The 57,671-nt window shown below is 68.9% G+C and carries 46 protein-coding genes and 3 pseudogenes (1 of these 49 only partly in view); 32 read left to right on the top strand and 17 right to left on the bottom strand.

Features of this window, described 5'->3' with window-relative positions:
• Positions 1-407 precede the first annotated feature (407 nt).
• Positions 408-815 (bottom strand): annotated as a pseudogene (locus tag ACIQJT_RS32630) (transcriptional regulator); the annotation flags it as partial.
• 209 nt (positions 816-1,024) lie between these two features.
• Between ACIQJT_RS32630 and ACIQJT_RS32625 the strand changes: the two are divergent.
• The 7 genes and pseudogenes from ACIQJT_RS32625 (at position 1,025) to ACIQJT_RS32595 (ending at position 9,871) form a co-directional block, all read left to right on the top strand.
• Complete coding sequence (locus ACIQJT_RS32625) at positions 1,025-1,957, top strand: SDR family oxidoreductase (RefSeq protein WP_402649423.1); 933 nt, start codon at positions 1,025-1,027, stop codon at positions 1,955-1,957.
• Between the two features lie 746 nt (positions 1,958-2,703).
• Positions 2,704-4,713 (top strand): hypothetical protein, encoded by a 2,010-nt coding sequence (locus ACIQJT_RS32620; protein WP_402649422.1) that lies wholly within the window; start codon positions 2,704-2,706, stop codon positions 4,711-4,713.
• 186 nt (positions 4,714-4,899) lie between these two features.
• Positions 4,900-5,811 carry an RICIN domain-containing protein gene (locus ACIQJT_RS32615; RefSeq protein ID WP_402649421.1) on the top strand — a complete coding sequence of 304 codons (912 nt, stop codon included), beginning with the start codon at positions 4,900-4,902 and terminating at the stop codon, positions 5,809-5,811.
• Positions 5,812-7,864: 2,053 nt separating this feature from the next.
• A complete protein-coding gene (locus ACIQJT_RS32610; RefSeq protein WP_402649420.1) occupies positions 7,865-8,326 on the top strand; it encodes a hypothetical protein in 462 nt (153 codons plus the stop codon).
• Between the two features lie 131 nt (positions 8,327-8,457).
• Positions 8,458-8,949, top strand: a complete 492-nt coding sequence (locus tag ACIQJT_RS32605; protein WP_402649419.1) for a hypothetical protein — start codon at positions 8,458-8,460, stop codon at positions 8,947-8,949.
• 28 nt (positions 8,950-8,977) lie between these two features.
• Positions 8,978-9,114 (top strand): annotated as a pseudogene (locus tag ACIQJT_RS32600) (IS701 family transposase); the annotation flags it as partial.
• 85 nt (positions 9,115-9,199) lie between these two features.
• The gene (locus ACIQJT_RS32595; RefSeq protein WP_402649418.1) at positions 9,200-9,871 is read left to right on the top strand and encodes an AAA family ATPase; all 672 of its coding nucleotides are present in this window, start codon (positions 9,200-9,202) and stop codon (positions 9,869-9,871) included.
• Between the two features lie 47 nt (positions 9,872-9,918).
• On the opposite strand, the gene ACIQJT_RS32590 is transcribed toward ACIQJT_RS32595, so the two are convergent.
• Entirely contained in the window at positions 9,919-10,953 is a 1,035-nt protein-coding gene (locus ACIQJT_RS32590) for an SDR family oxidoreductase (protein WP_402649417.1), read from the bottom strand.
• 101 nt (positions 10,954-11,054) lie between these two features.
• Between ACIQJT_RS32590 and ACIQJT_RS32585 the strand changes: the two genes are divergently transcribed.
• A complete protein-coding gene (locus ACIQJT_RS32585) occupies positions 11,055-11,921 on the top strand; it encodes a helix-turn-helix domain-containing protein (RefSeq protein WP_402649416.1) in 867 nt (288 codons plus the stop codon).
• Between the two features lie 491 nt (positions 11,922-12,412).
• Here ACIQJT_RS32585 and ACIQJT_RS32580 read toward each other — a convergent pair whose 3' ends face one another.
• A complete protein-coding gene (locus ACIQJT_RS32580; protein ID WP_402649415.1) occupies positions 12,413-12,892 on the bottom strand; it encodes a class I SAM-dependent methyltransferase in 480 nt (159 codons plus the stop codon).
• 385 nt (positions 12,893-13,277) lie between these two features.
• Here ACIQJT_RS32580 and ACIQJT_RS32575 point away from each other — a divergent pair.
• A pseudogene (locus ACIQJT_RS32575) lies at positions 13,278-13,976 on the top strand (transposase family protein).
• A gap of 988 nt (positions 13,977-14,964) precedes the next feature.
• Positions 14,965-15,441, top strand: a complete 477-nt coding sequence (locus ACIQJT_RS32570) for a DUF6924 domain-containing protein (protein ID WP_365461329.1) — start codon at positions 14,965-14,967, stop codon at positions 15,439-15,441.
• A gap of 263 nt (positions 15,442-15,704) precedes the next feature.
• Here ACIQJT_RS32570 and ACIQJT_RS32565 read toward each other — a convergent pair whose 3' ends face one another.
• Positions 15,705-16,463 carry an SDR family NAD(P)-dependent oxidoreductase gene (locus ACIQJT_RS32565; RefSeq protein WP_402649414.1) on the bottom strand — a complete coding sequence of 253 codons (759 nt, stop codon included), beginning with the start codon at positions 16,461-16,463 and terminating at the stop codon, positions 15,705-15,707.
• 145 nt (positions 16,464-16,608) lie between these two features.
• On the opposite strand from ACIQJT_RS32565, the gene ACIQJT_RS32560 reads away from it, so the two are divergent.
• Positions 16,609-17,244, top strand: coding sequence for a TetR/AcrR family transcriptional regulator (locus ACIQJT_RS32560; RefSeq protein ID WP_402649413.1), 636 nt, complete (start codon positions 16,609-16,611; stop codon positions 17,242-17,244).
• 238 nt (positions 17,245-17,482) lie between these two features.
• Here ACIQJT_RS32560 and ACIQJT_RS32555 read toward each other — a convergent pair whose 3' ends face one another.
• Positions 17,483-18,493, bottom strand: coding sequence for a hypothetical protein (locus ACIQJT_RS32555; protein WP_402649412.1), 1,011 nt, complete (start codon positions 18,491-18,493; stop codon positions 17,483-17,485).
• Positions 18,494-18,610: 117 nt separating this feature from the next.
• On the opposite strand from ACIQJT_RS32555, the gene ACIQJT_RS32550 reads away from it, so the two are divergent.
• From ACIQJT_RS32550 to ACIQJT_RS32530, 5 genes are all read left to right on the top strand, one after another.
• Positions 18,611-19,267, top strand: coding sequence for a TetR/AcrR family transcriptional regulator (locus ACIQJT_RS32550; RefSeq protein WP_402649411.1), 657 nt, complete (start codon positions 18,611-18,613; stop codon positions 19,265-19,267).
• Between the two features lie 407 nt (positions 19,268-19,674).
• Entirely contained in the window at positions 19,675-20,127 is a 453-nt protein-coding gene (locus ACIQJT_RS32545; RefSeq protein WP_402649410.1) for a hypothetical protein, read from the top strand.
• An 82-nt stretch (positions 20,128-20,209) separates the two neighbouring features.
• Positions 20,210-20,701 carry a DUF4265 domain-containing protein gene (locus tag ACIQJT_RS32540; RefSeq protein ID WP_402649409.1) on the top strand — a complete coding sequence of 164 codons (492 nt, stop codon included), beginning with the start codon at positions 20,210-20,212 and terminating at the stop codon, positions 20,699-20,701.
• A 517-nt stretch (positions 20,702-21,218) separates the two neighbouring features.
• Positions 21,219-21,350 carry a hypothetical protein gene (locus ACIQJT_RS32535; RefSeq protein ID WP_402649408.1) on the top strand — a complete coding sequence of 44 codons (132 nt, stop codon included), beginning with the start codon at positions 21,219-21,221 and terminating at the stop codon, positions 21,348-21,350.
• Positions 21,351-21,498: 148 nt separating this feature from the next.
• Positions 21,499-22,242 (top strand): SDR family oxidoreductase, encoded by a 744-nt coding sequence (locus tag ACIQJT_RS32530; protein WP_402649484.1) that lies wholly within the window; start codon positions 21,499-21,501, stop codon positions 22,240-22,242.
• Between the two features lie 256 nt (positions 22,243-22,498).
• Here the strand turns inward: ACIQJT_RS32530 and ACIQJT_RS32525 are convergent, their stop codons facing one another.
• Together ACIQJT_RS32525 and ACIQJT_RS32520 are read right to left on the bottom strand one after the other, a co-directional pair.
• The gene (locus ACIQJT_RS32525; RefSeq protein ID WP_402649407.1) at positions 22,499-23,638 is read right to left on the bottom strand and encodes an FAD-dependent oxidoreductase; all 1,140 of its coding nucleotides are present in this window, start codon (positions 23,636-23,638) and stop codon (positions 22,499-22,501) included.
• Positions 23,639-23,824: 186 nt separating this feature from the next.
• Entirely contained in the window at positions 23,825-24,109 is a 285-nt protein-coding gene (locus ACIQJT_RS32520; protein ID WP_402649406.1) for a hypothetical protein, read from the bottom strand.
• A 146-nt stretch (positions 24,110-24,255) separates the two neighbouring features.
• On the opposite strand from ACIQJT_RS32520, the gene ACIQJT_RS32515 reads away from it, so the two are divergent.
• The 3 genes from ACIQJT_RS32515 to ACIQJT_RS32505 all read left to right on the top strand — a co-directional run bounded on the left by ACIQJT_RS32515 (position 24,256) and on the right by ACIQJT_RS32505 (position 26,296).
• On the top strand, positions 24,256-24,864 hold the full coding sequence (locus ACIQJT_RS32515) for a TetR/AcrR family transcriptional regulator (protein ID WP_402649405.1): 609 nt from the start codon (positions 24,256-24,258) through the stop codon (positions 24,862-24,864).
• A 259-nt stretch (positions 24,865-25,123) separates the two neighbouring features.
• Positions 25,124-25,597 (top strand): hypothetical protein, encoded by a 474-nt coding sequence (locus tag ACIQJT_RS32510; protein WP_365461307.1) that lies wholly within the window; start codon positions 25,124-25,126, stop codon positions 25,595-25,597.
• 291 nt (positions 25,598-25,888) lie between these two features.
• Positions 25,889-26,296 (top strand): DUF6193 family natural product biosynthesis protein, encoded by a 408-nt coding sequence (locus tag ACIQJT_RS32505; RefSeq protein WP_402649404.1) that lies wholly within the window; start codon positions 25,889-25,891, stop codon positions 26,294-26,296.
• Between the two features lie 505 nt (positions 26,297-26,801).
• Here ACIQJT_RS32505 and ACIQJT_RS32500 read toward each other — a convergent pair.
• The 10 genes from ACIQJT_RS32500 to ACIQJT_RS32455 all read right to left on the bottom strand — a co-directional run bounded on the left by ACIQJT_RS32500 (position 26,802) and on the right by ACIQJT_RS32455 (position 35,795).
• Positions 26,802-27,059 (bottom strand): DUF2630 family protein, encoded by a 258-nt coding sequence (locus ACIQJT_RS32500; RefSeq protein ID WP_365461303.1) that lies wholly within the window; start codon positions 27,057-27,059, stop codon positions 26,802-26,804.
• 314 nt (positions 27,060-27,373) lie between these two features.
• On the bottom strand, positions 27,374-28,480 hold the full coding sequence (locus ACIQJT_RS32495) for an MSMEG_0565 family glycosyltransferase (RefSeq protein WP_402649403.1): 1,107 nt from the start codon (positions 28,478-28,480) through the stop codon (positions 27,374-27,376).
• Positions 28,477-29,313, bottom strand: coding sequence for a carbon-nitrogen hydrolase family protein (locus ACIQJT_RS32490; RefSeq protein WP_402649402.1), 837 nt, complete (start codon positions 29,311-29,313; stop codon positions 28,477-28,479). The genes ACIQJT_RS32495 and ACIQJT_RS32490 overlap by 4 nt, the downstream gene beginning before the upstream one ends.
• Positions 29,310-30,161, bottom strand: coding sequence for a carbon-nitrogen hydrolase family protein (locus ACIQJT_RS32485; protein WP_402649401.1), 852 nt, complete (start codon positions 30,159-30,161; stop codon positions 29,310-29,312). The genes ACIQJT_RS32490 and ACIQJT_RS32485 overlap by 4 nt, the downstream gene beginning before the upstream one ends.
• Positions 30,158-31,597 (bottom strand): MSMEG_0567/sll0787 family protein, encoded by a 1,440-nt coding sequence (locus tag ACIQJT_RS32480; RefSeq protein ID WP_402649400.1) that lies wholly within the window; start codon positions 31,595-31,597, stop codon positions 30,158-30,160. The genes ACIQJT_RS32485 and ACIQJT_RS32480 overlap by 4 nt, the downstream gene beginning before the upstream one ends.
• Positions 31,594-32,685, bottom strand: a complete 1,092-nt coding sequence (locus tag ACIQJT_RS32475) for an MSMEG_0568 family radical SAM protein (RefSeq protein WP_402649399.1) — start codon at positions 32,683-32,685, stop codon at positions 31,594-31,596. Before ACIQJT_RS32475 ends, ACIQJT_RS32480 begins: the two co-directional genes overlap by 4 nt.
• Positions 32,686-32,695: 10 nt before the next feature.
• Positions 32,696-33,226 (bottom strand): MSMEG_0572/Sll0783 family nitrogen starvation response protein, encoded by a 531-nt coding sequence (locus ACIQJT_RS32470; RefSeq protein WP_351960823.1) that lies wholly within the window; start codon positions 33,224-33,226, stop codon positions 32,696-32,698.
• 45 nt (positions 33,227-33,271) lie between these two features.
• Complete coding sequence (locus tag ACIQJT_RS32465) at positions 33,272-34,126, bottom strand: amidohydrolase family protein (protein WP_365461290.1); 855 nt, start codon at positions 34,124-34,126, stop codon at positions 33,272-33,274.
• Between the two features lie 11 nt (positions 34,127-34,137).
• A complete protein-coding gene (locus tag ACIQJT_RS32460; protein ID WP_402649398.1) occupies positions 34,138-35,415 on the bottom strand; it encodes an MSMEG_0569 family flavin-dependent oxidoreductase in 1,278 nt (425 codons plus the stop codon).
• Between the two features lie 74 nt (positions 35,416-35,489).
• Positions 35,490-35,795, bottom strand: a complete 306-nt coding sequence (locus ACIQJT_RS32455; RefSeq protein WP_402649397.1) for an MSMEG_0570 family nitrogen starvation response protein — start codon at positions 35,793-35,795, stop codon at positions 35,490-35,492.
• Positions 35,796-36,549: 754 nt separating this feature from the next.
• Between ACIQJT_RS32455 and ACIQJT_RS32450 the strand changes: the two genes are divergently transcribed.
• From ACIQJT_RS32450 to ACIQJT_RS32390, 13 genes are all read left to right on the top strand, one after another.
• Positions 36,550-36,963, top strand: a complete 414-nt coding sequence (locus ACIQJT_RS32450; protein WP_402649396.1) for a heme-binding protein — start codon at positions 36,550-36,552, stop codon at positions 36,961-36,963.
• An 82-nt stretch (positions 36,964-37,045) separates the two neighbouring features.
• Entirely contained in the window at positions 37,046-37,828 is a 783-nt protein-coding gene (locus ACIQJT_RS32445) for an aldo/keto reductase (protein ID WP_402649483.1), read from the top strand.
• Positions 37,829-37,942: 114 nt separating this feature from the next.
• The gene (locus tag ACIQJT_RS32440) at positions 37,943-38,737 is read left to right on the top strand and encodes an SDR family oxidoreductase (protein ID WP_365461278.1); all 795 of its coding nucleotides are present in this window, start codon (positions 37,943-37,945) and stop codon (positions 38,735-38,737) included.
• Between the two features lie 327 nt (positions 38,738-39,064).
• Entirely contained in the window at positions 39,065-39,943 is an 879-nt protein-coding gene (locus ACIQJT_RS32435) for a pentapeptide repeat-containing protein (protein WP_402649395.1), read from the top strand.
• Between the two features lie 834 nt (positions 39,944-40,777).
• Positions 40,778-42,724, top strand: coding sequence for a sigma-70 family RNA polymerase sigma factor (locus tag ACIQJT_RS32430; protein ID WP_402649394.1), 1,947 nt, complete (start codon positions 40,778-40,780; stop codon positions 42,722-42,724).
• 351 nt (positions 42,725-43,075) lie between these two features.
• Positions 43,076-45,274 carry a discoidin domain-containing protein gene (locus ACIQJT_RS32425; RefSeq protein WP_402649393.1) on the top strand — a complete coding sequence of 733 codons (2,199 nt, stop codon included), beginning with the start codon at positions 43,076-43,078 and terminating at the stop codon, positions 45,272-45,274.
• 1,111 nt (positions 45,275-46,385) lie between these two features.
• Positions 46,386-47,801 (top strand): ABC transporter substrate-binding protein, encoded by a 1,416-nt coding sequence (locus ACIQJT_RS32420; protein WP_402649392.1) that lies wholly within the window; start codon positions 46,386-46,388, stop codon positions 47,799-47,801.
• Between the two features lie 74 nt (positions 47,802-47,875).
• Positions 47,876-48,835 carry a carbohydrate ABC transporter permease gene (locus ACIQJT_RS32415; protein WP_280847070.1) on the top strand — a complete coding sequence of 320 codons (960 nt, stop codon included), beginning with the start codon at positions 47,876-47,878 and terminating at the stop codon, positions 48,833-48,835.
• Positions 48,836-48,850: 15 nt separating this feature from the next.
• Positions 48,851-49,726, top strand: coding sequence for a carbohydrate ABC transporter permease (locus tag ACIQJT_RS32410; RefSeq protein ID WP_365461266.1), 876 nt, complete (start codon positions 48,851-48,853; stop codon positions 49,724-49,726).
• Positions 49,727-49,848: 122 nt separating this feature from the next.
• Entirely contained in the window at positions 49,849-51,456 is a 1,608-nt protein-coding gene (locus ACIQJT_RS32405) for a glycoside hydrolase family 13 protein (protein ID WP_365461264.1), read from the top strand.
• Between the two features lie 150 nt (positions 51,457-51,606).
• On the top strand, positions 51,607-53,640 hold the full coding sequence (locus ACIQJT_RS32400; RefSeq protein WP_402649391.1) for a glycosyl hydrolase family 28-related protein: 2,034 nt from the start codon (positions 51,607-51,609) through the stop codon (positions 53,638-53,640).
• A 127-nt stretch (positions 53,641-53,767) separates the two neighbouring features.
• Positions 53,768-54,778, top strand: coding sequence for a LacI family DNA-binding transcriptional regulator (locus ACIQJT_RS32395; RefSeq protein ID WP_053849860.1), 1,011 nt, complete (start codon positions 53,768-53,770; stop codon positions 54,776-54,778).
• A gap of 353 nt (positions 54,779-55,131) precedes the next feature.
• Positions 55,132-57,671, top strand: partial view of a CARDB domain-containing protein gene (locus tag ACIQJT_RS32390; protein WP_402649390.1) — the 5' portion only. Its footprint extends 835 nt past the window's final position; 2,540 of the gene's 3,375 nt are visible here — the first part of the coding sequence; it begins with the start codon at positions 55,132-55,134; the stop codon falls past the right edge of the window.

Below are 57,671 nucleotides of genomic sequence, written 5' to 3'. Positions count from 1 at the left end.
TGCGCCGGAAGGCACCTCGACGGCCGGCGAACTTCGGTACGACCGAGCGCTTGAGGTGCTATTCCCAGGTTCACCAAGAAGGCCGACGGCTGCCAGGACTTGCCGATCCGAGGTTGGGCGATCCGGGCGTACCTTGACCCGGCCGGGGCCGGGCTTCAATACCTACGGCGCCGAGTACGCCGCGCTCACCGAACCTCTCGCCGCGCTCGAAGCCCAGAGGATCTCGCGGCGCCTGGCGCTTTGCCCCACTCATCCGCGCCACGAGCTGCCTTCGTGGGTGACAGTGGAGTGGCTGTGGACCAGTGACGGGCAGCAGTTGGCTCGTAGCTCTGTTTGCCCGGGACGGCTGTGTGGACGAGCGGGGGAATGCGCTTGGCCCGGATCGATGAACTGCTCACAGTCCAGTACGCAACGCCCAGCGGGGTCCGGCGCAACCTGTCGGCGAGTTCGGTGATGCTCTGCGCGGGCGCGTCCTGCTGGCCTTCGAGGATACGCAGCAGGCCGGGGGTTGATGTGCTCACCGACTCCGCCCACGCCGGGGGGCATTGTGCCCGGCCAACCGGAACACGTGGTCGCGCTCGACGAGCGAGAGGCGGAGTCCTTGCGCGATCGAGGCGCTCATAACGGCGGGAGCCCACGCTCTCGTTCCAGGCGGGCGTAGGAGTCGGTCGACATGTGGCAGACCGCCGCCGTCTCCCCTGCGCAGCCGCCGGTCCTGCGGCGCTGCCCACGCGAAGGGAGCGGCGTCCTCCCGTCGCATCGACTCCCGGCGGCCTCCGGAGGAACCTCGCGAGGCCGGTCCGATCGATCACCATGGGTTCCTTGCCTTTTCCCCCTCAGTAACGCCTCGTTCTTCCCGCGCACGCGCACGCGCCCGCGGAGCCGCGGCTGGCCGGTCCACCGCTCAGAGGATCGGATCGGCCATCAGTGGACTGGCGAGTCCTGGATCCGCGGCCGACGGCGGCTCAGCATGAACGCACAAGCCGACCGCGGCTGACTCGTCGCTGAACGAAAGAGACATCTGATGGCTCGGAACATCGACATCACCATCCCCGACCTGTCCGGGAAGCTCGCCCTCGTCACCGGGGCGAGCGACGGGCTCGGGTTCATCATGGCCTCCCGCCTCGCCCAAGCGGGCGCGGAGGTGCTCATGCCGGTCCGTAACTCCACCAAGGGCGAGCAGGCCGCCGAACGGATCCGTGGCCTCGTCCCGGGCGCGCGCGTCACCACCCGGGCTCTGGACCTGGCCTCGCTCAACTCCGTGACCGCCCTCACCAAGCAGCTCGTGGGCGAGGGCCGCCCGATCAACCTGCTCATCAACAACGCCGGCGTGATGCAACCCCCGAGCCGCCTGACCACCCAGGACGGGTTCGAGCTGCAGTTCGGTACCAACCACCTCGGCCACTTCGCCCTCACTCTGGGCCTGCTGCCCCTGCTCATCGAGGGCAGGGCCCGAGTCACCCATCAGACCAGCATCGCCGCCCGCAGCGGCGCGATCAACTGGGACGACCTCAACTGGGAGCGCGACTACGACGTCACGAAGGCCTACCGCCAGTCCAAGATCGCCGTCGGCCTGTTCTCCCGCGAACTCGACCTCCGCAGCGCCGCGGCCGGCTGGGGCATCACCAGCAACCTCTCCCACCCCGGCGTCTCCCCCACCAACCTCCTCTCCGCCCAGCCCGGCATAGGACGGCAGAAGGACACCGGCGCCGTCCGGATGATCCGCGTGCTCTCCCGCGTCGGCGTCGTCGGCACCCCTGCCACCGCCGCCCTCCCGGCACTACTGGCCGCCACCAGCGCCGACGCGCGGGGCGGCCAGTTCTACGGCCCCAGCCGAGCCGACGTCGGCGGCGCCCCCTCCGAGCAGATGCTGTGGCCCCCGCTGCGCGACATGAACGGGGCCCACCGGCTCTGGGAGGCGTCCGAGCGGCTGATCGGTGCGCGGTTTTCCGCCTGACGTCCCGGCACCACCGCCATCGACGGCACCGACACCATCGCCTGGCTCGTCCGGCACATGGCGCGAGTGAAGGACGACCAGATCGCCGACGTCACCGGCGCCGAGTAGGTGTGGACGGCCGCGGGCCCCCTCAATGCGTTCGGTCTGACGTTCCTGCCCGGTGCGTCACGGGGTACGGGCACGGGCCGAAGGAGGTGGCGGCGCTGCGCGGCCTCGGCCGCGAGGCGCTGAACAGCTACTACGGTGCCGCGCGAGGACAAGTAACGCTCAGCATCACGCGCGGAGCGTCGACCCATTCCTCGACGTCGGTTTCCAGGCCCCTCACCTCTGTCGTGACTGCCCTGTACTGGACCGCTTCTACCATCCCGACGTCCGGTGGGTCACATACCCCGTCCGGCATCATGCCGCGGCCTCGGGTCGACGCCCTCTCCAGCTCCTTCAGGTCGACCTCAGCCTGGGATCGACAGAGCCTGGATGATCCGGGTCCCGGTGGCCAGCCTTGGAGCAGCGCTCGACCCGGAAGCCACACGGACGGTCGCGGCGCCGGCCTTGCCCTGCCCGAACTTGCGACCAGCCAGGAGGCACTCGATACGCGCAACATGGCCGACGAGACAGAGCGCTTCGGCCGCGGAACGGTTCGGGCGGTCAAGACCGCCCTCCCTGCGAGGGCGACCGATCGCCGGCAGTGCACAAGATTGGAAGATTCGGAAGTACCCATGCCCATGTCTGCCGACTCCCATGGAAGCGTGCTGGCCGCAATGCGGAGAGAGTCCTTCACCGGGCGCGCCGCCGAACTGCGGCTGCTACGGGGGCTGATGCGCAAAGAGGCCCGGGGTTGCTTCGTGGTGTGGCTGCACGGCATGGGGGGTGTCGGCAAGAGCACCCTGATGCTCCGGTTCGCAGACGAGGCGCGGACTCAGGGCACGGCCGTACGCACGATCGACATGCGCTACACGGATGCGACACCGGATGCTTTCCGGGCAGCGCTGGAGGCGCAGGGACCGCCGGAAGAGGCGCAGTTGCTGCTGATCGATTCCGCGGAGTCGCTGGGTCCGCTGGAGTGGTGGCTGCGCGAGGAGTTCCTGCCCCGTATGCCCACGCACCTGCTTGTCCTGGTGGGCTCGCGCCGGCCCCCGGAGACCGAGTGGCGTACCGACCCGCAGTGGTGGCACGCACTGCGCAGCGTGCGGCTTTCGGGCATGGACGATGCCGAGGCGCTCCTGCTCCTGCGCAACCGGGAGGTGCCGGAGTCCTCGGCGGCCGACATCGTACGGGCCGCGCACGGACTGCCACTCGCGCTGGCGCTCTTCGCCGACGCCAGGGAAGCATCCACGGGTACAGCCGGGCCGGGCGGCGAGCGCGAGCTGTACGACTCGCCCGACCTGGCACGGGAGCTGCTGAGGCGGCTGCTGCGGGAGACTCCGTCCCCGGCCAGGACCGACGCGCTCCGGGTACTGGCCCTGGCTCGGGTCACCACCGAGGAACTGGTGCGGCGCACCCTGGAGGTGCCCGTGGCGGAGGCCCAGGTGCTGTTCGCCTGGTTGCACGGACTGTCGTTCGTGGACAGCACCGCCGCCGGTCTCTTACCGCACGAGCTGGTGCGAGAAGCCCTGCTGGTCGATCTGCGCTGGCGCGATCCGGAGAAGTACGAGGTTCTGTTCCGACGGCTGCACGCGCATCTGGCCGAACGGCTGACGCAGCGCACGCGTGGCCGTTGGGAGTTCGGTGCCGGCCTCGCCCACCTCGGAAGGACGAGTTCCGTCGTCCGCGAGGCGGCGGACTGGAGCGCTGCGGACCGTTTCCGGTTACGGTCCGCACTCTCGAAGGACCTGCACCCGGTGCTGGCTGCCATAGAGGAGGAGCACGGTGTCGCAGCCGGCCGTCTCGCCCGGCAGTGGTGGGACCGACAGCCCTCGGCGTTCGTCGTCGCTGAGGACGACCGCGGTGGCTTCGTCGGCACACTCGTGGCGCCATGTCTGGAACCGGGTGTCACGAACGTGCCCGACGATCCGGTCGCGCATGCCGCGCTCGACCACGTGAAGGGCCGGTCGTCATCGCTGCGCCGCACGGAACGACTGCTTCTGGGCCGTTGGAGCACCGGCAACGCGGTGGCGACGTGCTTCGCCCTCACCACCTTGTGGGCAACCACGCCGGGTATCGCGGTGAGCTGGACTTGCGCGGCACGGGAGCAGGAGGAACTGTCGCGGCTCCTCAGTCTGTACGACCAGCAGCCCGGGGAGACGGTCACCTGCACGGGCGGTGAGCCGATCCTCTCGTACGTGCGGGACTGGCGCACCATGCCATTCGCCCACTGGGCGGAGAAACTGAGCACCCGGCTGCTGGCCGACGAGCCCGCGGTGGCCTCCGCTCCGGCCGCCGAGCCGGTGACACCCGCTGTGATGACGTGGCCGGAGTTCGTGAGTGCCGTCAAGTACGCCTACCAGAAGGTCTCGGAGCCGGAGCAACTGGCCCACAGCGCGCTTCTGCGCACCCGGCTGGTGACGTCCGATGCCGGCCCCGCCGAGCTGCGCCAGGTACTCACGGAGACTGTGGCGCAGTTGCGGGCTCAGCCCGGCCGACGGCAGTTGGCCGACATCCTGGAGATCACCTATCTGAGCGGGCCACGCAGCCAACAGGCCGCGGCCAACCGGGCGGCGCTTTCCTTCAGCACCTACCGGCGCCGACTGTCCGCCTCGCTGGTGACGGCGGCGGAATTGCTGCGGGAGCGCGAGCTGTACGGTCCGGCGCCGGTATGAGCCGTATCCGGCCCGCCCCGCGCACGGGCGGCGGTGTTCGTGTCCCGGCTCCGGCCTTGCGCGCTCCCCCCGGTGCCCGGCTGCCCGGAACGGGATCCGAGGGCCGCGTCCCGGGCGGAAACGGAGCGGACCGCACGGACCGCTTCGGCACACCCACTGTTGATTCTCTGCGAGTTGGGAACAGCGTTGACTGAAATCGACCAGGACGAAACGAAACGGCGGCAACGGGCGCGGTTCGCCGACGCACTGACGACCAGTGCCCAGCAGCCGGGAGAGCGCTCCCGCATGGGGACCCGGGTCGCCGGCGCGGTGGCCGTGCTGGCACTCGCCGCGGGCGCCACCCTGGGGATGGGCGCGTGGCGCAGTTACCAGGCTGGCGAGGAGAAGCAGCAGGCGGAACTGTCGACCGAGCAGGCCGCGGCGGCCCACGGGAAGCTCACCGGTTCCCCGTCACCGTCCGCCGAACCGAAGGTGACGAAGAAGGAGACAATGACGGAGCCCGGCACGAGCGTCGAGCCGCGGGTGCCCGACCCCGTCGTCGTTCCCTCGGCCTCTCCGACGAAGAAGCGAACCGAGACGCGGGTGGAGGACACGGCCAAGGCCGAGCTGCGGAAGCTGACGGCCGCCTCTCGCACGGTACTGCTGAAGAACGTGGTCACGGGGTTGTGTGCCGATATCCCGTTCTACGGCGCGGGCAAGAAGGGCGAGGTCGTCAACCAGTACCACTGCGACGGCACCGACAAGGACAACCAGCGGTGGAGGATGACGTCCCCCCGTCCTGACGCAGGCCCTGGCGGCACCGATCTCGTGCAGTTCGCCAATCTGAAGGACGGCCTGTGCTTCGACCTGCCGACCCGTGGGGCACAGCCTTCGGGGACTGGGCTCTCAGAGGCCCACTGCACCGGAACCATGGGCGACAACCAGCTGTGGTGGTTCGATCCGGCCGGGGACGGCAGTGTCATGATCCGCAATTACGCCAGCAACCACCTGTGCCTCATGGTCGCCGGAGCGGGCGCCGAGAAGAAGCAGCCGGACCAGCGGCTGGTGATCGGCTCGTGCGGTTCACGGGACGACGGCCGCTGGCGACTGATCGAATGACTCCGGCCGACGGACACAGTTGGGGTGACCGCTCCAAGGCTTGGCGGGCACTAACTGTGGTCCGTTAGATCTGTTCTGCGGGAGCAGGCGGTCGACGCCGGCTGCTGCTTCGGGGCGTCCCGCCAAGCCGCTCGCGCTGTGCCCCCAGGCGCCGTGGCCCGACCAAGCTCAACGCGAACAAGGCTACGGCTTCGATCACATACAGAGCTGACTGCGCCACCGGCAGATCGTGCCGCGCATCGCACGCCGTGGGAAGGAAACCTCCGGGCGCCTCGGCCGGCATGACTGGATGAGTGCGGTATTGGACCGTACCGGCACGCATGCGGCGCAGGGCCCCGACCTGGGGCCGGAGGGCCGGGTGTTTATGACGAAGTCGGTGGACACATGCGCGATGGAGGCGACGGCCAGTGGTCCTGTGGTGGCGCGTGCGGCGGAGTCCTCGTTCGGCTGCCTCATCAGCGCGTTCGCGTCGGCGCCGCGTTGCGTCGGCGAGAACCTCAGCGCGGCGGTCAGGGCATCACGGTCTCCTCCTCACCGCTGCAGAGCGCCAGCTCTGCAAACCGGGACGACCGTGCCGCCGCTGTTACGGAGGTCGATCGCCAGCAGAACGACATCGAGGGCGGCCTCGTCCCCCTAGCGGGCGGTGTGGGCGTCGAAACCTCGGCTTGTTCTGCGAGGTGTCTCACTGGCCATCTCTCTCGACGGCACTCCGTCCACCGCTTCCCCGGAGGTCTCCTTGAACGACGCACGACGATCACAATCTCCCTCCTGTGACCGCCTGCGCGGTCACGTGGCCAGAGCGCCTCTGCGCCTCGTGCTTAGGACCTACTGGGGCGGCATGTATGTCGCGTCACTGTTCTGGCCCCGTCGTGCCGAGCGCGGTGAGTCACCCGACCGTCGGATCGGCGAGCGGCAAGGGCTGTCGCGTAAATGATCTAGGGGCGTCCCGATCGACCAGCGGCGCGGCCCCTCACCCTGTGAGGGTGAGGTTGTGGAGGCGCCGGTCCGTGTCTTCGCGCTACAGCTCTGATACACCTTCGAGGAACACGTCCCTCCTTGCAGCACCCGTAACTGCTGCCGCCACCTGAAGAGAAGGGCCGGACGGGTCGCGGCTTCGTCGCTGGCCGCGACGGCGACGAAGCCACGGCGAGGTCGACGTCACCGTCCACGAGAGCGAGCCGGCACCCGACGACGACAACTGGCAAGCGATCGTGGAGGTCTCGGCACACTCCGCATCCGGTGACCTCATGGTCCGCGGCATGATGACTGGGGCGCCTTCCATATTGCGATGCCGTCCGCCTCTGGCGGCCGGGGATTCTGCGCGCGGTCACTCATCCACATCATGGCCGCGGGTTTTGAACTTCGCCCACGCCGACCAGTGGGTCGCGTTCGGCGTCGGCGGCGAGCTCGTCCTGGGCCACGCGTCCGGGTCGTACACGCTGACGAACAGCTGCACGATGCGCGCCCGCTCAGCGACTTCGGCCGGGCCCGCTCATCGCCCGTGAGGTTCTCGTGGTCGCGGATCATGTGCTGCTGCAGCTCGGCTTCCTCAAGGGCGGCCGCCGCCTCCGGGTGGGTCATGCCGAGGGCCCGTCGGCGGACCGCGCGGCGCCCGACCTTCGCCCAGCCGACCGGCTCACGGGCCGCGGCCGTGTGGTGGGCGGGCCCGCGCGGGCGGCGGTGGGATCGGAATGCGTGGGTGCTCACACAGCCTCCCCAATCGTCGCGGGAACGGTGACAGGAAAACCCGGCTGCCGCGCGGTGGGCGCGGCAGCCGTAGATGAGCCGAAGCCCGGAAGTTGTCACCAGGGGATCCAGAAAGAACCGGTGCACAGGACCGGTCGAAGCAGCTTGGTTGCCACCGGCGAAGCACGCGGCTTGTCACCCATGCCCACTCGGCAGCCGTTGTCACCAGGAGCGAAGATCGACAATCTCCGGATCCCCGACGGCGCTTCCTGCGGCGCCACTTCACCACAACCGCGGCCTGCTCCTGTGCGTCCTACCACTGAGCGCCGTCAGGAGTCGGCCACCCCGGGGGATCAGGACACAAGTCATGCAGAAGCACGCGATCGTCCAGCACATCACACGGTTCTTTTGGCCCTGGCATGGTGCCAGGCGACAGCCACCCACGTCCGCCCGGCGACTGGTGGGGCTCTGGCTGTTCGCCCTTGCCTTCGGGGCCGGGTTCACCGCGCTCGGCTGGGACGATGTCGACGGCAGCTTCCTCATGGCGCTGCTGCTCCTCTTCCATCTCGTCGACGACATCAGCGACGGGGTACGGCACCGCTGGCCTGCCGCACTGGCCGCGGTAGCAGTCCTGTGGGGCGCCACCCGGCTCACCAGCACCGTCCTGCCCGACTCCCTCGACAACGCCTGGGCGCAGAGCATCGCCGCCGCCGTCGGATTCACACTCGGGCTGGCAGTGAGCGCCGCGATCACACGGCTTCCGGAGCGCCGACCACGTAGACCCGCCGACGGGCACGACTCCGGGTTCGGCGGAGCAGACTCAAGGTAAAAACACAGCCACCGATCTCAGTGACGAAAAACCCGCCTCTGGAACACGTATCGCGCTTCGACTCACTTCCCATACTCCAGCCGTAGATCGTGATCATGGATACGGGGGCTGCTCGCCGGTAGCCTGCCTGGGTGGGCGAGATCTGGACCGAAGAGCAGTTGATCGCAGACGGCTTCGAGCGTGTGTACGTCGAGTCGGAGTGGTACGGCGAACCGTTGGCCGGCCTTGCTGACATCGGCGGGAAGCCTCACTACTTCAAGATGTACGGCTACGACCACAGCCATAAAGCCGACGAGTACCAGGTCTGGCCCGCAAGCGAGGCGGTGGCGGAGCTGGAGCGCGAGCAGTGGGCGATCTACGCCAGGTGGTACGAGCGCCAGCAGGCGGGCGAGGTCGGACAGGAGAGCCATCCGGGCCACGGCGGAGTCGACGCCCGCTACGACGAGCTGGAATTGCTGTTGGCGCCGCACCGCTTGGCGCCGGACGGCGCCCGTCGACTCGTATGCGAGATGCGGTTCGTTGCCGGTGTCGACGTTCGCTACCGAGTCGAGGGGCCCGACTACTGGCTTCGATGGCGTCCGAGACCGCCGCAGATCATCGGGTGTTGTGCGGACAACCAATAATCACGCGGCGGTCTCGGACGCTGGTGTAGTGCCCGCCCACTGGCAGGAGGCATTCGAAGGACTGATGAGCCGGATCGCCGGCCGGTTCCCCGAGTTGAACCCCGTCGCCAGGTGCGGCGGTTGGTCTCCTGGCTGCTGTCGGACCTGCCGAGGAAGAACTGCTGGGTCAGGAGAGATTTTCTGCTGTCTCTGCAGAGGACCCGTTCACCGATAGGTGCTGGGCCCGTGACGTGGCTACGCCACCGCTCGGGTGGCCCCGAATCCGCCAGCCGGCGCCGCGCCTCCCACCGCGAGCCCGAGACCCCGCAGAGCCGTCCGCCTGGTGGTGCCAAAAAAGGCCGAGCCGGACGTCACCCCCGCGCCCTACGCTGATCGCGTGACGTTGGTGTGGCTGACAGGCAATTCGGGGGCCGGTAAGTCCACGGTGTGTGAGGTGTTGCGAGCGCGTGGCTACCTGGCGCTCGACGCCGACGGGGACGGCTTCTGCCGTTGGATCGACCGTGCCAACGGAGAGGTCGTGGCAACTCCCCCGGATCCGGTTCCACGGGGCTGGCTGGACCGATACGGCTGGATGATCGTCCGTGAGCGCGTCGAGGCCCTCGCCGAGGAGTCTCGGGGACGCCTCGCGTTCCTGTGCGGCTCGGCGGAGAACGAGCCAGACGTCCTCCATCTCTTCGACCAAATCGTGTGCCTGGTCATCGACGAGAACACCCTGCGCCACCGGCTCGCGACCCGCACCACGAACACATTCGGTCGGCACCCCGAGGAACTCGCGGCAGCACTGAAATGGAACCCCCGCATGCCGGGCCTCTACGAAGGCCTCGGCGCGACGGTGCTCGACGCGTCGAGGCCGCTGAACGAGGTGACGGACAGGGTGATCGAAGCAGCTCAGGGGCCGGCGGGTGCCACGAGGACGCGGTGAACGGCCCGCGCCTCCAACCGGTGAGACGACCCCTGCACGGCGCGCCGTTACTTCTTCACCAGTCCCTTTTCTACGAGGCTTCGTGCGGCAGCGATCACTGCATCGCGTGAGGGGCGCGGCTGCCAACCCAGGACGTGACGGGCCTTCGCATTGGACGGTCGCCTGACGTAACCGAGGTCCGGCAGGATGTGCCGCATCTCCGAGTTGACGAGAGCTCCGGCCCGCACCACGGCGCTCGGAATGACGCGCTTGGGCACGTGCGGAGCTGCCGCGCCGAGGTCAGTCCTGATCCATGCTCCGAGATCCTTCATCGCGATCGCGGGGCCGTTCGCGATCAAGAAGCGCTCGCCTGCGGCTCGTTTCTCGGTCATGGCCAAAATGTGCGCGGCTGCGACGTCGCGTACGTCGACGACCGGAAAGTAGAGGTCGGGGAAGCCGGGAATGTCGCCGTCGAGGATCCTCTTCACCAGCATGTTGGAACCGGAGACATCGTGGCCGAGGGCAGGCCCCATGACGGCCACGGGCAGCATGGTGACGAGCTCCGTCGGCCCTCCTTCGGACCGTACGAATTCCCAGGCAGCACGCTCGGCGAGGGTCTTGCTGGCCCCGTAGGGATCGACTTCTGGGGAGCCGACGACTGTCCAGTCGGCCTCGGTGAAGACGCGGTCGTCGTGTGGATGGCCCCAGCCGACGGCATGGAACGCCGAAGTGAGTACCACGCGTGCGACTCCGGCGTCGCGTGCCGCGCGCAGTACGCGCAAGGTGCCTTCGCGCGCCGGAACGATGAGGTCGTCCGGGTTGTCCACGAGTCCGGGGCGTACTGGCGAAGCGACGTGGAGTACGAAGTCCATGTCGGCAACGGCTGCCGGCCACCCGGCGTCCTCCATCAGGTCGGCCTCCACGAATGTCAGGGCGTCCCCGTTCAGCATTCCGGCGTCGGCCAGGACGGATCGAACGGTGGCCTCGCGGCTCAGGGACCGGATCGTGGCACGGACGAGGTAGCCCTGCTGGAGGAGTTGAAGGATGCAGTGACCGGCGATGAACCCCGAGCCACCAGTGACAAGTACGCGCTTCTGAGTCATGCATCGATCGTTCGGTGAGCCGGGGAGATCAGCCAGTTCCCTGGCTGTCCTGGTAGCGGCAGGGACAGGCTGAGGGGTAAGCGAATGGCTACCCTGGAGATATGGACGATCAACAGAATGCGCTGGGTAACTTTCTACGTGCCCGACGCGACCTCATCACTCCGGAAAGAGTCGGCATTGCCGTGTCTGGTACGCGACGAGTTCCTGGGCTCCGTCGCGAGGAGGTCGCGATGCTTGCGGGCGTCAGTGCCGAGTATTATTTGCGCTTGGAACAGGGTCGCGACCGCAGGCCGTCCACTCAAATCCTTGAATCCATTGCAAATGCTCTTCTGCTGGATGAGGAGGCACGGGATTACCTCGCCGCTCTGGCTACTGACCGGCCTCGCCGCCGTCGGAGCCACTCAGCAGTCAAGGAAACTGTTCCGTCCGGAATCTCGAAGCTCCTTCGCACTCTTGGTAAGCCGGCATTCGTGGAGGGGCGCTATATGGACGTGCTTGCGGCCAACTCGCTTGCCCTCGCGCTCTCTCCGCGGCTCACGGCTGGCGCGAACCGCCTGCGTGATCTTTTTCTCGATCCTGCCGAGCAGGTTCTCTTCTCGGACTGGGAGGGTGCGACCCGGCAATTCATCGCAGGCTTCCGGCAGTCTGTCGGGGCTGATATAAACGACCCCCGGTTCATCGAACTCGTCGGAGAGCTTTCTCTGGCCAGTCCGCGCTTCCGCGCCTTGTGGGCGCGTCAGGATGTGAAAAAGCTCCAGGGCGGGCGTATGCGCTTCGATCACCCGCAAGTGGGTTCGCTGGACCTGAACCATGAAAAGCTGGCAATTCCCGGGACAGGGAACATGATGCTCGTCATCCTGCATCCGGACCCCCAGAGCCAGGACGCTGAGAAGCTCTCGCTCCTGGCCTCGGCGTCCCTCGAATCACCTCACCCCGGGGAGCTGGGCGCCCGATCACGCGAAGCGTGAGAACAGTTCTTGAGAAGTTCCTCCCTCCTCGACGATCCCAGTGACGGCCCGGTCCACCGTGGTATCGGAAGTGATGATGTTCATGACGATCCGCCTATGTGTCATCCGCTCCCGGCCGCAGCGATGTCGTCCAGCCGCGCGAGGCTCCCATTTTGAGCAAACACGCATAGGGAATCCAGCGGGCGCCGGGCCCGGGCGGGGTGCCGGCACCCGTGGCGGTGCGGGGTTCAGAAGCCGGGGAAGAGTGATTGCAGGTCGTCCAAGGTGACGGTTCCCGTGGCCTGGATCTCGTCCGTGCAGCCACGACACCATCCCCGCCGCCAAGACCACGGTCCCGGACACGACGATCCGCTCTCGAGCCACGGACAGCAACGGCGTATCGCATCACGGCCTCACTACAGAGGAGCTACACCCCTCCCGGGTGTAGTTCAAACCGCATGACGTCATCCGCCAAGGCGATCCTCCCCCTGGAGCGGCAACGCTGAAGAAGCTCACTGCGACGGCACTGGCTTTTTGCGGGGCCGACGGGCGTGGAGGACGAACGCCGGGGGCATGTTGCGCCACACGGTCCGACTGATGACGACCTCCTCGAAGCTCTCGACCAGCAGGGCGCGAAAGCGGCGAGCGGCGACGAGGGGAACGGCGTGGGCGTACGTGAAGGCTGTGAACGCGCCTGCAGGGCTGAGCACTTCGGCCGTGTCAGCCATGAGCTGCTGCTGAGTGTCAAGTGGGAAGAGGGCCCAGGGAAGGCCACTGATGACCACGTCCGCTTGATAGATGCCCCGTGCGTACAGCAATTGCCGCAGCTCCCCCACGTCACGCTGGATCACCTCCGCCCTCGGGTGCCAGTGTTGGAGACGCTGAGCGAGAACCGGGTCGATCTCGATGGCCAGGTGACGTCCCCGGCCTGCGAGCCTGCGCTGGATCTCAGCCGTGAACGGGCCGGTACCGGCACCCAGTTCGACCACCACGGGCTCACCGCATTCGGGTATAGGAGCAGAGACTGCCTGGGCCAGGTGGCGCGAGCTGGGTGCTATGGCGCCCATGCGGCCCGGTGCCCGCACCCACCGCCGGAGGAATAGGGCTATATCGTGCGGATCTCCGGACGGCCTGCTAATACCGCCTTGCCGAGCCGAAGAGGGCGCCTTACTAGTGGTCATGGTAGTTGCGCTTCCTGGAGAGCATGACTATGGGGAGAGCCAGCAGGGCCCCGGTGCTGGGACTGCTTCGAAAAATCACGAGCCGGGCTGTGATCAAATTTGTCGGGACAGGCCTAGAGGTTGTCCCGTAACGAGTGGGGGGGTTGGGGCGTTATCTGGTCCTGGGTGGGGTGATCTCAGGGATGATCCGAAGTGGATCGGGCCGTTCGTCGGGTTGAGCCCGACACAGTTCAACTGGCTTGTCGCACTGGTGCGGCGACGTGGTGGTGTCCAGCGTGGCCATCCGTGGCGGCTGCCATTGGAGGACCGGGTGTTGATGGTGGCCACCTACTGGCGTACACACTGACGTTGCGGCAGATGGCACATCTGTTCGGGATCTCGAAGTCGGCCGCGTACCGGATCCTGAGTCATCTGGCTCCCCTGCTGGCGATCTCGCCGGCCCGCCGCGCACGCGAGGACACCGTCCACATCGTCGACGGCACGCTGGTGCCCACCAGGGATCGCAGTGCGGCCGCGTCGAGCAAGAACTGTCGGTACTCGACGAACGTGCAGGTGGTCATCGCTGCCAGCTGCCGGCTGGTGGTGGCCGGCCTTGATCCGCTGCCCGGCAGCCGCAACGACTGCCGGGCCTTCACCGAGTTTGGCGTCGACCGGGTCTGGCCCGGCGTGCCCACCACCGCCGACGGCGGCTACCAGGCCACCGGACTGCTCATCCCGCACCGCAGACAGCGAGGCCAGGACCATCTGAGTCCGCAGCAGGAGGCGGAGAACGCCGTCCACCCTGTCCCGCTTTAAGAACCGGAAAGTCCTGCGGGACTGCCGGCTCAAGGGCAGCGGCGTTCATCACGCCATGCTCGGCGTCGCACGCCTCCACAACATGGCCCTCTCGCACTAACTCAGACCCCATAAGCGTGCTCGACTCGTGCCCGTGCCCGGCGGGACACCTTTTAGCGCGGGGACGTGCAGGGACGTGACGGCCCAGTTCCTCTGTTGGGTTTCTTGGGATGTCTGCCGCGGTCGGCCGGGGCGAACTCAGGCTCGTGTGCCGCGTTCGCCGACTCCCATGAAGGCGTCGTGGCTACGGCTCCTGCGGCGCCCGCAGCGCCCAGAAGGCGGCACCGGGACAGAGGGCACGTCGGTGAAGTCATGGATCCTCGGGTCTTCTCGTGGTCGGTGTCGCTACCAGAGTTTCGAGGCTGAGTGCCTATATCCAGGGCCTCTTGATCCGAGGATGCGCCGGCGCCGGACCGAGACCGTCACTTTGATCCAGGGCGTCGATGTCAGCCGCGGCATCCTGAGGGCGGATGCTCCCCAGCCAGTCGCATATGGCGCTCCCGTAGCGGACCGTCCCTCCGCTTCGAAATCACCCTGGTCGTCGCTCCGATCCCGCAAGTCAGGCACTCCAGGGCCAGCATGCATCTTCTACGCCGACCGCGCAGGCAACGGTGTCACCACAAAGTCCCTACGGCAAGGTTGGCGACCGCTGGCAACGATCGCCGGCGGACCACGGCAGGAACATGGCCTGGTCGCCGTCGGCAGCAAGGTCCACCTCATCGGCGGCATCAGCCCTAGTGAACGTAACTCCTCACGGCCTGCTGGCAGTTGATGACCGTTCCCTGCCGACCCTGCGATCCTCAGAGGGCCCGTTGCACATCGACAGCGGACCCTCCGCCGTACGGCCTCGATGCCGCGCGTCGCCACATCTCAGCAGTGCGCACGGTGTCGCGATGCCGCTGGGGGTCGGGAACCGAGCAGCCAATGAACCAATGCATCCCAGGGACCGCAGCGGCCGTGCCTTCCATCTCCTACGGACCCGCTTCCTAGTCAACGGCCCGTGAGACAGTCGAGCACGGCTGACCGATCGTCACCAAGGAGAAGGCACCATGCGAGCATTGCCCGCCATCATCGGCCGTGACGAGTTCGACGTCCTGGTCGTCAGGACCGACTACCACGACGACCAGGCGTGGCAGGATGTGAAGGCGGCGCTGTTGCAGCCCTGGGGGGACAGGCGGTACGAGGCACACGTCCACTTCGTCGACGACCCGGCCTGGGCAGAAGCCACTGTTGACGAGGCGCTGAATGCAGTCAGCGCCGACGACAACCTGGCCGTTGTCTTCCTCGCCGACCGAACAACCATGCAGGCCGAGAGCCACCCGTTGCAGGCAGTCACCACACTGACGCGAGAGATGTGCGTGGACGACCAGGACTACGAGCAGCTCACCGAGTTCGGCCGTGAGTTCCGCACCGTCCCAGCGGGGGTTCACGATGTCCACGCCAACCTGAGCATCGGAAACCTGGGCTTCGAGGAGTACGCCGCATGGGCTCACGATGACCCCGAAGGGATCTACCGGTCCTTCTGAACAGGGCTCACGCAACTGCGGACAGAGCCCGTCGGGATGGTGGCCTTGCGAGTGCCAGCGCTGTACCGCGGCTGAGACCTACAGGTCGACTCCGGGCTGCGGCACCCCGCGTTCTACATGCTCATGTACGGCACCGTGCAGCCCGGCCGGCGGCCCCCCGCCGCGGACGAGGCGCACGCCCTGCTGGTGAGACTGCTGCGCCGCGCGGCCGAGGCCGGGCGCCTGCGCACTCCGGTGGAGCAGGCGACCGCCGTCGCCCGGCGTCACAGGAGGGCGCCGCCGGAGACCTCGATGCGCTGGGCGGTAACCCAGCGCAGTCCCTCGGAGGCCAGCGTAGCGATGGCATCGCCGATCTCCTCAGGCTCGCCGACGCGGCCGAGCGCGGTCTGTCCGGCCAGAAACTGGCGCATCCCGGCGTCGTCTCGCATCGCTCCGCCGTTGAAGTCGGTGGCGGTCGGCCCCGGGGCTATGGAGTTGACCCGGATGCCGCGCGGTCCGAGTTCTGCGGCGAGGGTGCGGCTCAGGGCTTCGACGGCGGCCTTCGAGGCGGAGTAGACCGAGGTGGCGGGGCTGGTGTGGCGGGTCAGCGACGTCGAGACGTTGATGACCTGGCCGCCCTGCGCCAGCAGCGGCACGAGCGACTGGATGAGGAAGAACGTGCCCCGGACGTTGGTGCCCATCACCGTGTCGAAGTCGTCGGCCGCGACAGTCTCCAGCGGCCCGAAGACGCCCACTCCCGCGTTGTTGACCAGGATGTCGAGCCGCGAAGCACCCCAGCGCTCCAGCTGCGCGCCGAGTTCGGAGGTGAAGGACGCGAAGGAGGAGACGTCGCTGATGTCGAGCCGGAGAACAGCGGCAGTCCCACCCACGGCCTGCACCTGTTCCGCCGTTTTCTCAGCCCCGGCCGAATCGCCTCGATGGGTGACCACGACCCGCACTCCGCGTGTGGCCAGCGCGATGGCCGCACTGCGCCCGAGGCCGCGATTCGCACCGGTCACCAAAGCGATCTTGTCGATTGTCATGAACTTCCTCCACCGTGCGACCTCCAGGACGCGCCCGGGTGCCACAGATCAGAGACGAGTCACTCGACTCGCCTTGCTGGTGCACCGTAAAGGGCCCCCCGAGGCGAGTCAAGTGACTCGCCTCGGGCTACGGCATACTTTCCGCATGGCAGCAGAACTCACCGCGCACCACCGCAGGCTCGCCCACCAGAAGCGCGAGGCGATCACTTCTGCGGCCACAGAACTGTTCTTGGACCGTGGCTACGACGGCACCTCCCTCGCACGGATCGCCGAAGCGGCCGGGGTCTCGAAGTCCACCCTGTTCAAGCAGTTCCCCACCAAGGCGGCCCTTTTCGAGGCCATCGTCACCGAGTCCTGGCAGCGCGACGCCGGCGATACCGCCGCACCGCCACAGGCGGGAGATCTGCGCTCCGGGCTGACAGCCATCGGCCACCGCTACGCCGACTTGATCGGCCAGCCCCGCATGGCAGCCCTCTTCCGCATCGTCATCGCCGAACTGCCTCGTTTCCCAGAACTGGGACGGATGCAGTTCCAGCTCGGCAAACTGCCCTACTTCGCCTCCGTCCAGCACTACTTGGCAACCGAGCATGAGGCGGGCAACGCCGATGTGCCCGACGCCGAGAGCGCCGCGAACCAGTTCCTCGGCATGATCGCCAACTACGTCCTGTGGCCCCGCATGCTGCTGACCGGCTGGAACCCCACAACCTCCGACATCCACAAGGCCGTCGAAGAGGCTGTCAAGACGATGCTCGCCAGATACGCCGCCGACCCGTCGGCATGACCCGAAGCCGGAACCTCGACACTGACGCGGGCGATGGCCACAGACCGCGACGCCTACAGCCTGTCCGGAAGCGCTCCCAGCCCCCTGTTCCCGCCGTCCGGCATTCTCCGCGATCCTGGCGCCCGGCCTTGGTCGTAGGGGTCTGCGTCGGGTTCGGCGAATACCTTTTCCATTTGCTCGGGATCTGCGCTGTGCCGCAGTGCAGATCCCGGACCGTGGGCACCGTGCGCGGGGCCCGTCACCTTCGGTACCGCTGTGCCACTGCCGCGAAGGCGGCCTTGGGTTCCCATTCCATGTCGGGGTAGGTCTGCCCTCGGCGGCCTTCGAGGAGCTTGACGATGGCCGGGCTGGCCCGGTCCAGATCGTCCCTGGGGTCGCCGTCCGGGCGGTGCGGGTAGCCGGGCAAGGAGAACAAGAACACAAAGGCGCTGTCCACGCCCTCTGTCTCGAAGATCTCCAGCAGTTCGCTCAGATATGCGGCCTGGCCGGCCTCGTCGCGCTCGTATATGCCGTTGAGCCGTACAGGGGCCTTGGTCTCTGGATCGTGCTCGACCACTTCCAGCACCCGCCCACCTCGGTCTCCCGCGCCGCGGTAGGCCGCGGTGCCGAACCCGGTGACAGCGAGCGGCTTGGGCCCCTGGGTCAGGGTGCGCACCGCATCACGGAACCGGTCAGCAACCTCGACGGAGCGGATCAGCTCGAACGTCACTATGTCGAAGGGAGTCCAGTCGACCTGCTCGAACTGGATGGACGCGTAGGTGAGTTTGCCCTGGAACCGCTCGCGGACCGTGGTCGCGGCGTCGCGGAGGAATGCGTTGATGCGCACGCCGAGCTCACGCATCGCTTCTGTCCGCCGGTCGGGCCGGCTCATGAGCTGCTCGACCCGCTCCTCGGGGCTCTCTCCGGGCAGGAACCCGCGGTTCATCACGCTCAGCTCGACTCCTGCGACGAACACGACTGTGGCCCCCTGCTGCCGGAGCCGTTCCGCTCGCTCGGCGCAGTCGCGGAAGAGCGTGATGATCTGCTCCGGATCCAGCTCCAGCGGATAAGGCGCGAACCAGATCTCCAGGCCGAGCTCGGCGGCGACGCCGGCGGCTGCCTCCAGTCGGCCCGGGTCGCCGCCGATGATCTGGACCGCGTTGCAGTGCAGGTCGTCGCGGATGATGGCGAGCTCGCGCCGGACTACCGCGAGGTCGAAGCGCTCGCGGGATGTCTGGCCGTGCACGACGAATCCGGTGTCGTAGGTCATTCCTCTTGCTCGCACAGTGACGTCCTGTCTCTCGGTCTCGGTTCGGGACGAGGCTGACAATAAAAATGCGTGCACGCAAGTTTGCGTGTACGCATCTTTGTGTGGAATGCTGGCGTCGTGACGACACCACCACCAGGGCTGCGGGAGCGGAAGAAGCAGGCCACGCGCGAGGCGCTCCGCGAGGCGGCCCTGCGGCTGGCCGTGGAGCGAGGACCGGACCAGGTGCGGGTCGAGGACATCGCCGAGGCAGCCGGGGTCTCGCCGCGTACCTACAACAACTACTTCGCCAGCCGTGAACAGGCGATTGTCTCTGCTGTTACGGCGGACCGGGAGGCGCGGATCGCGGCAGCGGTCGCAGCCCGACCCGCAGAAGTACGCCTGGCTGACGCCGTCACCGAAGCAGTGGTCGAGCAGTACACGAACACCGGTGAGCGTGAACACAAGGCGCTGCTGCTAATCACCACCCGCCCCACGCTGCGCGACGCCTTCCTCGATACCACCGCCGGTATCGAGCCCCCTCTCACGTCGGTGATCGCCGAACGCCTGGGTGATGCCGGGACACAAGCAGCCCGTGTTCTCGCGGCGAGCGTGGCAGCGGCGGTTCGCATCGCGTTGGAAAGCTGGCTCCGGCCGACTGAGAACACAGGTGCCCTCGAGAGTTTCGGCGCCGGAGGATTGGTCGTGCCCTCCGGCTCACTGCCCGACCAACTCCGCGTGGCGCTGGCCCCGCTCGCGCCCGCGTTCGACGCCGCCGAGCGACGAACCCAGCCTTGAAGCCGACTCAACTGGTCTGTGTGGTTCCTGACAGTTCCGCCTGCCTGCACCGGGACGGCTCGCTTGTCCATGACACTGAGGTCGCGCTCAGCCCGTTCTTCCTGAGGTCTCGGGGTAAGCGGGGGCCTGGCACATCCGTCGGCTTGACTCACCGGGCTTCCGATCGCTGGGAGCCTGGCTCCGTTCAGCACTGGCCTTGGTGAGCCAAGTGCGATGCCGTAACCGTCCACTTCGCAGGAACGCCGGCAGCAATTCGCACTCTTGGAACCCGAGGGGAGTTACTCGGACTCTTCCCGTGGCAGCGCGCGGCTGTTGATCGCGTCGGAGATGGCGTAGGCGGTGCGGACGAAGGATTCCGCCTGCTCCGCTGAGGCGTGCAGCGCGGAGGTCTGCTGCAGGATGCGGCCATGAGCGTGGTCGTCGCCCTGTCCGGGATCCACGCGCTGGCGGCTCACCAGATCCGCACACTGCTGCTGGACCAGGTGCACCTGGCCGAGTGTCGTCTGGGTGGCGGAAATCTCAACCGTCCCCTGGACGAGTACCTCGCCAAGGCGATCACCGACTGCCTCGACCACCAGCGCGGCCGCCGGCCGAACAGCGCCAACCCGCATCTGCGGATCAGCCGGAACACGGCCACCACCACGACGGCAGTCGGCACGTTGTGGCTGGACAAGCTGGTCATACCACTGCCCGTGGGCCTCGACCGGCTGCGGCAGGATCGCATTTTGGAGGAGGCTCTCGCCAGCGGGGCAGATCCTCTTCACCTCGCGCACGTCTTCGCGATCGGCGCCGAGACCAGCCTTCGTTACACAACCGGCGTCTCCCTCTCCGCCACCGAACACGATTCACGCACCCGCTGAACGGGCCGCCCCCTGCCGCACTCCCTGATGGACCGCCACGGCATCATGGCCGGGCAACACAATCGGGTCAGGGGGGAAGCGCATGACGGAGTTCATCGTTCACGACGATCCGGTCGGACGTACTCAGAGCAACTACATCGCCCGCGCCGACCTCGCCCGTTTCGGGCTGGACGGGCAGATGGAGCAGCTCTGGCTCAAGCCTCTCAACGACGGCACGTTCTCCGTCGCCTGCATCCCCTTCCGCGTCTACGGACTGGCCCTGGGAGACCGCGTGCTTCTCTCAGCTGATGACTCGATCAGCGAGGTGGTGGAGTTCTCCCGGCACCGCGTCCTGCGGATGCTTCTCATGCCCAGCCCGGACCCGACACGGTTGACCGGGGCGACCGCTCGCATCAAACATGAGATCGACGCGGCCGGCCTGCTGAGCGAATGGAGCGGGGACCGTCACGTCGCGGTCGACGTTCCGCCCCGGACAACCCCTTCGCAGCTGTTCGAGGTCATGGAACGCGAGGTCGCAGAGGCCGGCGCGTTCTGGGAGTGGGCTGACGCCATGCCTTTCTCCGCCCCAGGCTGATCGACAGCACATGGCAACTGCTCGCAGTCGCAAGAACTGGGCCTTTGGACACCACGAAACGACCCCCGCATCCCTCGGTTCGCAACCCAGGGGCTTCAGATTTCCTGACGTCGCGGAGGTTCGGCATCGAGAGCTTCTCCTGCCGTCCAGGCATCGACGGCACCCATGAGAAGGGCGAGGTCGAGGGCAGATCGGCTGCTTCCGCCGCAACCACTCCACCCCGGCGCCGGAGCGGCTCGCGGCCGCGGACCATCGACGAATGCTTCGCCGTCGAACAGCCGCTGCTCCTGCTCCTGCCGGATGAGCCGTTCGAGGCAGGGCGCGTGTTCACTCACAGGGTCGACCGCTACAGCCAGATCAGCGTCCGCACCATCTGGATGTCCCCGTGCTGGCAGCCCCGCCCCCACGAGGGCTCGCGCCACCCTGTCCTGTCCAAAGCAGCCCTGCCAACGAGATGCGGGGCGCGCTGCTGGGCGCATCCGGCTACGTGCCACTGCCGCTGACCGGCGGCGACTGCTTGGAACTGCTTCCCGTGCGCTTCCATCCGGTCACCGGCCGCGGCGTCCGCATCGACCACCGCACCTACGACCAAGCCCTGCTTCACGAGCACCGTGGGCGGTCCTCCCCCGCCGGCGCGGGCGGCAAGTGACATCCCGCAATCCTGCGCGCCTGACGGGGCAGCCTGGGTGCGCGGCACCCAGGCTGGCCCGGCCTTCCTGAGCGCCTGCTTGGCGGGTGGACTGATGCCGGTGGCCGTCTCCACGGGCTACCTCGTGCACACGAAGGAGATCACTCTCATGCCTGCGTCCACCCCCGCGGAGAAGAAGGTCGTCCTGATCACCGGGGCCAGCAGCGGCATCGGCGAGGCCACGGCCCGACACCTGGCCGCCGCGGGCCACCAGATCATGGCCGGAGCACGTCGCACCGACCGACTGGCAGAGCTGGCCCGACAGGTGAGCGCGACCGACGGCGAACTGGACCACCACACGCTCGACGTCACGCGACGCGACAGCGTCACATCGTTCGTCGACGCAGCCCTCAACCGATACGGCCGCATCGACGCTCTGGTCAACAACGCCGGCGTGATGCCGCTGGCACCGATGGCAGACTGCCGCGTCGACGAGTGGGACCAAATGCTCGACGTCAATGTCCGCGGCACGCTGTACGGCATCGCCGCCGTCCTGCCGACAATGCGTGAACAGGGCAACGGACACATCATCAACATCGCCTCGGTAGCCGGCCACCGCGTCGACCCCACCGCAGCCGTCTACTGCGCCACCAAATACGCAGTCCGCGCCCTCTCAGAAGGACTGCGCCAGGAAAACCGCGACATCCGCGTCACGATCATCAGCCCCGGCTTCACCGAAAGTGAACTGCTGGACCGGGGCGGCGCAGCCGAGGCACAGACGATGGCACGCACCGCCGCACGGCAACTCGCCATCCCAGCGTCCGCCGTCGCCCAGGCCATCAGCTACGCCCTCCACCAGCCGGCCACCGTCGACGTCAACGAGATCGTCATCCGCCCCACCGCCCAGGGCTGACCCCCGACCGGCCAGTGCCCGCTCCACCACCTGCAAACCTGCCTGCGCGCCTCGTCCAGCTGGCATCGGTCAGGTCCGGCACAGTTCGGTCCCCTGCCTCACCGCCACGGCGCCACACGCCAGCAACCCGTCGACTCCCAGGGCCAGTTGCGCACCGGCGGGGCGGGCGGGGCGCAGCCGTCGGGCCCTAGGAGCTGGGTAGACCGGTTGTTCCCGGGGCCGGGCACATCCCTGACGGAGACGCGCAGCAATCCGTTCAGGCCGTCACCGCCCCGTCCTGGGCGAAGTCGGGCAAGTCGGTGGACAGAAGCTCTTCCGCGCCATTGTCGAGGACCCGTTGCATCTCGTTCGAGCGGGGCAGCATGGTCTCTTCGTAGGCGTGGAGGGCGTCGTCGACGGTGTTGTGGTGAGCGAGGGCGAGGGCGAGTTCGCAGGCGTCGAGCATGGCGAGGTTGACGCCGACACCGAGCGGGGGCATGAGGTGGGCGGCGTCGCCGAGCAGGGTGACGGTGGGATTGTGCTCCCAGGTGTGGGGGACGGGCAGAGCGTGGATGGGGCGGTCGACGTAGGGGCCGTCGTTGTCGGTGATCAGGCGGCGCAGGGCTGGTGACCAGTCGCGGTATTCCTGCAGGAGTCGTGCCCGGAGAGCGTCGGTGTCCTGCGTGGTCAGGCCCTGGGCGGTGATCCAGTCGGCGGGGACGCGCTGGATGATGTAGACGCGGATGTGGTTGCCACTGTTGCGCTGGGCGAACAGGCAGCGGTCGCCGTCGGCCGCTGCGGCGCTGCCCTGGCCGACGAGCTCGGCGATTGCGGGGTGCTGGTTGTCGACGTCGTGGAACCAGGCTTCGAGGAAGCTGATGCCGCTGTACTGGGGGGTGGCGTCGGAGACGGCGCGGCGGACCTTGGACCAGGCGCCGTCGGCACCGATGACGAGGTCGGCCTCGATGACGGTGCCGTCGGCGAAGTGCAGGGACCGGGGGCCGTCTGCTGGACCTTCGACGGCCTTTAGGGTGTGTCCCCAGCGCACGGTGCCGGGCTGGAGGGAGTTCAGGAGGAGGTCGCGGAGCTGGCCGCGGTCGATCTCCGGCTTGAAACGTTCGCCTTCTTCGGGGGTGTGGTGGAAGAGGATCCTGCCGTCCGGGTCCAGCTGGCGCATCTCCTGTCCCTCGGGCCGGGACAGACGGAAGAAGTCCTCCAGGAGTCCGGCCGCGCGCAGGGCGATCTGGCCGTTGTCCTCGTGCAGGTCCAGGGTGCCGCCCTGGTTGCGGGCATCGGGCCCGCTCTCCCGGTCGTAGACGGTGGCGGCAATGCCGTGCCGCTGCAGGATGCGGGCGCAGGTCAGGCCGCCGGGGCCGGCTCCGATGATGGCGATGCGTGGTGCGGGGGCGGTGTTCATGATGGGGCTCCGTCCGTGGTGGGTGGGGGCTGTGCTGTCGTACGCCGCGTCGGGCGGCGGGGGTGTGCACGAGGGTGCCGATGAGCGCGAAGGCGCACGCACCGATACCGCGGGGGGCCGAGGGCCTGCATGACGCGCAAGGGCGATCAGCCCGGTCGTCGGTCGGGCGACCCTGCACGGCGCCGATCACACGGTGAACACAGCGATCGACGCCAGATGTACGGGCTTGCCGCCGATCAGGTCGCCGAGTTTGCCCCCCGAGCGGCGTGGTGACCTTGGTGACGAGCGTGCAGGCGGTGGCGACTCAGACGGCGTGCTGCGGACCGCCGAGGTCTCCGAGGTCGCCGACGATCGTGGCATCGCGGTACCGGCGACCCTCGTGCCGAGCAGCGCGCGCATCACGCCGAGCAGTACCCGCCGCACGCCTTCAGCACGGAAGGGCAAAGCGGGGAGGGAAGCAGACGCGGACATGCCTGATCGTTTCCTTTCGGACCTGAGAGAGAAGACAAGGCCGCCGGGTACGCCTCGACGACGGCCACCCCACAAGAGCACACCAGCTCAATAAATGCAACAGTTGCACTTTTGAAGTTGGGCAACCTACCGGTAGGCTCTGGGGCATGCCCGACACCACGCCCTCCCCGCAAGCACCGATGGGACGCCGCGAGCGCAAGAAGGCCGCCACCCGCCAGGCCATCGCCGACGCCGCGCTGCACCTGTTCCTCGCGCGCGGCTACGACGACGTCGGCATCCGTGAGATCGCTGATGCTGCGGATGTGTCCACCACCACCCTGTTCAAGCACTTCCCGGTCAAGGAAGCGCTCGTCTTCGACGAGGACGAGGACAAGGAGGCCCGCCTGCTCGCCGCGGTACGCGAACGCCCCGAAGGCCAGTCGATCCCCGCCGCACTGCGCGACCACGTGCTGAAGCACCGCATGGCCGCAGCCGGCGGCGACCCCCGCTTCACCGCGTTCTTCAACCTCGTGAACTCCACACCGGCCTTGCGCGACTACGAGCAGAACATGTGGCTGCGCCACACCGCCGCCCTGGCCCGGGTCATCGCCGAGGAGAGTGGCCTGCCGGACGACGATCCTGCCTGTACCGCCCTGGCCCACTTCGCCCTCGAAGCACCCCGCACGGCCCGCGGCCACGACGACCCCCGCCGGGCGATCACCCGTGCCTTCGATCTCCTTGAGCACGGCTGGCACACACTCGCCTCCGCGGAATGAACTCTTCGCCTCCCCTGGGACAGCACAGCGCAGGTGGCGCCGACCGCGCATCAGCAATATCGGTGACCGCGCCGAACCAGCCGCGACGATTCTCAGCGGCCTCGCTCGCACGCGGCATCTTCATCAGTCCCGGCCGCCCCCGCAACGGATCGACTGACATGAGCGACACGTTCTGAGTTTTTCCCCATTTTTCAGGCGTGGGCTGTGGGGTTCCGGAATCCTGTCGAGGTACCTCTGAAACCACTGTCAGGAGACCCCAGTGCGCCGCCCGCTCCGGAATGCCTTCGCCGCCCTCATCGCCGCAGCCGGCCTTGTCCTCCCCGTCCTCACCCCCACACCCGCATCGGCCGCCGCGACCACCAGCCGCTTCGCGAACTACCGCTACGGTGACTGCCTGCGCGAGAACTCCGAAACCGGCCTCAAGGGCGACCGCTGCACCACCGGACGGGGCAGCCTCCTGTGGCAGTGGAACGGCCGCCTCAACACCAGCACCACTCTCAAGAACAACTTCTGGGGCCGCTGCCTCGACAGCAATGACCGGGGCGACGTCTACCCCCTGCGCTGTAACGGCGGCTCCTACCAGAAGTGGCGCACCGTCCAGCCCGCCGCCCGCAGCGCCATCATGCTCCAGAGCGTCGGCACGGGCCGCTGCCTCTACCAGCAGGACGACGGCTACTACCGCACTGCCCGCTGTGACCGAGGCGCCCAGAACCAGCGCTTCACCGTCGGCTGAACGGATCTCTCGACCGCTTCAAGACGCCGCCGAGTGGGGCAGCCGTCAGACGCCCAACGTGACGTTGGTGGAACCCGAACTGGTGGTGGAAGTCGGCGTCAAAGCCGCCCGCCACACTTCCGGCCGGTGACGCCACCCCGCGCGCCCGCCCCGGCCTCTCCCCCGCCCGGCGGCACCGCCGCGCTGACGGCGGTGCCGCGCGCCGCCCCGCCCGCCGACGCCTGCGCATCGCACCCACCACCAGCGACGTGATCTTTGATGACGGGGCAGCTGGACCCGCACAATCACCGCATGACCAATACTGTCGAAGCAGCCTGGCACCAGGCCCTGACCACCGCGGGCGAAGCTCGCCCACCGGAGGAATCGCCGCTCTTCGCTCCGTTCGCCGAGCTTGTGCTGGTGGCTCATGCCGAGCCACGGCTTCGTCAGCTCTACCCCTGGACGGGTATGTGGGAGTTGCACTTCAGCAGGTGCACAGAGATCCGCTACACATGGGACATCCCCTACGTGGGCGCGCTGGGAGACGGCCGGTACTACGTCGAAGGGCCGAGCCGAACCAGCCCGCGGATCGCCGAGACGGACAGCGCACAAGCTGCAGTAAAGATGGTCATCGATCGCCTGCCACCGCACTGCGGCCCGGCTTTCATCGGCAATGCAGAGGAACTGGCCGCCTACGAGAGGGCGAAGGGCAGCAGGTAGAAACGGACAGCCGACTTCGCGGAAGCATCTTCGTAAGCGACTGCTCGTCTGCCCAGCCCACGCAGACCGGAGCCGACGGTGATCCGCGCGACCTCGCGACGGGTCAGCGCGTCCAGCTCGGACACCGTGCTCGTGCTCGCGTTCGAGACGAAGCCGCGTCCATCCTCAAGCTGCGCCCGTGCCAGGGGGGATCGGGATCGGCCGGGTCCATGTCGCGGCGCACGGCAGCGAGCAACCCGGTCCTGCATGCGATCGGCCGCAGGTATCCCACGACCTCGTACCGGCCCACCAGCAGCGTGGCTGGAGCAGTCGGCGCCCCGTTGACGCCGCCGACCAACGCCTCGGACGTGGCGCACGAGCGCTGGTGTAGAGACTCGGTGAACCGGCGGAAGGCAGGTGCAGCCCAAAGTGGCCACGAAGACGATCGCGGCCAGCACCTCACGATCCCCTTGACGGCGCTTGGGGGCGGCCTCGCCGCGCCGGGCAAGACCGCACCCTGTGGTGGTCAGCCCAGGTAGCCTTCCACCTCGTCTGCAGGGCGCACGTGCGCCTCCTCGGGATTCTGGCCGAACTCCGACTTGGCACGCCTCTGCCGCAGCAGGTCCCAGCACTGATCGAGCTGCACTTCCACCGCCTTGAGGCGGCTACGCCCCTCCTGATCAAGACCGTGTTCCGTGAGGGACCGGGAGCGCAGCTCATGCTCCTCGGCCACGAGGCCATCGATCGCCTCGAAAATGCTCGTTTCACCTTGTGAGCTCGTCATGTGTTTCCCTTCAGGTCATGCCTGCGGCCAAGTGTGGCACGGGGGGACTCAGCTGCTTCGAGGCACACGTCCGTAGGAATTGTCGGATTTGCGCGAGACGGCCGACTACGGCACACCGCTGAGACCGCCCGCCACTCGGCGTCGAGTGACCGAGCAGGGCAGATCCGGTGGTCCAGGGACGTGGTGAGCAGCCAGACGTCCTCGCCCGAGAGAGACCGGCCATTCCGACGGCACCAGCGTGCATGGGCTGCCCCGTGCGGAGATCAGATGCCGAGGGGACACCGGGGCTGCATGTGCGAAGTCGCGGTCAGGTCCTAGCGGGGACTTTGGGAGCCGCTCAGCCAGGAGACGTAGAACGCCAGGTGGCGCTCCGCAGCGGTGGCCCAGGTGTGGCGGGCGGCGAGTCTGCGGCCCCTCTCCCGGCGCGCGAGGGTGTTGTCCGTGAGCGCGGCGCCGAGTGCAGCGGCCAAGTCCTGGTGGGTGGTCGCGAAACGGGCGGCGCTGTCGAAGACCTCGCGCAGTACGGGAAGATCGCGTACGACCAGCGGAACTCCCGCGGCCAGGGCTTCCATCGCGGCGAGCCCGAAACCCTCCTTGACGGAGGGGAAGGCGAAGGCGGACGCGGCGGCCACCAGGGGCGGCAGCTCGTCCTCGGCGACCTGGCCCAACACGACCGGTTCGACGCCGAGTGCGGCTGCCCGCGCCTCCCAGCGGGCTCGATAGTCGCGGTAGTCGAAGAGGGTCTCGCCGCCCGCGATCACCAGCCGCACGTCCGGGTGTGCGGGGCGCAGCAGGGCGTACGCCTCCAGCAGGTCCAACGAGCCCTTGCGCGGCTCGATGCCGCCGACGGTGAGGACGTAACGGCCCAGGCGGGCGGCCCAGTTCGCGCGGGCGGCCGGATCGGTGGTGGCGAAACGGTTGTAGGCCACTCCGTTGGGGATGACCGCCGCCTCGATGCCCCAGCCGTCGGCCAGTTCCCTGGCGACGGCCGCCGACACGCAGATGTGCGCGTACGGCTCGACGATGGCCCGCTCGTGGCAGGCGGCCAGCTCGGGGGTGGTGAAGTGGTCGATGTGGTGGACCGTGCGGACGCAGCGGCCACCGACCGCGTTGGCGCTGATGCAGTCCTGGGCGTGGACGATGTCGTACGCGGCCGCGAAGGGCTCGAATGCCTCGCCCAGGACGGCTATGGAGCGCAGGATCCGTGCACCGACGGTCTCCTCGGGCGGGCCGTCCGGGAGGGGCACGATCCGCAGCCGCACGGCGGGGTCGACCGGCCGGAAGAAGCCCGCGTCACCGCCGCGGCCCAGCGTCCACACCGTGACGTCCTGCCCGGCCGCGGCGAGCGCCTCGGCGAGGGCCAGGGTGTGGACGACGCCGCCGCGCGGCTTGGTGGAGTAGCTCAGCAGAGCGATCTTCACGACGGGTGCTCCCGGTAGGCGTCGGGGCGGCGTTCGTCGAGGTGGCGCAGGGTACGGCGGGCGCGGTCGATCTCCTCGGCGACGTCGATCTCGGCGACCGCGAGGCCGGCCTTGGACCAGGTGCGGGCGAGGATGTCACCGCCCGGGCCGACCACCTTGGACTGGCCGAGGAAGCGCATGCCGCCCATGGCGCCGGTCTGGTTGGAGGAGGCGAGGACAACCTGGTTCTCGGCGGCGCGGGCCTGGTCGTACAGGTCGAAGAGCTTGGCCTGGCGGTCCTGGGCCATGCGCGGGGCGCGGTTGGTGAGGGACGTGGGCCAGGCGGACAGGCAGGCGAGGATCTCGGCGCCGTCCAACGCCAGCGAACGGGCCGACTCGGGGAAGGTCTTGTCGTAGTCGATGAGCATGCCGATGCGGCCGACCGGGGTGTCGAAGGCGTCGAAACGGTCGCCGGGCGCGTAGGCGGCGACCTCGCCGGCCGGCAGGTGGACCTTGCGGTGACGGCCGAGGACACCGTCGCCGCTGACGCAGACCGCGGCGTTGTAGCGCTCGTCGCCGCCGTCCTCGCAGTAGCCGAGGCAGACCACCATCTCGGCGGCCAGGCGGGCGACTTGGAGGATCAGCGGGTCGTCCGGCTTCAGGGCAGGCGGCAGGGCGTCGGGGTCGGGGTGGCGCAGGTCCGCGAGGTAGCCGCCGAGCGCGGCGTCGGGCAGAACCAGCAGCCCGGCACCGGAGACGCGCGCGTCGTCGATGAGTTTGGCGATACGGGCGAGATCGAACTCCAGGTCGCGGCCGAAGTGGGCGGCCGCGGCCGCGATCCGGATCGTGCTCATGCGCTGACTGCTCCCGTGGATATGTCATAGGTCTCGGGCCGCCGGTCGCGCAGGTGTCCCATCGACCGCCGGGCGGTCTCCAGTGCCTGAGCGACGTCCAGTTCGGTGACGGCGACGCCGGCGGCGACGCCCGTGTCGGCGAGGATCTCGCCGCCGGGGTCGACGACCTTGGCGCTGCCGACGAAGCGTAGCGACCCGAAGGTGCCCGCCTGGTTGGCCGACAGCCACACGATCTGGTTCTCCAGCGCGCGGGCCCGGTCGAAGAGGTCGAAGCGGCGTTTCCAGCGGTCGTTGACGAGGTCGGCGGCCGCGTTCGTACGAGACCCCGGCCAGGCGGAGACACAGACCCCGATCTCGGCGCCGTCGAGCGCGAGCGCACGGGCGGACTCCGGGAACGCCTTGTCGTAGCAGATCATCATGCCGATCCGGCCGACCGGGGTGTCGAAGGCGTGGAAGCGGTCCCCGGAGGCGTAGCTGGCGTCCTCGCTCAGCGGCTGGTGGACCTTGCGGTGGTTGCCGAGGACACCGTCGCCGGTGACGCAGACGACGCTGTTGTAGCGGGCTTCCCCGGCCGCTTCGCAGTATCCGGCGACGACGGTCATCTCCCCGGCCAGGGAAGCCAGTCGGCGGATCTCGGGGCCGTCGAGGGCGAGCGCGGGCGGGCCCTGGTCGAGTTCGGCGGAGTCGTCGAGGCTGAGCAGATACCCGCCGAGGCACGCCTCGGGCAGCGCCAGCAGGCGTACGCCCTCCTCCCGGGCTTCCTTGATCAGCCGTTCCGCGATCTGGAAGTCTTCCTCCAGGTCGCGGCCGAACTCGGCGGCGACGGCGGCCATGCGCAGGGTGGTCATGCGGTCCCCATCCCGGTCACGGTGGACATGACCGCCTCGGTGATCTCTCCGTCGGGCCAGCGCAGCCCGACGCCTTCTCCTTCGGTGAGCTCCCCGCACACCGCACCCGTGGCGGGTCCGGCGGGCAGGGGCGGTGCGCCCGGTTCGTCGGCCGTGAGCATCGCGAAGCCCGGGAAACAGGTGAACCAGTCCCCCATGGTCGCGGCCGCCGGCCTGGGAACGGCGGCCACGTCGAGCACCGCGCGGCAGCCGCTCGCCTCGGCGAGCATCCCGAGGGTGCCGGCGATGCCCGCCATCGACACGTCCTTGGCGGCGGCGGGCCGCGCGGCGGCCACCGCGCCGGTCATGGTGCGCAGTTCGTCCGTACGACGGCGGCTGGTCGAGTCCCACTGGCGGCCGCGGTAGCCCGGGCGCCAGCTTCCGCCGAGGTCCGCGGTGAGCCGTACGGCGTGCCCGGGACGACCGCCGCCGCCCGGCACCGGCCGGTCCGTGCGGCCGAGGGCGGTCACCGACAAGGCGGCCGGGACGCCCAGTTGCGTGTGCCCGCCGAGCACCGGGATGTCGTACGCCTGTGCTGCGCGGGTCAGTCCGGCCAGTACGCGAGCGGCGTGCGCGGCGTCGCGGGCGCCCAGCGCGTCGAGCAGCCCGAGCGGTGTGGCGCCCATCGCGGCGAGGTCGTTGGCGTTCACGAGGACCGCGCACCAGCCCGCCCACTCGGGGTCCCGTTCGACCATGGACGGCACGATCGCGTCGCACGCCGCGATCACGTCGGTGCCGGGCACGGGCGCGCCGTCGTCGCCGACGAAGCCCGAGGGCGTGGCCAGCGCGGTGAGGAGCGGTCCCAGGGAGGACTTCGTGGCCGTCGCGAGGGCGGCGATGCGGCCGATCGGCCAGCGCATCAGGACGTGCGGGGCGCCCGCGACCGTCGTGTCCCGCACCCGCTGCCAGCCGAGCCGCCGGAACAGCACCTCGTTGCGCGCCTGGACGGTCGCGTCGAACCGCAGCACGCCCTCCGCCTCCGCCCGGGCGCAGGCGGCCCGGACGAGCGCGGCGCCGACGCCGTGCGGGCCGCGGGCGCGGCGGGCGACGACGAGGCGCCCGCCCTGCCACCAGCCGAGGTCGGGGCCGTCGTGGAGCGGGCCGAGGCGTACCCCGCCGACCACGGTGCCCTCGGGGTCCTTCGCGACCAGGACGACGGTGCGGGGGTCGGTGTCGTGGTCGTCCAGGTCGTGATGGGCGAAGAGCCCCTGCTCCTGGACGAAGGCAGCGCGGCGCAACTCCCGGTAGGCGGCCATGTCCGCCGTGCCGTCCGCCTCCGCTATGCGGAAGGCGGGTCGGCGGGCGAGCGTGTTGCGGTCGCCGAGCAGGGCCAGGATGTCCTGCGGATCGCCCACGGCCGGCGCGGTGCCGGAGCCGTCGAGGTTCACGGCGCTCACCCGCCCGCGGTCTGCAGCACGCTGCAGGCGCCGCAGGCCGCACAGCCGGCCTTCTGGTCGGCGCCGCTCATCCCGGCGGAGCGCAGCTTCGCGGCGACGCCCTCGGTGACGTACGTCAGGAGTCGCGCACCGGGTGCCCGGACGCCGTCGCGGGCGGCGAGGGTGCCGCTCATCGGGCGGAACGGGACGACGAACGGATACACCCCCCGGTCGATCAACCTGCCCGCCCCGGCGATGAGTTCGTCGGGATCCTCGCCCAGTCCGACGAGGAGGTAGGTGGAGACGCGGTTCGATCCGAAGACGCGGACCGCCTCGTCCCACGCGGCCTCGTACTCGGACAGCGGGACCGTCGACTTGCCGGGCATCCAGCGTCGGCGCACCTGGTCGTCGAGGGACTCGACGTGGATGCCGATGGCGGTGGCCCCGGCGTCGTGCAGGGCGCGGATCCAGGTGAGGTCGCCGGGTGGTTCGCACTGCACCTGGATCGGCAGACCGGGCACGGCTTCCAGCACCGCGAGGACCGACCGTACGAGGTTGCGGGCGCCGCGGTCGGGTCCGGTGGTGGTGCCGGTGGTCATCACCATCTGCCGTATGCCGTCGAGGCGTACGGCGGCCTCGGCGACCTCGGCGAGCTGTGCCGGGGTCTTGGCGGCCACGGTCGCGCCGGAGCGCAGGGACTCCTCGATGGTGCAGAAGCGGCAGCGGTCGGACTCGGCGTAGCGGATGCAGGTCTGCACGACGGTGGTGGCCAGGACGTCCGAGCCGTGCAGGCGGGCGATCTGCTCGTAGCGGATGCCGTCGGACGTGGTGAGGTCGTAGAACCTCGGGCGGCGTACGGGGGTGTAGGTGAGGCCGGTGTCCTCGTCGCCGAGCCACACCTTGCCGTCGCGCACCGAGTAGGGACTGTGGGGGTTGCGTGGGAGCGCGGCGTTGGCACCGTCGACGAGGACGTGTCCGTCGTCGCTGGGTCCTGCGCCGTCCGGCCGCCGCACGGGCGCGTCCGACGCGACGCCGCGCAGGGCGAGTTCGGCACGGGTCATGATCCGCACATCCACCGCCGTACCGCTGTCTCCGGTGCCAACGCTCACGTCGTGCTCCCTACAGCTGGTAGGTGGAGTTGATGATCGCGCCCTTGCGGGCGTAGTGGATGAGCGCGTCCTGGACGTCGAGGGGGTGGGTGGGGATGACGCCCTCGATGAGGTCCTCCTCGCGGGCGCCGTGCAGGGACAGGCCGAAGCGGCAGCAGTACACCTTGCCGCCCTCGGCGATGAACGTCTTGAGCTGGTTGTTGATGTTGTGCTCGCCGGGGAAGGCGGAGTTGCCGGTGGTCGGGAAGCCGCGGGTGGCCAGGCAGTTGAGCGAGCCGGGGCCGTAGAAGTAGATCGCGGTCTCGAAGCCCTTGCGCAGGGCGCGGGTGGCCTGGAGGACGGCGACGAAGGAGACCGAGGACTCGTGGGCGATGCCGTGGACGAGGGTGAAGTAGGTCTCGCCGTCCTCGGCCTGGTAGTCGGGGAAGACCTTGGTGGACCCGTAGATGCTGGTGCCCTCGGGGAGCGAGGGGTGCGGGATCTCGTCGAGGGACTTCTGCTCGACATCGGAGAGTTCGGCGGTGACGACGGATTCGGACATGGCTGTCTCCTTGTGCGTACGGGAAGGGAGGGAGCGGGGAGTCGGTCAGTCGTAGAGCGCGGCGAACGTGTCCCGGAAGACCAGGTCGCCGAGTGCACCGCCGCCGGTGGCTTCGGCGAGGCGGGCGTACTCGCCGGTGAAGTCGCCCCACGGCTGGTCGCTGGCGAAGAGCACCCGGTCGTGGCCGATGCCGCGGCGCTCGATCTCCTGGGCCAGCCAGCGGGGAGTGAAGCCGATGGCCCAGGAGAGGTCGGTGTAGACGCGCTTGCCGGCGCCGATCCAGTCGAAGAACCGGGAGCCGACGAGCTTGATGTGGCCGCTCATCCCGCCGCCGAAGTGCACCAGGTGGACGGGCACCCGGTCGGCGTACCAGTCGACGAGGTGGCCGACCTCGTCGATGTCGGAGGCGGCGCCGGGAGAGGTGTGGACGTGGACGACGAGGCCGTGCCGGGCTGCCTCGGCGAAGATGCGGTCCAGTTGGGGGCGGCAGGCGGGGTCCGTGGGACGTCCGCCCAGCAGGAAGCTCAGCTTCAGGGCCCTGACCCCGGGCTCGCCCGCCAACTGGAGTGCCGCTTCTGTGCGTTGGGCGTCCTCCGGGCGCGGGGACACCCACAGTCCGGCACGGATGCGGTCGTCACTCTGCGCGGCCTCCAGCGCCAGTTCGTTGAAGGAGAAGGCGATCGCGGGGTCCGGGACGCCGTAGTTGGGGATGACCAGGGCCCGCTCGGTGCCCTCCGCGTCCAGGTCGGCGATGAGCTGCTTGACGGTGGCGCGGGCGGTGGTGTCCGGGTTGACGGGAGGGCCGCCGTAGAAGGGGTAGGCGGGCAGGACGCCGATGTGGCGGTGTGCGTCGTGGACCATGGTGTGGTTCCTCAGCCGCGTGGCGTGGTTCGACCGCATGGTGGTGTTCCTCAGCCGATCGGGAGGGCGGAGGCAAGGTCGCTGGGGGCTCCGGTGAGGGTGCCGCACACGTCGGCCAGGCGGCGCGAGGCGTCGATGTGGTCCGCGAGGAACTCGGCGTCCCGCCCGACCGCCTCGAAGCGGCCCGAGCCCCACGAGTACTGCCAGGGCAGCCCGAGGAAGTGCAGGCCGGGCGTGCTGGTGGCGCCGCGCCAGTGCATCGGGTAACCGCGGCCGTCGAAGACGGGTGCCTCGATCCACCGGTGGTCGCGCCGGAAGCCGGTCGACCAGACCACTGAAGTGACACCGGCCGCCTCCAGATCCAGTGCGCGCGGCTGCTCGTCCGGCTCCCACACCGGGACGTATCGGGGCTCGGTCGGGGCGTCGATGCCGCGTGCGGTGATGTGGGCGTCGATGGCGTCCTTGATGCCCTCGGCGACGGCATCGGCGTGGTCGAGGTTCACCTTCAGGTCGTCGGCGAACTCCAGGTCGGTTCCAGTTATCGCGGTGAGCCGCCCGTACAGCCGCATGCCGTCGCGGGCGAAGGCGCGCAGGTCGATGTCGCGGCCGCCGTCGCGCCCGGTGACGTAGTGGTTGACCCGCATGCGCACGGCGCCGGCGTCGCCGAACTCGTCGATGGACTTGTCGTAGTGCCCCATGTCGTCGAGCCAGGCCACGCAGTCGCGGCCGCGGTAGAAGCGCGCCACCCGGGGGGCGCTGCCGACGGCCAGGTGTACCTGGCGCCCGGCCAGATGGAGGTCCTCGGCGATCTGGCAGCCGGACTGGCCGGTGCCGACCACGAGGACGGCGCCCTCGGGGAGCCGGCCGGGGCTGCGGTAGCGGGAGGAGTGGACCTGGGTGATGCCGTCGGGCAGGCGCTGGGCCATCGGCGGCACGGACGGCGTGTGGTAGGGACCGGTGGCGACCACCACCTGCTCGGCGGTGAAGTCCCCGCCGGTGGTGGAGAGTTCGAACACTCCGCTCGGCGAGCGCCGCAGCCGGGTGACCGTCACACCCTCGACCAGCGGCGGCCGGAAGAAGGCGACGTAGTCCTCCAGGTACCGGACGATCTCGTCACGGACCATGAACCCGTCCGGATCGTCGCCTCGGTACGGATAACCGGGCAGCCTGCACTGCCAGTTGGGGGTCACCAGGCAGAAGGAGTCCCAGCGGCGCTCGCGCCACTCGTGCCCGACCCGGTTCGCCTCGATGACGACGTGCTCGACACCGCGCCGGCCGAGGCAGTAGCTCATCGAGAGGCCTGCCTGGCCGCCGCCGACCACTGCCACCGGGATCGGCGCCCCTCCCCCGCCCGTCAGGCTGTGAGGGAGGGCGCCGACCGGTCGTACCGCCGGAGCCGAACTCACCGTGCACTCCCGTCGACGCCGGTCAGGGACTCGACCGTGACCTTGGCGTCGCTGACGGTGGCGTACGCGGCGGCGGTCCGCTCGATCTGCGCGAGCTGGTCGGAGGCCCCGCTGCAGAAGAAGCCGAACTTCTCCTTCACCCGCTCCCCGGCGATGCCGAGTGCCGTGCGGCTGAGTTCGACGAAATCCGCGAGTGCGTACTGACCGCCGGGGACGAAATAGTCCTCGACCACTGTGGAGGGCGAATAGCAGCGCTGCGTCTGCCCATCGGGCCAGCGCACATGAAAATACATCTCGGGCATGACATCCTCCATGCCGGGCGCCGAGGTCTCGACACCTCGCCGCGGTCCGTGGAAACCAACTCCAGCCCTCGGCGATTTCCGAACGAAGTCATCCGGAATAAAGGGGAGTTACCAGCAACTCACGCCGGAAGAACGGACATGCTGCGCCCATCGGCGCGCTCCGTGCATTCCGGCGCGCTCCCATCTTTGCCGTCGTCGAAGTCCCGCAACGTACTACTGGCCTTCGGATTTGGCGTGACTACCTTCGTGTACCGAACGCCTGGCCCGGCGGCAGCGGTGTCACCAGCCCCGAAGGCGCTGTCAGGCCGCTGATCAGAGTCCCGACCCCGACCTTGCCTCAGGCCGAGAGGCTCTTCCTCAGCCGGCCGAGCACCTCCAGGAACGAGTACCTGCGCGCGCTCAGCTTGCGCTCCGCCCGAGGTGCGCGTTCGACGCGGCTCCCCATGCGGTCGTGCAACAGCGAGAGGGCCGGCCCATGGTGCCCGGAGCGGCCATCACCGGGTCGGCGGCCGGCACGTCCCGCTTCCTCGGCCTGACCTCGCGAGCGAGGCCGCCACACCGGCCAGGAGTGCCGGTACATCACCATTCACTATACCCGCGCTTGCAAGTATCAGGCGCCTGCAAGTATTGTTGTTCTCGTCCGGGCAAGCCGCACTTCCCGCCCGGAGGGCTGCCGCCGCGCCCCTTGCACCGTCCGAGGACCCCGCCGGCCGCGACACACAGCCATCCATCCCCCACCGTAGGAAAATGACCCATGAGCACCACCGTGACCCCGCTGACCACAACCGACGCCGAGACCCTCATCGCCGCAGCACGCCGCGCCGCCGACGAGGCTGGAGTCCCCGTCAGCATCACCGTTCTCGACGCCGGGGGGCACCTGCTGGCCTTCCGCCGTGACGAGCGCGCCGTACTCATCTCCGGCGAGACCAGCACCGCCAAGGCCTACACCGCCCTTCAGCTCAACGCCCCCACCGTCGAGGTCGCCGACCTGGTCAAGCCGGAGGGCCCCTTCCACTCGCTGCCCACCGCGCTGAACAAGCCCCTGCTGTTCATCGCGGGCGGAGTGCCCGTCCGCCGCGACGGTCAGCTCGTCGGCGCTCTCGGGCTCGGCGGCGGTGCCCCAGAACAGGACCACGCCTTCGCCCAGACCGCGCTCCAGGCCCTGTGACCCGCGCCGAAGAACACCGACGGCACCCTGAAAGGCCCTCGTGACCGACATCCCGAACGTGACACTCAACAACGGCGTCGTCATGCCCCAGCTCGGCTTCGGCGTCTTCCAGGTTCCCGATGAGGAGACCACCAGGGCCGTCGCCGACGCCCTGGCCGCCGGATACCGCAGCATCGACACCGCCGCGATCTACGGCAACGAGCGGGGCGTCGGCAGGGCCCTCGCCGCCTCCGGTCTCCCCCGCGAGGACCTCTTCATCACGACCAAGCTGTGGAACGACGACCAGGGCAAGGACAATGCCCTCGCCGCGTTCGGCGCGTCCCTGGACAAACTGGGCCTCGAGTACGTCGACCTCTATCTGATCCACTGGCCCGCCCCTGCCCGTGATCGGTACGTGGAGACCTACCAGGTGCTGGAGGAGATCCTGACCAGCGGGCGCACCCGGGCCATCGGCGTCTCGAACTTCCGCGTCCCCGACCTGCGTCGGCTCCAGGAGAGGACCGGAGTCACCCCCGCCGTCAACCAGATCGAGCTACACCCCGCCCTCCAGCAGAACGAACTGCGTGCCTTCCACGCCGAGCACGGCATCGCCACCGAGGCCTGGAGTCCACTGGCCCAGGGCGCGGTCCTCGAGGACGAGCCGATCGTTCGGATCGCTGGATCGCACGGTGTGTCCCCGGCACAGGTGGTGCTGCGCTGGCACCTGCAGACGGGCAATGTCGTGATCCCGAAGTCCGTCACTCCCGAACGGATCCGGCAGAACCTCGACGTCTTCGGCTTCGAGCTGAGCGACGCCGACATGGACGCCATCGCAGGGCTGGACCGCGGGCTGCGCACCGGCCCCGACCCCAGCACCCTGAACTGAACCACCGCCCCGAGCGCCCACCCCGTCCCTCGTGTCACGGGAACAGGCTCTAGGGGGCCTGCCGTCCAGCGGCAGCGATGTACAGCCCCGCACCCGCGACAAGGAGGACCCATCGTGCACATCGACCTTTCCGGCCGCACCGCCCTGGTCACCGGCTCCACCCAGGGCATCGGATACGCCATCGCCGTCGGCCTCGCCCGCGCCGGCGCCCGGGTAGCCGTCAACGGCCGCAGCGCGGAGCGCGTCACAGCCGCGGTGGACCGGGTACGGGTCGACTCCGGAAGCGACGACGTGATCGCTGCCGTAGGCGACCTGACGACTGAAGAGGGCGCTGCGGCCGTGCTGGCGGCCGTCCCCTCGGTCGACATCCTGGTCAACAACCTCGGCATCTTCGGCTCCGCCGCCCCGTTGGAAATCGATGACGCCGAGTGGCGCCGCTATTTCGAGGTGAACGTCCTCTCCGCCATCCGGCTCATCCGCGCCTGTCTGCCCGCCATGACGGCACAGGGCTGGGGCCGCATCCTCAACCTCGCCAGCGACTCGGCCGTGGTCATCCCCGCCGAGATGATCCACTACGGCATGACCAAGACCTCGCTGCTCGCCGTCAGCCGCGGCTTCGCCAAGGAGGCAGCCGGCACGGGCGTGACCGTCAACTCCGTCATCGCCGGCCCGACGCACACCGGCGGCGTCGAAGACTTCGTCCGCGAACTGGTCGGAGAAGAACTTCCCTGGGACGAGGCCCAGCGCGAGTTCATGATCAAGCACCGCCCGCAGTCCCTGATCCAGCGCCTCATCGAGCCGGAGGAGATCGCCCACATGGTCGTCTACCTCGCCTCGCCGTACGCGTCGGCGACCACCGGCGGCGCTCTGCGCGTCGACGGCGGCTACGTCGACTCGATCCTGCCCTGAGCAGATCGGCAACCGCCGGCACCCGGCTCCAGCGCACCGATGCGACCGAGCGTCACCATGCGTTGGACTCGGGCGGATTCGGTACAGGCTCGTCATGGTGGTGTGATGCCCTTCAGTAGCAGCGCCAGCGCACACGGAGTGGAACCGACGCGTCCAGGTCCCCTGCCTGTCACCCTGGGAGTAGGAGACGACGAAAAGCCCGGTGGGTGCTGAGGGGGCGGCAGGGTGAGTCGGCGGGGGTTCTGGGCTGTAGTGCTCGCTGCCTGTGCTGTTCTCGGTTTTGTCGTGGGCGGAGTGGCTCTTGTGCCTCGGTTGCTCTATCCGCCCTTGAGTGCGGCGGACTTGCGTGGTGTCGGAAGTGCACAAGCCCGTATCGAGTTGCAACAGGCTCAGGCCCAGCTGGCCAATGACGCGCGCTCGGCGATGCTTCAGAGTTGTGTCGGGCTGCTGGTGGTCATCGGTGCCGCCGCGACCTGGAGGCAGGTCCAGGTGAGCCGGGAGAGCCAGATCACCGAGCGGTTCACCAGAGCGGTGGACCAGATCGGCAGCCAGGACGTCAATGTCCGTATCGGCGGCATCTACGCCCTGGAGCGCATCGCCAAGAACTCTCCCGCAGACCGCGACCCGATCCAGTTCCTCCTGGGCGCCCTCGTGCGCGGCAGACTGACATGGCTGGTCGGCGCCGCCGACGGGCCCGAGCACCCCACTCCGGCAGTGGATGAGCAACTGCCCGTGATGAACGTCCGCGCTCCGGATGCCCAAGCAGCCATGTGGGTTCTGGAGCGCCGTTCAAGAACCCCGGATGATCCCGAGCTCTACCTGTCACGTGTGGACCTGCGCCGCGTCTCGCTCCGCGGTGCCCGGTTGAGCCGCACCCTGTTCCGCCACTCCAACCTCGCCACGGCCACCCTGACCGGTGCTCAGCTCGATGGCTCCGACTTCACCGATGCCGACCTCCGGGGAGTCCTCCTCGACAACTCGAGCCTCAAGGGCGTGAACCTGAGCCGCGCACATCTCCAGGGAGCGAGTCTGCGGCGGGCCGACCTTCGGGGGGCGGATCTGCGGAGTGCCGATCTCAGCGACGCCACGCTGGACGAGGCTCTGATGACCGGTGCGCAGGCCGACGCGACGACCGTCTGGCCCGCCGGACTCAGCGCCGAAGAACGACGTGGCCTCGGGATCGTCGACGACGGCCAGAGCACGTGACGGCCGCGGAAGGGGCACTCGTCACACAGCGAATTGCACCCGGACGGTCACCCAAGCTGCGGGAACCATCCGGCAGGAGAGTTCGGGCAGGGCCGAACGGCCGCAGGTCGGCGACGCGGACAACGGTGAAGACGCCAGCCGTCGTCAGGGAGACGGTGGACGGCGACGCGATCCTCCGGTGGCCGGCCCACCGAGGTGAGCGCCGCCCCGATCGTCGGTCAACAACTCAGCCTTCCGCTGCCACGGCGACAGCAACGGCTCGATCAGCTACCACAGTTGCTCTCCAAGACCCTCGGCCGATTACCCCACCACACGACCAGAGAAGTCGTCGTACGAGATCTCACTGTTACGGCCGCTTTCCGGAATCGGCCCAGTAGTCCTTGAGCAGCTCGCCGAGCCACGACGGCTGGATCACCTCACCGCGCGACAGGAATTCCTGGAACACCACCACCAGATCGATCACCGGTGTTCCCCGTCACGGTCTCTTCGGAGTGGTCCGGGGGTGGCCGCCGCGCTGACGGTGCCGCCGCCTGACGGCGTCCAGGCGTCGTAGACGATCACTACGGCCGTGACCGCGACAAGGGCCGCCACCGCGGCATGCCACAGCGGCGGCCTCGCACCGTGTCTCCTGCGTCCTCGTGCCATCCTTGTGCCTTCCTCAGGCAGGGCCAGACGTGTGCCTTCCTCTCGGAGACCTCGCGGAGGGGGCCCGGACGACATGAATTCCGGAGCCGATACAGATTCCGAAGCCGATCGGCCATTTTCTGTTGTTCCCGTGAACCTCGGCCGGTCTCCACTACGACAGCCGGACCCCTGCGTGGAGGAACAACCCACATGATCGACAACCATCGAACAGGCCCCGACCCCGGCTTGATCGAGGCCGCCCGCGCGGGTGACGGACCGGCTCTTGATGAGCTGGTGAGCCGTTGTCTGCCGCTGGTCTACAACATCGTCGGCCGGGCCCTGAACGGTCACGCCGACGTCGACGACGTCGTACAGGAGACGCTGTTGCGCATGGTGCGCGGGCTGCCGAAGCTGCGGATTCCGTCCGCCTTCCGGTCCTGGCTGGTGGCCATCACCATCCGGCAGGTACGCACCCGGGAACAGTCTCGGGCCGCGGACCGGGGCCGCAGCACGCACCTGGAGGACGCGGAGACCATCACCGATCCCGCCCTCGACTTCGCCGGGCTGACGATCCTGCGGCTGGGGCTGACCGAGCAGCGCCGTGAGGTCGCCGAGGCGACGCGCTGGCTCGACCCGGACGACCAGGAGCTGCTGTCGCTGTGGTGGCTGGAGGAGACCGGTGCATTGGAACGCGCGGAACTGGCCGGTGCGTTGGGCCTGTCCGACCGCCACGCGGCGGTGCGGGTGCAACGGATGAAGAAGCAGATGGAGATATCGCGGGGTGTCGTGCGAGCGCTGGGCGCCGACGGGCCGCGCTGTGCGGAGCTGGGCCAGATCGCCGCGCCGTGGGACGGCACGCCGAGTCCGCTGTGGCGCAAGCGGTTCGCCCGTCATCTGCGGGGCTGTGGTGTGTGCGAGCGCCGGGAACGGGGACTGCTGCCGATGGAACGGCTGCTGAGCGGGCTGCCGTTGGTGGCCGTGCCGGCCAGTCTCCATCCGGAGCGGGTCCTCGCCCGTGTCCATCTCGCCACGACCCCGTCGGCCTCGGGTACTTCGGGGGCCGAGTACTCGTCGGAGGGCGCTCGTTCCGGCAACGGTGGCAGCCGGGCGGCTCGGCGGGGGCACCGGCGGCGTCCCCGTACGGGCAGGCAGGTGCTGGCCAGGCGGGCCGTCATCGGTGGTTCCGCGGTGGTCGCGGTCGTCGCGGTGGCCGCGCTGGTCGCCGCCCGGCTGACGGCGGGCCCGTCCGCACCGGCAGCGGCGACGGCTCCACCACCGACCCCTGTGGCCGTCACCTCAGCCAGTGCCCCGCCGCCTCCCGCACCGAGCCCTCGTCCCAGCACATCCCCGTCAACGTCGGTGAGGACATCGGCGAAGCCGAGTCCTACGAAGCATTCCTCGGCGCCCGTGCGGATCGCGTCCGGTGCGAAAAAGGGGGTCGGGGTATGGACGTTCAACGGGGTGAGCCAAGCACTCGCCGCGAGCGGTGCGAGCTGGTACTACACCTGGAACACCCAGCACCAGGGGGTGACGACCCCGAGGGCGGCCTCGTTCGTGCCGATGATCTGGGGCGCCGCATCCGTCACCGACGAGGCCCTGGCACAGGCCCGTGCTGCGGGGCCGTACCTGCTGGCCTTCAACGAACCCGACTTCGCACAGCAGTCGAACATGTCCGTCGACCAGGCGCTCCAACTATGGCCGAAGCTGATGGCGGCCGGAAAGGTCCTGGGCAGTCCCGCGGTCGCGACGGGTGCGGCGACACCTGGCGGCTGGCTGGATCGGTTCATGGCCGGGGCCTCCGCGAAGGGGTATCGAGTCGACTTCATCACGCTGCACTGGTACGGCGGTGACTTCCGCACCCCGCAGGCGGTCGAGCAACTGAGGTCGTACCTGACGCAGGTGTACGCGCGCTATCACAAGCCGATCTGGCTGACCGAGTACGCGCTCATCGATTTCTCGCAGGGGACGCGGTTCCCGTCCGCGGCGCAACAGGCGGCGTTCCTCACCGCGTCCACGAACATGCTGGACAGCCTGTCCTATGTGCATCGCTACGCCTGGTTCGGGCTGGGCGCGGACCCGTCGAAGCCGAGCAGCGGGTTGTTCACGGACGGCACAGCGGCCACGGCGGCCGGCCGGGCCTTTCAGGCGGCGCGCTGAGGCGAAGCGAGGGCACCGGCCTGGGTGGCTGCTTTCAAGGCCTCCGTGAGAGCGACCAGGTCGGTGCCTGGCCACAGCTCATGGAGAGGCGGAGCTCACTTGCACAGCTGCGTGATGAACGGGGAGGTCTCACGTTCTCCAGCGGCTGGCGTGGGCAAAGTGAGCATCCATCATCAGAGAATTACAAAGTTTGCGCGACATATTGCGTACTCCTGTTACCGGTGCTTGAGTATGCGTCGCCCGCCACAGCCCCCTTCCCGCCCCCAGCCCAGCGACTGTGCGCGTTCCGTACCCCCACGTCGAAGGGACCAGCACATGCAACGCCCCCCTCACGCTCCCAATGTCAGGAACATGACACGGCAGCGAGCCGGTACGACTCGGCCGGCCAAGCCCACGCTGGCCGCCCTGACATCCGTCGGCGCGGCCGTCGCCCTGGCAGCCAGCACCCTCATCGCCCTCGCCTCCGTGCCCGCCCACGCGGCCGCGGGCGCCACTCTGCCCTTCACCTCCGTCGAGGCCGAGTCCGCCACCACGACCGGCACCAGGATCGGCCCCGACCACACCCAGGGCACGCTCGCCTCGGAGGCGTCCGGACGGCAGGCGGTCCGGCTCGGCTCGGGCCAGCGCGTCGAGTTCACCGTGCCGCGCGCCGCCAACGCCGTGAACGTCGCCTACAGCGTCCCGGACGGCCAGTCGGGCACCCTGAACGTCTACGTCAACGGCACCAGGCTCGCGAAGACGCTGCCGGTGACCTCCAAGTACTCCTACATCGACACCGGTTGGATCCCCGGCGCCAAGACCCACCACTTCTTCGACAACGCCCGCCTCCTGCTGGGCCTAAACGTCCAGGCGGGCGACAGGGTCGCCTTCGAGTCCACCGGCACCCAGGTCACCGTCGACGTGGCCGACTTCGAGCAGGTCGCGGCGGCCGCCGGCCAGCCCGCCGGGTCCGTGTCCGTCACCTCCAAGGGCGCCGACCCCACCGGCAACGGCGACTCCACCCAGGCCTTCCGGGACGCGATCTCCGCCGCCCAGGGCGGAGTGGTGTGGATCCCGCCGGGCGACTACCGGCTCACGTCCGCCCTCGGCGGCGTCCAGAACGTCACCCTCCAGGGCGCCGGGAACTGGCACTCGATCGTGCACTCCTCCCGCTTCATCGACCAGTCGAGTTCCGCCGGAGGCGTCCACATCAAGGACTTCGCGGTCGTCGGCGAGGTCACCGAGCGGGTCGACTCCAACCCGGACAACTTCGTCAACGGCTCTCTGGGCCCGGGGAGCTCGGTCTCCGGGATGTGGCTCCAGCACCTCAAGGTCGGTCTGTGGCTGACGGGCAACAACGACAACCTCGTCGTGGAGAACAGCCGCTTCCTCGACATGACGGCCGACGGCCTCAACCTCAACGGCAACGCCCGGGGCGTGCGCGTCCGGAACAACTTCCTGCGCAACCAGGGCGACGACGCCCTCGCCATGTGGTCGCTCTACGCCCCCGACACCAACAGCAGCTTCAAGAACAACACCATCACCCAGCCGAACCTCGCCAACGGCATCGCGATCTACGGCGGCACCGACATCGCCGTGCGGAACAACCTGGTCTCCGACACCAACGCCCTCGGCAGCGGCATCGCGATCTCCAACCAGAAGTTCCTCGACCCGTTCTTCCCGCTGGCCGGGACCATCACGGTCGACGGCAACACCCTCGTGCGCACCGGCGCCATGAACCCCAACTGGAACCATCCCATGGGGGCGTTGCGCGTCGACTCCTACGACAGCGCGATCAACGCGACCGTCAGCATCACCAACACCACGATCACCGACAGCCCGTACAGCGCCTTCGAGTTCGTGTCCGGCGGGGGACAGGGCTACCCGGTCCGCAACGTCACCGTGGACGGCGCGACCGTGCGCAACACCGGCACGGTCGTCGTGCAGGCGGAGGCCCAGGGCGCCGCGACCTTCCGCAACGTCACAGCCACCTCGGTGGGCTCGGCAGGCGTCTACAACTGCCCGTACCCGGCGAACTCCGGCACCTTCGCCCTCACCGACGGCGGCGGCAACTCCGGCTGGAGCAGCACCTGGTCGGACTGCTCGACCTGGCCGCAGCCGGGGCAGGGCAATCCCGAGCCGGACCCGAACCGCAACCTCGCCAAGGGCCGCCCGGCCACCGCGACCGGCTCCCAGGACGTCTACACCCCCGGCAAGGCCGTCGACGGCGACGCCAACAGCTACTGGGAGTCCAGCAACAACGCGTTCCCCCAGTCCTGGACGGTGGACCTCGGAGCGGCCGAGCCCGTGCGCAGGCTGGTGCTGAAGCTGCCGCCGCAGAGCGCCTGGCAGGCCCGCACCCAGACCGTCACCGTGCTGGGCAGCACCGACGGCAGCACCTACAGCACCGTCGTCGGCGCGCAGGGCTACCGCTTCGACCCGGCGACCGGCAACACGGCCACCGTCACCCTGCCCGGCACCAGTCTGCGGTACCTGCGGCTCTCGGTGACCGCCAACACCGGCTGGCCGGCCGCGCAGTTCAGTGAAGTGGAGGCGTATCGGACCTCGTGACCGGAGCGTCGCGCACGGCCCCGCGCTTGGCCGCCGAACCACCCATGCACAGGGGTCCACGGCCAGTGAAGCGCGGGGCACCCGCTTGCACACATGAGCGCGTTCCTCTGGCAGATAATCTTTCATCCACTCCTTCTCGAGCATGGGGAGGCCGACACCAGTTCGTCTGTCGTAGGTGACGGACGGCGGTCGGTGATCAATGGTCATCAGCCCAGTTCGCCTGCGGCAAGCCGTTCCATCTGCGGGAAGATGTCGGCTGATGCACGTCGTGCTCAAGCCGGTCCGCCGAAACAGCCGACCCGGATCCGCTGCGCGTGTGACCGTTGGCGGCGGCATCCTGGACGGACTGGGCTTTTGCTCGGCCACACGGCACTTGGGCCGGTGATTCGTCCGCGGCACCTGCGTCCACGTCAGCGACCGGGCGGAATCCGGGGCGCATCTGTTGCTGATTCCCCCGGTCATGACGAGTTCGGCGACAGGCTCTGCGTGATCCGCAGTCCCCGCCTGTGTGCACCGCGCTCGTCGAGGCGCCGTCCGGCGGTTCGGGCACCTGCAGGTCGCGGACCGAAGTGGCTGCCTGCGGGCCACGATGGCGGGACGGACCATGTCCGCCCTACCGGCCCGGCTGCAGCGGGAAGTCGCTGGCCTTGGCACCGCATGCGTCAAGCTCGGGCTGACATGAAATCCGTGCTCCTTGAGCGCCCTGGGAACCGGCAGCCGCAACGTTCACAAGCCCTCGCGCAAGCAACCGTCACCACGGACGGGGAATCCGGCCAAGCGCGTTGGGACGCCCAGCCGTCAGTCCTCACGTGCGGAGCAGGACCAACGGGTGACTGTGTCCAGCCGGTCTTTCCTCCTCCGCTTTGCGGCCGTTACCTGCTGCACGCCGAGCCACCAGGCTCCGTACGCCGTCCGCCCGCGGCAGTGATCGCGGCACAGGTCCGCCTTGCATGTCTGACGCTCAGGCGACGTTGGAATGTCGCGCAATTACAAATCTGACGCATAATCTTGCGCTGACTTGTCGGTGGTGGTTGAGTGTGGCCCGCCCCACAACGCATCCGAGCACAGTCGGTGGGGCCTCCTCCACGTCATGCCCGAAGGGGACCCACCCATGAGAGTTGCCCGGTTCCGTCGTACGCGTCGCGCCAGCGCGGTCGCCCTCGTCTCCGCGCTCACCCTGACCGCCCTGGCCGCCTGCGGCACCAGCAGCAGCAGCGACGACGGCGACGGCTCCAAAGGGAACGGAGCGAGCGACCCGTCCGCCCCGCTGGACCCCAAGACGAAGGTGACCATCACCATCGACTGCATGCCTCCGACGGCGAAGGCGGCCGAGCTGAAGGAGTGGAAGGAGGACGTCGCCGAGTTCAACAAGACGTATCCCAACGTCACCATCGAGGGACGTTCCACTCCCGGCCAGTGTCTGGAGCCCGCCCGGTTCACCGCCATGCTGAAGGCCAAGTCGCAACCGGACGTCTTCTACACCTACTTCACCGACCTGGACCAGGTGCTCTCCGAGAACGGCGCCGCCGACATCACCGCCTACGTCAGCGACAAGTCGGTGCCGGCGCTCAAGGACATCGACCCCAACGTGCTCGGCCAGCTCAAGAAGGACGGCAGGCTCTACGGTCTGCCCACCAGCAACTACACGATGGGCCTGCTCATCAATCGCAAGCTGTTCAAGCAGGCCGGCCTCGACCCCGACAGCCCGCCGCGCACCTGGGACGAGGTCCGTTCCGCCGCCAAGAAGATCGCCGGACTGGGCGACGGCATCGCGGGATTCGGTGAGTACAGTGCCGGAAACACCGGCGGCTGGCACTTCACCGCCCAGCTCTACAGCCGGGGCGGGAACATCGTCGACGCGAGCGGCAAGAAGGCCGCCTTCAACGACACCCTCGGCAAGCAGGTCGCCGAGAACCTCCACGCCATGCGCTGGGAGGACGACAGCATGGGCAAGACCCAGTTGCTGAAGTGGGGCGACCTCCAGAAGCAGATCGCCACCGACAAGCTCGGCATGTACCTCGCCGCCCCGGACGACATCGCGTACATGGTCCAGCAACTCGGCGCCAAGTACGAGAACTTCGGCATGGGTCCGATCCCCGGCGGACAGAGCACCCTCGCCGGCGGCAACAACTACATGATCAAGCAGGGCATCTCCAGCGACAAGATCAAGGCCGCGATCGCCTGGCTGAACTTCAAGAACCTCACCGTCGGCAAGGGCCAGTTCGACTGGGAGCGGACCAAGGCCGACAAGCTCCCGGTCGGTGTGCCGCAGCCCAACTTCTGGCTGAACGAGTCCAAGACCAGGGACGACGCCGCGCGCCAGGCGAACGCCACCATGCCGGTCGCCAACTTCAAGACGTTCATGGACAACCCGGTGCCGGGCAAGGCCGAGCCGCCGAAGGCGCAGGAGATCTACAAGGTCCTCGACAACGTCATGTCCGGCATCCTCACCAACAAGAACGCCGACGTCGACAAGCTGCTTGCCACCGCCGAGTCGCAGGTCAACCAGGTCCTGGCCAACCAGTGACCGGCACGGGCGGGGCGGCCGGAGGGCGGCCCCGCCCGGCAGCAGATCCAGCAGCCCAGCACCGAGGAGCGACGATGTCGGCCCCGAGCCTGACCCCGAGCAAGGCGGGACCCTCCCGCCCTCCCGAGCCGCGCGCGGCGGGCCCATCGACCCGCGGCGGCTCCTTCGCCAACAGCCTCAGGCGCAACCTGACCGCCCACGGCTTCCTCATCGGAGCCGTGCTGTGTTTCCTGGTGTTCTCCTGGTACCCGATGATCCGGGAGTTCCTCCTCGCCTTCCAGAAGACCGAGAGCGGACAGACAACCTGGGTCGGCCTCGACAACCTCGAAACGGTCTTCAACGACCCGGCGTTCTGGCAGGCCTGGCGCAACACGCTCCTGTTCACCGTCCTCGCGCTGATCTTCGGCTTCGCGGTGCCGTTCGTCGCCGCCGTGGTCATCAACGAGTTCCGGCACGGGCAGGGCTACCTCAGGCTGCTCGTCTACCTGCCCGTGATGCTGCCGCCCGTCGCCTCGGTCCTGCTCTTCAAGTACCTCTACGACCCCGGATACGGCCTGCTCAACGAGGTGTTCGGGTTCTTCGGGGTGCCCGCGCAGCAGTGGCTCCAGGATCCCGACCTGTCCATGCTCTCCGTCGTGATCGCAGCGACCTGGATGAACATGGGCGGCGCCACCCTGATCTACCTCGCCGCGCTCCAGGGCGTGCCGGGCGAACTGTACGAGGCGGCGGAACTCGACGGCGCCGGCCTGCTCCGCAAGATCTGGCACATCACCATCCCGCAGACCCGGCTCATCCTCTCGCTGATGCTGCTCATGCAGATCATCGCGACGATGCAGGTCTTCGTCGAACCCTTCCTCCTGACCGGCGGCGCCGGTCCCGAAGGCTCCACGACCACCGTCGTCTACCTGATCTACCAGTACGCGTTCAACTTCAACAACTACGGCGCCGCGGCGGCGCTCGGCCTGCTGCTCCTCGTCCTGCTCGCCGGGTTCTCGGCGCTGTACGTGAAACTCAGCCGCGCCGAGGACAAGTAGGCCAGGGAGCCCACCATGTCGACACGCACACTCATCTCGCCCGCAACCCTCGCCAGGCCGAAGGGCAGGGCGGTGTACTGGACGGTCTTCGCCGTGGTCGTCGCCGGCTTCACCCTGGCCTTCCTCGGACCGCTCTACTGGCTCGTCTCCAGCGGCTTCAAGGACACCCAGGAGGTCATCCAGACCCCGCCCACCCTGGTGCCGAAGAGCTTCACGCCGGACAGCTACAGCCGGGCCTGGGACGTCATGGACCTGTCGTCCCTGCTGTTCAACACCCTGTACTACGCGTTCGGCGCCCTCGCCTTCCAGCTCGTCCTGGACGTGGCGGCCGCCTACTCGCTGTCCAAGCTGCGTCCCGTCCTGGGCAAGGCGATCCTGGGCATGATGCTCGCGACGCTGATGATCCCCGCCACCGTGCTCGTCGTCCCCCAGTACCTGACGGTTCTCGACGTGCCGCTCGTGGAGCGCAACCTGCTGAACTCACCCTGGGTGATCTGGTTGCCGTCCGTCACCAACGCCTTCAACATCTTCCTGCTGAAGCGCTTCTTCGACTCCATACCGCAGGAACTGCTCGACGCCGCCTCCATGGACGGCGCCGGCCCGCTGCGCACCCTGTGGTCCATCGTGCTGCCGATCTCCCGCCCCATCCTGGGCGTGGTGTCGATCTTCGCGGTCGTCGGAGTCTGGAAGGACTTCCTGTGGCCGATGCTCACCCTGCCCGACCCCGCCAAGCAGACCCTGAACGTCGGTATCTACTCCCTGTCCAACGGCGTACCCGTCAACGTACTGATCGCGGCACTGACCATCGCCTCGATACCGACACTGCTGATCTTCCTGGTCTTCCAGCGCAACATCATGAGCGGCCTGACCGCCGGCGGCCTCAAGGGCTGACGGCCACCACCGCGAACCTGGCTCCGCCCCGCCCCCAGAACTCGCCGCCGCCCCGTCACCACCCGCCCCGCAGCGACCGGGGCGGCGGCGAGGCACCTCTTCCTGCCCGAAAGGACCACTCTGTGGCAGCCCCTCACACACCCGGCACCGACCTCTGGTGGCGCGACGCCGTCATCTACCAGGTGTACCCCCGCAGTTTCGCCGACGGCGACGGCGACGGCACCGGTGACCTCGCGGGCGTCCGGGCGAGACTGCCCTACCTCGCCGAACTCGGCGTCGACGCCGTCTGGTTCACCCCGTGGTACGCCTCGCCCCTCGTCGACGGCGGATACGACGTCGCCGACTACCGCACCATCGACCCCGCCTTCGGCACCCTCGCCGAAGCCGAGAAACTGATCGCCGAGGCCGCCGCGGTCGGTATCCGCGTCATCGTCGACATCGTCCCCAACCACGTGTCCGACCAGCACGCCTGGTTCCAGGCGGCCCTGGCCGCCGGCCCCGGCAGCCCGGAGCGCGAGCGGTTCCACTTCCGCCCCGGACGCGGCGCGAACGGGGAACTGCCCCCGAACAACTGGCCCTCCCAGTTCTCGGGCCCCACCTGGACGCGCGTCCCGGACGGCGAGTGGTACCTGCACCTGTTCACCCCCGAGCAGCCCGATCTCAACTGGTCCCACCCCGAGGTCCGCCAGGAGCACGAGGACGTGCTGCGCTTCTGGTTCGAGCGCGGTGTCGCCGGCGTTCGCATCGACTCCGCCGCGCTGCTCGCCAAAGATCCCGCGCTCGCCGACTTCGTGGAGGACGTGGACCCCCACCCGTACATCGACCAGGACGAGCTCCACGACATCTACCGGTCCTGGCGTGCCGTCGCCGACGAGTACGGCGGCGTCTTCGTCGGCGAGGTGTGGCTGCCCGATGCCGAACGCTTCGCCCGCTATCTGCGCCCCGACGAGCTCCACACCGCGTTCAACTTCAACTTCCTCGCCTGCCCCTGGGAGCCGGACCGGCTGCGGCGCACCATCGACAACACCCTCGCCGAACATGCCCCTGTCGGAGCCCCGGCGACCTGGGTGCTGTGCAATCACGACGTCACCCGCACCGTTACCCGCTACGGCCGTGAGGACACCGGGTTCGACTTCGCCGCCAAGCGTTTCGGCACCCCCACGGACCTCGCTCTGGGGACGCGCCGCGCCCGGGCCGCCGCCCTGCTGACCCTGGCCCTGCCCGGTTCGGTCTACCTCTACCAGGGCGAGGAACTGGGGCTGCCCGAGGCCGACATCCCCCTCGACCGCATCCAGGACCCCATGCACTTCCGTTCCGGCGGCATCGACCCCGGCCGCGACGGCTGCCGGGTACCGCTGCCGTGGGAGGCCCAGGCCCCCGCCTATGGCTTCGGTACGGGGGCCGCGCCCTGGCTGCCGCAGCCCGAGGACTGGGCGCCGTACGCGGTGGACCGGCAGAGCGGTGACCCGCAGTCGATGCTCACGCTCTACCGCGAGGCGCTGCGCATCCGGCGCTCAGAGCCGTCCTTCGGCCACGGGCCGATGCAGTGGCTGTCCGCCGAGGAGGGAGTGCTGGCCTTCGCCCGTCCCGGGGGCCCGATCTGCGTGGTCAACCTGTCCGAGGCTCCCGTCGATCTGCCGGTGGCCGGCGAAGTGCTTCTGTCCAGCGGCCCGTTGGAGAGCGACGGCAAGCTGCCGTCGGACACGGCCGTCTGGCTGCGGACCGCCTGATCCACCTGCCCCTGCGCGCCTCGTCGGCCGGTCGACGTCGGCCGGGCGCGCAGGCACCACACCCCGGCCCCGGCCGGGTCGCTCGCCCCTCCCCCGACCGCATCCGCAGGCGTCGTTCCGCGCCCTTTCCTCCGACAGAAGCGAGATCCGATGTCCTCCAGACGCGTCCGCACACGCACCGGCGCGAGAACCACCGCAGTGCTCTGCGCACTCCTCACCCTCGGCTCGGTGGCGGGCACCACGGCCGCCGCCGCACCCGGCGGGTCGCACGACGGCCGCAGCAACCGTCCGGTGCTGACCCGGGCGGGGCTGGATCCGGCGCTGGTCTCCGGGCGCGGTGCGGACGTGGACTTCGACGAGCAGGAAGCCGAGAACGTCACCACCAGCGGGACCGTCATCGGCCCCGACCGCACCCCGTACACGCTCGCGTCGGAGGCGTCCGGGCGCAAGGCCGTCAAACTGTCCCCCGGACAGTACGTCGAGTTCGTCCTGCCACGCGCCGCGAACGCCATCAACCTGCGCTACAGCATCCCCGACGCACCTGGGGGCGGCGGCATCACCGCCCCCCTCGACGTGAGCGTCGACGGCCGGCACCGCACGAGGATGACGCTCACCTCGCAGTACTCCTGGCTGTACAACCAGTACCCCTTCACCAACGACCCCGACGCCGACCTCCTGCACCCCGACTGGTGGATCGCCGAGTGCTCCTGCGTTCCGTCGGCCACCACACCGGCCCCGCAGATCGACAAGCCGTTCCGTCCCACCCACTTCTACGACGAGCAGCGTCTGCGCCTCGGCCGCACCTACCGTGCGGGTGACGTCATCCGGCTGACGGTGCCCACCGGCAGCAGCGCGGCCTGGACCGTCGTGGACCTGCTCGACACCCAGCTCGTGGGCGCCCCGAAGACCGTCCGCGGCGGCGTGGACGTCAGGGTGTTCGGAGCCGACCCCAGCGGACGACGGGACGCGGCACCCGCCATCGAGCGGGCCATCGCGTTCGCCCGCCGCGCCGACCGGCCCGTCTACCTTCCGCCGGGCACCTTCCAGGTCAACCGGCACATCGAGGTCGACGACGTCACCCTCACCGGTGCGGGCAGCTGGTACACGATCCTCAAGGGGCGCCAGGTCACCCTGGATGCGCCCGCGCCCGACGGGTCCCGGCACACCGGTGTCGGGCTGTACGGCAGGAGCGCGGCGGACGGCGGGAGCCGCAATGTGCACCTGTCCGGCTTCGCGATCGAGGGCGACGTCCGGGAACGCATCGACACCGATCAGGTGAACGCGATCGGCGGAGCCATGAGCGACTCCACCATCAGCGGCCTGTACCTGCACCACACCAAGGTCGGGCTGTGGTTCGACGGCCCCATGCGCAACCTCCGCGTCAGCGACAACGTGATCGTCGACCAGATCGCCGACGCCCTGAACTTCCACACCGGTGTGACGGGTTCGCGCGTGCACAACAACCTCGTCCGCAACACGGGCGACGACGGTCTGGCGATGTGGTCGCAGACGACGGCCGACACCGGCAACACCTTCTCCCGCAACACAGTGCAGTCCCCGACGCTCGCCAACGGCATCGCGATCTACGGAGGCCGCGACAACACCGTCAGGGGCAACCTCGTCGCCGACCCGGTGCGCGAGGGCAGCGCCCTGCACGCGGGCTCACGCTTCGGCTCCGAGCCGTTCGGCGGGTACCTGCGCTTCCAGGACAACACCACCGTCCGGGCCGGCACCCTCGACCTCAACTGGCGGATCGGTCTGGGCGCCATCTGGTTCTACGCTCTGGAACGCTCCATGGACGCCGACATCCGCGTCACCGGAGACCACTATCTCGACAGCACCCACAACGCGATCATGCTGGTCAGCGAGTACGGGGTGAAGGACCTCTACGACATCCCCGCGGTGCACTTCAAGGACATCCGCGTCGACGGGACAGGCAACTCGGTGGTCAGTGCCCGCACGAAGGGCTCCGCGACCTTCGAGAACGTGGACGCGCGCCATGTCGGCGCGGTGGGTGTGAACAACTGCGGATCCTTCAACTTCCCGGCGAGCGGTTCGGAGTTCACGCTCACGGACCTCGGGGGCAACGACGGGGGCTGGCTGGCCGACTGGCTGCTGCCGAACACCATCACCTGCGACGACCGACCGCCAGTGGTGCCGCCGCCGGCACCCTCGCCCTGGTGAGCGGACGACGGTTGGCAAGCGCCGTGGCCGCCGTTGCAGTGAGACCTGCAAGGCGAACGTCTTCGGAACAGCGAAGAATCGGCTCTCGACGCAATTCGCTTGCGCTTCTTGCGCTAGGCTTGCGTTCATGACACGACGACTTGCTCAGGTGGCGAAGAAGGTTGGGGTCAGCGAGGCAACGGTCAGCCGTGTCCTCAACGGGAAGCCCGGTGTCTCCGAGGGAACCCGCCAGTCGGTCCTCACGGCCCTGGACGTCCTCGGCTACGAGAGGCCGACGCAACTGCGCGGTGAGCGCGCGCGGCTGGTCGGCTTGGTCCTTCCCGAGCTCCAGAACCCGATCTTCCCCGCGTTCGCCGAGGTCATCGGAGGCGCCCTGGCCCAGCAGGGACTGACTCCGGTGTTGTGCACGCAGACCCGCGGCGGTGTGTCGGAGGCCGACTACGTCGAGCTGCTGCTCCAGCAGCAGGTCTCCGGCGTCATCTTCGCGGGTGGTCTGTTCGCGCAGGCCGACGCTCCGCACGAGCACTACCACCAGTTGGCGGAGCGGAAGATCCCCGTCGTGCTCGTCAACGCCTCCATCGACGGGCTGGACTTTCCTTGCGTGGCCTGCGACGACGCGGTCGCGGTCGAGCAGGCGTGGCGCCACCTCGCTTCGCTGGGGCACGAGAGGATCGGCCTCGTCCTCGGCCCGCCGGACCACATGCCCTCGCGCCGCAAGCTGGCGGCGGCACAGGTGGCCGCCGCCGCGGTGGGCACGGTCTGGGACGACGCCCTGGTGCAGCGGTCGATCTTCTCCCTGGAGGGCGGCCAGGCGGCCACCGCGCGGCTGTTGGACGCGGGTGTCACGGGCATCGTCTGCGCCAGCGACCCGCTGGCCCTGGGCGCCATCCGGGCCGCGCGCCGGCGCGGGCTGTCCGTGCCCTCCGAGGTGTCGGTGGTCGGCTTCGACGACTCGGCGTTCATGACGTGCACGGAACCGCCGTTGACCACGGTGCGGCAGCCGATCGAGGCCATGGGCCGGGCGGCGGTCGACCTGCTGTGCACCCAGATCCAGGGAACCGCGGCGCACCCCGGTGAGCTCCTGTTCGAGCCGGAGCTGGTGGTACGCGGTTCCACGGCCCAGCCACCCGTCGAGTGAGCCTCGTCAACTGACCCAGCGCGGCCCCGCGGCACCGGTGTCACCGCCTTCCAGGTGGTCTCGACACCGGTGCCGTCGTCGTTTCCACGACCCTGTTTTGTCGTGAACTTGACGGAACCGTTGACAAAGCCATCACGCTGGAGAAACCTGTCACCTCAGCGTTGCAAGTGATGCACAGAACTACTCAATATATCGACTCAATGGCGCCACCCCTCAACGAAGTCATGCTGGGTCCTCGGCATGCGGCCTCCTCACCCCCACCACGGCCTCCCCCGCGCGCGCCTCCGCCCGCCGGCCCGGTCCGAGCGGGGGGCGGGAACGCCCTGCCGCGCCCGGGGTGCGGAGAGGCCAACATGAGACGTACACACCTGAGAAGACGGCTGGGGACAGGCCTGCTGGCGGCGGGCCTGACCGTTCTCGGACTGCTCCCCGTCCCAGCCCATGCCGCCCCCGCCGAGGTCAACCTCGCCCTCGGCCGCACAGCCACCGCAGGCGGCTCCCTCGGCGGCTATCCGGCCTCCAACGTGACGGACGGCAGTCAACAGTCGTACTGGGAGGGACCCACGGGCTCGTTCCCCCAATGGGTGCAGGTCGACCTGGGGGCGGCGGTCTCCCTGGACCATGTCGCGCTGAAGCTGCCCACGAGCTGGGAGACGCGCACCCAGTCCCTGTCCGTCCTGGCCGGCACCGACGGCAACTCGTTCACCACGCTCGTCACCGGACAGGGCCGTACCTTCAACTCCTCCGCCGCCAACACGGTCAGCATCGACCTTCCGACCGCCACGGCCCGCTACGTGCGCATCCAGGTCGCCTCCAACACCGGCTGGAACGCTGCCCAGTTGTCCGAACTGGAAGTCTTCGGCGAAGGCGGCCAGGACCCGGAGGAGCCGCCGGTCGAGGCCGGCGACCTCGCCCGGGGCAAGCCGGTCGAGGCCTCCTCGACGACCCAGAACTACGTTGCGGCCAACGCCAACGACGGCAACCTCGGCAGCTACTGGGAGTCGGCCGGCTTCCCGGCGAACCTCACGGTCAAGCTCGGCTCCGACGGCGACGTCGAAGCCGTACGGGTCAAGCTCAACCCCGACGCGGCCTGGGGGCCGCGCACCCAGTCCTTCGAGATCCTCGGCAGGGCCTCGGACCAGACCTCGTTCAAGAGCCTCAAGGCACGCGGCGACTACGCCTTCAGCCCCTCCTCCGGCGGCAACAGCGTCCTCGTCCCGGTCACCGGCCGCATCGCCGACGTACGGCTCGCCTTCGCCTCCAACACCGGTGCGCCCGGTGCCCAGGTCGCCGAGATCGAGGTACTCGGAACGGCCACCCCGCAGCCGGACCTCGTCGTCACCGACCTGACCTGGTCCCCCGCCTCCCCGTCCGAGTCGGACGCGGTGAGCGTCAAGGCAACCGTCCGCAACGCGGGCAACGCCGCCGCACCCGCGAGCACGCTCAACGTCAGCGTCGAGGGAACCGTCGCCGGATCGGCCTCCGTAGGATCGCTCGCCGCGGGACAGTCCACCACGGTCGACGTACCCGTGGGCAAGCGGCCGATGGGCTCCTACACGGTCTCCGCGGTGGTCGACCCCAACGACACCGTCACCGAGTCCGACAACGGCAACAACAGCCGCACCGCGGCCACGAAACTGACGGTCTCGCAGAGCCCAGGACCCGACCTCACCGTCACCGGGATCACCACCACCCCGTCCTCCCCTGCGGTCGGCGCCGACGTCTCCTTCACCGTCGCGGTCCGCAACCGCGGCACCACCGCCGTCGCCGCCGGGACCGTCACCCAACTGACCGTCGGCAGCAGCACCCTCCGGGGCACCGCACCCGCGATCGCCGCCGGCGCAACGGCCGACGTCACGATCGGCGGCACCTGGAAGGCCACCAGCGGCGGTGCGACCCTGACAGCCACCGCGGACGCCACCGACACGGTCACCGAGACCAACGAGGGCAACAACATCTTCGCCCGCTCCATCGTCGTAGGACGCGGAGCCGCCGTGCCCTACACCGAGTACGAGGCGGAAGCCGGGCGCTACCGCGGCAGCCTGCTCGTCGCCGACCGCAAGCGGACCTTCGGCCACACCAACTTCGCCACCGAGTCCTCGGGCCGCGAGTCGGTGCGCCTCGACACCACCGGCGACTACGTGGAGTTCACCTCCACCAACGCCGCCAACTCCGTCGTCGTCCGCAACTCCATCCCCGACGCCGCTGCCGGCGGCGGCCGGGACGCGACCCTCAGCCTGTACGCCGACGGGACGTTCGTACGCAAGCTGAACCTGTCCTCGAAGCACAGTTGGCTCTACGGCAGCACCGACGATCCCGAAGGGCTCACCAACCGGCCCGGCGGTGACGCACGACGTCTGTTCGACGAGGCGAACGCCCTGCTGAGCAAGAGCTACCCCGCAGGCACCACCTTCCGCCTCCAGCGCGACTCCGGAGACGACGCCGCCTACTACGTCGTGGACCTCGTCGACCTGGAACAGGTCGCCCCCGCGGCGTCGAAGCCGGCCGAATGCACGTCCATCACCGCCTACGGCGCCGTGCCCAACGACGGCATCGACGACACCGACGCCATCCAACGGGCCGTCACCGCCGACCAGAACGGCACGATCGACTGTGTGTGGATCCCCGCGGGGCAGTGGCGCCAGGAACAGAAGATTCTCACCGACGACCCGCTCAACCGGGGCCAGTACAACCAGGTCGGCATCCGTGACGTGACCATCCGCGGCGCCGGCATGTGGCACTCGCAGCTGTACACGCTGACCGCACCGCAGGACGCGGGGGGCATCAACCACCCGCACGAGGGCAATTTCGGCTTCGACATCGACGACAACACCAAGATCTCCGACATCGCGATCTTCGGTTCCGGCACGATCCGCGGCGGCGACGGCAACGC

This window comes from Streptomyces sp. NPDC091972 (assembly GCF_044756385.1).
GTDB lineage: Bacteria > Actinomycetota > Actinomycetes > Streptomycetales > Streptomycetaceae > Streptomyces.
This window is presented reverse-complemented; position numbering and strand designations above follow the sequence as displayed.

Bases quoted from the DNA above. Each gene is read 5' to 3' on its own strand.
- ACIQJT_RS32525 (WP_402649407.1), bottom strand. From the start codon at position 23,638: ATGAACACCGCCCCCGCACCACGCATCGCCATCATCGGAGCCGGCCCC.
- ACIQJT_RS32565 (WP_402649414.1), bottom strand. From the start codon at position 16,463: ATGACAATCGACAAGATCGCTTTGGTGACCGGTGCGAATCGCGGCCTC.
- ACIQJT_RS32520 (WP_402649406.1), bottom strand. From the start codon at position 24,109: ATGTCCGCGTCTGCTTCCCTCCCCGCTTTGCCCTTCCGTGCTGAAGGC.
- ACIQJT_RS32430 (WP_402649394.1), top strand. From the start codon at position 40,778: ATGATCGACAACCATCGAACAGGCCCCGACCCCGGCTTGATCGAGGCC.
- ACIQJT_RS32505 (WP_402649404.1), top strand. From the start codon at position 25,889: ATGACCAATACTGTCGAAGCAGCCTGGCACCAGGCCCTGACCACCGCG.
- ACIQJT_RS32420 (WP_402649392.1), top strand. From the start codon at position 46,386: ATGAGAGTTGCCCGGTTCCGTCGTACGCGTCGCGCCAGCGCGGTCGCC.
- ACIQJT_RS32395 (WP_053849860.1), top strand. From the start codon at position 53,768: ATGACACGACGACTTGCTCAGGTGGCGAAGAAGGTTGGGGTCAGCGAG.
- ACIQJT_RS32465 (WP_365461290.1), bottom strand. From the start codon at position 34,126: ATGCGGTCGAACCACGCCACGCGGCTGAGGAACCACACCATGGTCCAC.
- ACIQJT_RS32530 (WP_402649484.1), top strand. From the start codon at position 21,499: ATGCCTGCGTCCACCCCCGCGGAGAAGAAGGTCGTCCTGATCACCGGG.
- ACIQJT_RS32540 (WP_402649409.1), top strand. From the start codon at position 20,210: ATGACGGAGTTCATCGTTCACGACGATCCGGTCGGACGTACTCAGAGC.
- ACIQJT_RS32450 (WP_402649396.1), top strand. From the start codon at position 36,550: ATGAGCACCACCGTGACCCCGCTGACCACAACCGACGCCGAGACCCTC.
- ACIQJT_RS32415 (WP_280847070.1), top strand. From the start codon at position 47,876: ATGTCGGCCCCGAGCCTGACCCCGAGCAAGGCGGGACCCTCCCGCCCT.
- ACIQJT_RS32470 (WP_351960823.1), bottom strand. From the start codon at position 33,226: ATGTCCGAATCCGTCGTCACCGCCGAACTCTCCGATGTCGAGCAGAAG.
- ACIQJT_RS32455 (WP_402649397.1), bottom strand. From the start codon at position 35,795: ATGCCCGAGATGTATTTTCATGTGCGCTGGCCCGATGGGCAGACGCAG.
- ACIQJT_RS32625 (WP_402649423.1), top strand. From the start codon at position 1,025: ATGGCTCGGAACATCGACATCACCATCCCCGACCTGTCCGGGAAGCTC.
- ACIQJT_RS32570 (WP_365461329.1), top strand. From the start codon at position 14,965: ATGCGAGCATTGCCCGCCATCATCGGCCGTGACGAGTTCGACGTCCTG.
- ACIQJT_RS32515 (WP_402649405.1), top strand. From the start codon at position 24,256: ATGCCCGACACCACGCCCTCCCCGCAAGCACCGATGGGACGCCGCGAG.
- ACIQJT_RS32560 (WP_402649413.1), top strand. From the start codon at position 16,609: ATGGCAGCAGAACTCACCGCGCACCACCGCAGGCTCGCCCACCAGAAG.
- ACIQJT_RS32610 (WP_402649420.1), top strand. From the start codon at position 7,865: ATGCAGAAGCACGCGATCGTCCAGCACATCACACGGTTCTTTTGGCCC.
- ACIQJT_RS32555 (WP_402649412.1), bottom strand. From the start codon at position 18,493: ATGACCTACGACACCGGATTCGTCGTGCACGGCCAGACATCCCGCGAG.
- ACIQJT_RS32545 (WP_402649410.1), top strand. From the start codon at position 19,675: ATGAGCGTGGTCGTCGCCCTGTCCGGGATCCACGCGCTGGCGGCTCAC.
- ACIQJT_RS32410 (WP_365461266.1), top strand. From the start codon at position 48,851: ATGTCGACACGCACACTCATCTCGCCCGCAACCCTCGCCAGGCCGAAG.
- ACIQJT_RS32585 (WP_402649416.1), top strand. From the start codon at position 11,055: ATGGACGATCAACAGAATGCGCTGGGTAACTTTCTACGTGCCCGACGC.
- ACIQJT_RS32400 (WP_402649391.1), top strand. From the start codon at position 51,607: ATGTCCTCCAGACGCGTCCGCACACGCACCGGCGCGAGAACCACCGCA.
- ACIQJT_RS32445 (WP_402649483.1), top strand. From the start codon at position 37,046: ATGCCCCAGCTCGGCTTCGGCGTCTTCCAGGTTCCCGATGAGGAGACC.
- ACIQJT_RS32490 (WP_402649402.1), bottom strand. From the start codon at position 29,313: ATGAGCACGATCCGGATCGCGGCCGCGGCCGCCCACTTCGGCCGCGAC.
- ACIQJT_RS32500 (WP_365461303.1), bottom strand. From the start codon at position 27,059: ATGACGAGCTCACAAGGTGAAACGAGCATTTTCGAGGCGATCGATGGC.
- ACIQJT_RS32425 (WP_402649393.1), top strand. From the start codon at position 43,076: ATGACACGGCAGCGAGCCGGTACGACTCGGCCGGCCAAGCCCACGCTG.
- ACIQJT_RS32485 (WP_402649401.1), bottom strand. From the start codon at position 30,161: ATGACCACCCTGCGCATGGCCGCCGTCGCCGCCGAGTTCGGCCGCGAC.
- ACIQJT_RS32590 (WP_402649417.1), bottom strand. From the start codon at position 10,953: ATGACTCAGAAGCGCGTACTTGTCACTGGTGGCTCGGGGTTCATCGCC.